This window comes from Streptomyces sp. NPDC058373, assembly GCF_042723275.1.
GTDB lineage: Bacteria > Actinomycetota > Actinomycetes > Streptomycetales > Streptomycetaceae > Streptomyces.
In genome coordinates this window covers 1-56,718 of sequence record NZ_JBHXJE010000037.1, presented here as the reverse complement: position 1 = coordinate 56,718, position 56,718 = coordinate 1, and the positions used below count along the sequence as shown (strand labels likewise).

Sequence of the window (56,718 nt, the reverse complement as noted above, 5' to 3'; positions counted from 1 at the left end):
CCCGGCGGCCGCCTCCCCACCACCTGGCCCGCCCGCCTCGCCGACGCCCCCGTCTCGAACACCGCCCCGGCCGACGGCCACCTCGACTACACCGAGGGCGTCTTCGTCGGCTATGCCGCCTGGGAACGCGCCGGAACCACCCCCGCCTACCCCTTCGGCCACGGCCTCGGCTACACCGACTGGAACTACGAGACCCTGCGCGCCGAAGGCCGCACCGTCACCGTCGGCCTGCGCAACACCGGCACCCGTCCCGGCCGTGAGACCGTCCAGCTCTACCTGGCCCCGCCGGCAGCAGCCCCCGGCGCCCCCGAGCGGCCCGCCCAGCGCCTCGCCGGTTTCGCCCTCGCCGAGGCCGGGCCCGGCGAGTCCACCGAGGTCACCGTCGAACTACCCGACCGCGCCTTCGAGATCTGGGACGAGACGGCGGGCGGCTGGTCCCACCGGCCCGGCCGCTACGAACTGCGGGCCGCCCGCTCCGTGGCCGACCCGCGCCTGACCCTGACCCTCAAGGAGGACTGACCCGCGAGGCGGCGGCCCGGGGCGCCCGCCAGGAGGTCCCGGGCCGCTCAGCCCTTCGCGGTCACCGCCCGGTAGGCGATGCGCGCGATGTGGGCCTGGCCGTTCTTGCTGGGGTGGAACCAGTCCCACGGCGAGAGCTGGGTCCCGGTGAAGCGGAAGTCGAAGACGGCCCCGCCGTCCGTCCGGCAGAGCCGGTCCCGCGCGCACACCTCCGCCAGCACCTTGTTGTACGCCTTGACCCGCTTGTCCACCTTGGCCCGGCGCTTCACCGACTTCTTGTCGACCGCGTCCGGCTCCGACAGCATCGACCGGCAGATCCCCAGCGCCCAGACCTGCTTGCCCAGCTCACTGGAGCGCCCCTGCGACCAGAGCCGCTTCAGATCCGGCACGCTCGCCATGTACACCTGCGTGCGCGGCAGTTCGGCGCGGAGGATCTCCATCGCCTCCTCGACCGACTGCCGGAAGTCGGCGACCTTGGTCATCTGCCGGGTGGAGGCGCGGCAGGCGTCGTTGGCGCCGACCATCACCGTCAGCAGCTCCGGCCGGTCCTGCACCGCCCGCTCCACCTGCACCGGCAGATCGGCCGCCCGCGCCCCGGAGACCGCGTGGTTCCAGCTCCGCTCCGCCGCGCCCTGCTCGCCGAGCAGCCGCAGAGCCAGCGAGCGGACCCCTGGATCGCTGCCCGTGGCCCACGAGGCCTCCGGGCAGTCGGCCAGCACCGAGCAGGCGTCGAAGCCCCGGGTGATGGAGTCCCCGACCGCCGCGAGTGAGGCCGGGCGGGTATCCCACCCCGAGTGCTGCCTGGCCCGGGGGGCCGCCTGCCCGTCACTGCCCGAGGACGCGGGCGGCGCGCTCTGGCAGGCGGGCAGGACGGCGCCGAGGAGCACCGCGAGGCCCGCCGCGGTCCCGGCCCGCGCCCTGCGGCCCCGTGCGCCCTGCTCACCCATCGCGCCTCCTTCCGTCCGCCGCACCGGCTGCCCCCGGCCGCCCGGCCGGTCCTTCCGCTCAACGGTTGTGCACCCTCGCGTGGTTCCACCTCGCCCCGCGAGGGCCGTCACACGTCCGCCGGGGCCCGGGTGGTCGCGGTGGAGCTGGGGGCCGCTGCAGTCGGACCGCCATCGTTTCGCAGGACGGGCGCCCGCGCGCGCTGTGCGCCGCCGGTCCGGTGCCCCGGGGAGGCGGCGCGGTCCTCCCGTCACCCGGCCGCCGGAACGCCGCTCGGCCGGGCGGGTGGCGCCGGGCGTACGCCGGGCGCGTCCCGCCGGGTGAAAGCGGGCGGGTTCCGGGGAACCGGCCCGACGGTACGTCACCCTCCAACGGGCGCGGCACGGTAGCTTTGGCCCCGGGCAGTCCGGCCGTCGGCCCGGCGGCGGTGGCGTACGGACGCCCCGGGGGCGGCACCGCCCACCGGTTCCGCTAAGTTACATCACGTCACATCTGTCCCATTTGGGAAATTCGCTCGGCATGGGCGCGAGGCCGCTCGGGACAGCGCCCCTCGGTCCCACACTGGAGGTTCCGGTGACGACACGTGGAGTCCTGTACGTGCACTCCGCACCGCGTGCGCTGTGCCCGCATGTCGAGTGGGCCGTGGCCGGTGTACTCGGCGTGCGCGTCAGCCTCGACTGGATCCGGCAGCCCGCCGCGCCGGGCACCTGGAGAGCCGAGTTCTCCTGGCAGGGCCAGGCGGGCATCGCCTCCCGGCTCGCCTCCGCGCTCCGCGGCTGGCAGCAGCTCCGCTTCGAGGTGACCGCCGAGCCCAGCCCCGGTGCCGAGGGCGAGCGGTACAGCTCCACCCCCGGCCTCGGCATCTTCCACGCCGTCACCGGCATCCACGGCGACATCCTCATCCCCGAGGACCGGTTGCGCGCCGCCCTGGTCCGCTCCCAGGCCGACGAGACCGACCTGGAGGCCGAGATCGCCCGCCTCCTCGGCAAGCCCTGGGACGATGAACTGGAACCCTTCCGCCACGCCGGCGAGGGCGCCCCGGTCCGCTGGCTTCACCAGGTCGTCTGAGCGCCGGCGCCTCGGCCACCTCGCGACCCGGAACGCCGAAGGGCCCGCCTCCCGAGGGGAAGCGGGCCCTTCACCGTACGACGCCTGTGCGGAGCCCGGCGGCCGTACGCGCGTCACGGACCGTGCGGGACAGGCCGTGCCGATCAGACCGTACTGACCAGGCCGTGTCGATCAGACCGTGCGGAAGGCCAGGACCACGTTGTGGCCGCCGAAGCCGAACGAGTTGTTGATCGCGGCGATGGTGCCCTCGGGCAGCTCGCGCGCCTCGCCGCGCACCACGTCCGCGCCGGACTCGGTGATCGCCGGGTCCAGGTCGTCGACGTTGAGCGTCGGCGGGGCCTTGCGATGCTTGAGCGCCAGCACGGTGGCGACCGTCTCGACGCCGCCCGCGCCGCCGAGCAGGTGGCCCGTCATCGACTTGGTCGCCGAGATCGCCACGTGCTCCAGGTCCTCGCCCAGGATCTGGCGCAGGGCCTTGACCTCGGCGATGTCACCCTGCGGCGTCGAGGTGGCGTGCGCGTTCAGGTGCACGACCTCGGCGGGCTTCAGGTCGGTGTCGTCCATCAGGTTCTGCAGCGCCGCCGCGATGCCCCGGCCGGTCGGCTCGGGCTGCGCGATGTGGTGGCTGTCGGCCGACAGGCCCTGGCCCAGCACCTCGCAGTAGACGCTCGCCCCGCGGGCCGCCGCGTGCTCGGCCGACTCCAGGACGACGACGCCCGCGCCCTCGCCGAGGACGAAGCCGTCACGGGCGGTGTCGTAGGGGCGCGACGCCTTCTCGGGCTCGTCGTTGTTCTTCGACATCGCCATCATGTTGGCGAACGCGACGACCGGCAGCGGGTGGATGGCCGCCTCGGTACCGCCCGCCACGACCACGTCGGCGCGGCCGGTGCGGATCATCTCGACCGCGTAGCCGATCGCCTCCGCGCCGGAGGCGCAGGCCGAGACGGGGGTGTGCACGCCCGCCCGGGCGTTGACCTCCAGGCCGACGTTGGCCGACGGGCTGTTCGGCATCAGCATGGGCACGGTGTGCGGGGAGACGCGCCGGGCGCCCTTCTCCTTCAGCACGTCGTACTGGTCCAACAGCGTCGTGACGCCGCCGATGCCGGAGGCGATGACCGTGCCCAGGCGCTCCGGGCTGATCTGCTCGTCCTCGCCCGCCATCGCCGTGTAACCGGCATCGGCCCAGGCCTCACGGGCGGCGATCAGCGCGAACTGCGCCGAGCGGTCGAGCTTGCGCGCCAGGGGGCGCGGCAGGACCTCGGTCGGCTCCACCGCGATCCGTGCGGCGATCCGGACCGGCAGGTCCGCGTAGCGTTCGTCGTCCAGCGGACGGACACCGGAGCGGCCCGCGATCAGACCTTCCCAGGTCGATGCGGAGTCGCCACCCAGCGGGGTGGTCGCGCCGATACCGGTGACGACCACGGTGCGATTGGTCGGGCTCACAGGGCTTGTCTCCACGGGTCAGAGGGTCGTGCGTCAAGGCGCGCCACCACCGGCACGGCGGTCGGGCGCCCGGTCCGGCTCCGGCGGAACCGAAGCCGGGGCCGGGCAGCGGGGAGCGGACCCGGAGGTCCGGGGCCGCTCCCGGTGCGCCGGGGCTCAGCCCTGGTTCTTCAGGATGTAGGACGTGGCGTCGCCCACGGTCTTGAGGTTCTTGACGTCCTCGTCGGGGATCTTCACGTCGAAGCGCTCCTCGGCGGCGACGACGACCTCGACCATGGACAGCGAGTCGACGTCCAGGTCGTCGGTGAAGGACTTGTCCAGCTGGACGTCCTCGACCGGGATGCCGGCGATCTCGTTCACGATCTCCGCGAGACCGTCGACGATCTCTTCCTGCGTGGCGGCCATGATGGCGCTCCTTCGTTGGTGTTCAGAGGTGTACGGTTCCGCGCGCTCCGGAATGACCGGAGGTGAGCGGCGCCTAGGGGAGAGTAACGACCGTGGCGGCGTAGACGAGACCCGCCCCGAAGCCGATGACGAGCGCCGTATCGCCGCTCTTGGCCTCGCCCGTCGCCAGAAGCCGCTCCATCGCGAGCGGGATCGACGCGGCCGAGGTGTTGCCGGTGGTCTCGATGTCACGGGCGACCGTGACGTGCTCCGGCAGTTTGAGGGTCTTCACCATCGAGTCGATGATCCGCATGTTGGCCTGGTGCGGAATGAAGACGTCCAGGTCGTCCGCGGTGATCCCGGCGGCCTCCAGCGCCTGCTGGGCGACCTTGGCCATCTCGAAGACGGCCCAGCGGAAGACCGCCTGGCCCTCCTGCGTGATCGCCGGGAACTTCTCCGGGTGGCCGTGCCGGTAATCCGACCACGAGACCGTCTGCTTGATGGTCTCCGACTTGTCGCCCTCGGAACCCCACACGGTCCGCCCGATGGCCGGGACGTCCGAGGGGCCGACGACGACCGCGCCCGCGCCGTCACCGAAGAGGAAGGCCGTCGCGCGGTCCTCCAGGTCGGTGAGGTCGCTGAGCCGCTCCACGCCGATGACCAGCACGTGCTCGGCCGACCCGTCGACGATCATGCCCTTGGCCAGGGTCAGGCCGTAGCCGAACCCCGCGCAGCCGGCGGAGATGTCGAAGGCGGCGGGCTTGCCCGCGCCCACCAGGTGGGCGATCTCGGTCGCGACCGCCGGGGTCTGCTTGAAGTGCGACACCGTCGAGACGACGACGGCGCCGATGTCCGACGGGGCTATCCCCGCGTCGGCGACGGCCTTGCCGGCCGCCTCCACCGACATCGCGGTGACGGTCTCCCGGTCGTCCGCCCAGTGCCGGGTCGCGATGCCCGAACGCGAGCGGATCCACTCGTCGGACGAGTCGATCTTCTCCAGGATCACCTCGTTGGGCACCACCCGCGTCGGGCGGTAGCCGCCGACCCCGAGAATGCGCGCGTACGGGGCACCCTTGCTGGGCTTGATCTTCGCCATGCTCTCGGTGCTCCTTCTCAGGCCGTCTGCGGGTCCGCCGGGGCGGCGGGGGAGTGCTCGGCGATCAGGGCGCGTGCGGCGTCGAGGTCGTCGGGGGTCTTCAGGGCGAGCGTCTTGACGCCCGGCAGTGCGCGCTTGGCCAGCCCGGTCAGCGTGCCGCCGGGGCAGACCTCGATCAGCGCCGTCGCGCCGAGCTGCTGGAAGGTCTCCATGCACAGGTCCCAGCGGACCGGGTTGGCCACCTGGCCCACCAGCCGCTCCAGGACCTCCGCACCGGTGGCCACCCGCGCGCCGTCCCGGTTGGAGATGTACGGCACGGACGGGTCGGCCGGGGCCAGTTCCTTGGCCGCCGTCTCCAGCACCGACACAGCCGGAGCCATGTGCTCGGTGTGGAAGGCGCCGGCCACCTTGAGCGGCACCACCCGGCGCACCCCCTCCGGCTTCTCCGCGACCAGCGCGTCGATCTGCTCCAGCGTGCCCGCGGCGACGATCTGGCCGGCGCCGTTGACGTTGGCCGGGGTCAGGCCCAGCTTCTCCAGGTGCGGGAGGGTCACCTCCGGGTCGCCGCCGAGCAGGGCGGCCATGCCGGTGGCGGTGACCGCGGAGGCCTCCGCCATCGCCTGCCCGCGGCGGCGCACCAGGCGCAGCGCGTCGGTGTCGTCGAGGACCGAGGCGAACGCGGCGGCGGTGATCTCACCGACGCTGTGCCCCGCGACGGCGCCGGGGGCCGCCTCGCCGAGCGCGTCGGCGGAGAGCAGTCCGGCCGCGACCAGCAGCGGCTGGGCCACCGCGGTGTCACGGATCGCCTCGGCGTCCGCCTGGGTGCCGTAATGCACCAGGTCGAGGCCGATGGCGTCGGACCAGGCCGCGACGCGGTCGGCGGCACCGGGGAGTTCGAGCCAGGGGGTCAGGAAGCCGGGCGTCTGGGCGCCCTGGCCGGGAGCGACGAGTACGAGCACTCTCACACTCTCTCTTGTGGAGGGCCCCGACGGCCGGTGGGGACAGGGACCAAGAACCGTCAGGGGAATTGTTGGTGTCCGACAAAATCCTAGAGATGCGCCTCGGCGTCGGCCAAGCGCCCCAGGATCAGGGCGATACGCAGCGTGAAGGCCGATCGCACGTCGGACGGCGACCACCCGGTGACGTCAGTCACACGTCGAAGCCGGTAGCGCACGGTGTTCGGGTGGACGAACAGCATCCGGGCCGCCCCTTCGAGGCTGCTCGCCTGCTCCAGGTAGACGCTCAAGGTCTCCAGGAGAGCCGACCCCGCCTCTTCCAGCGGTCTGTAGATCTCCTCCACCAGTTGGTCCCGCGCGGCGGGATCGCCCGCCATCGCGCGCTCCGGCAGCAGATCGTCCGCGAGCACCGGGCGGGGGGCGTCCTGCCAGGCCGCACAGGCCTTCAGCCCCGCCGCGGCCGCCTGCGCCGAACGCGTCGCCGCCAGCAGGTCCGCCACCACCGGACCGGCCACCACCGGCCCCGCCGCGTACGGCCCGATCAGCGCCTTCGCCACGTGCAGCGGGTTGTCGCTGCCGCCCGCGATGACCACCAGCCGGTTGCCGAGGACCCCGGTCAGCACCTGCACCTTGGCCTGGCGTGAGGCCCGCCGGATCGCCTCCACGGTCAGCTCGCTGTCCCCGTCGGGGGCGGTGCCGAGGATGACGCAGACGTGCTCGGGGGAGTTCCAGCCGAGCGCGGCCGCTCGGGAGACGGCGCCCTCGTCGGCCTCGCCGGAGAGCACCGCGTTGACCACCAGCGACTCCAGCCGGGCGTCCCAGGCGCCGCGCGCCTCGGCGGCCTGCGCGTAGACCTGCGCGGTGGCGAAGGCGATCTCGCGGGCGTAGACCAGCAGCGCCTCCCGCAGCACCGACTCGTCGCCGGGCGCCGCGACCTCGTCGATCGCGGTCTCCATCACCTCGATCGTGGTACGCACCATCTCCACGGTCTGCCGCAGCGTGATGGCCCGCGTCAGCTCGCGCGGCGCCGTGCCGAACACGTCGGTGGAGATCGCCTGCGGCGCGTCCGGCCGCCGGAACCACTCGGTGAACGCGGCGATACCCGCCTGTGCCACCAGGCCGATCCACGAACGGTTCTCCGGCGGCATCGCCCGGTACCAGGGCAGCGTCTCGTCCATCCGCGCGATCGCGTTGGCGGCGAGCCGCCCGGAGGAGCGCTCCAGCCGCTTCAACGTCGCGGTGTGCGGATGGTCGGGCCGCTCCTGCGCGGCCCCCGCGTCAGCGGGCTGCTCGGCGGGCTGGTCGGGGGGTGTGGATTCGGGTTGGGACACGGGACAAGACTGCCTTATCGGAGGGGGTTGGTGCGGTGGTGGGTCTGGGCGGCCTCGGGCACGGCTCCCGGGGGAGCGGGTGATGCGCGGTGCGGTTCGAGGCACGGACCGGGTCGGAGGTGACTCGTGACGCGGGTCGGTGTGGGTGCGGGTGGTGGTGGGCGGGGGCTGGGCTCGTGGCTGAGGCTGACGGGCGGCTGGGGCCGGCGGTGGCGGGGTGGTGGCACCTGGTGCGGGCGGCGTCGGCCGTGGACCAAAGCTCGCCGGGTCGGCCGGGCAGAGGCGGTGTGCGGGCAACTGAGATGGCTCCTGCCCCGTCGCGATGATCTGTCTCGATGCGGCGGTGACGGAGCCGGTCGGCGTCGTGTGGTGGACGACGCCCTGGTCAGCGGCAGGGACAGCCAGGTGCCACCCGCGCCGGCCAATGCCGGACCGCGAGGCGCTTCAGTCCCCGGCCGGGCGACGACCTGCCGCCCCGTGGACGCTCGCTCCTGAAAGAGACCGGAGGGGGTCCAACGGCGGACTCGGGTACCGCCATCAGGCTCCGCACCCTCGGCTGCCCAACCCGCCCCAGGCAGGGCCACCCCCGCACACCAGCCCGTACCGTGGTGCGGGTGATCGACGTACGGCGCTCCGGCGACCGGTACGGGGGCGGCGAGCCCTCGGCCGGCATCAGCACCCTGCACGCCTTCTCCTTCGGCGAGCACTACGACCCCGACAACCTCCGCTTCGGCCCCCTCATCGCCTGCAACGAGGAGCGCCTCGCCCCCGGCGCCGGCTTCGACGAGCACCCGCACAGCCACACCGAGATCGTCACGTGGGTGGTTGAGGGCGAGCTGACCCACCAGGACTCCACCGGCCGCACCACCGTGGTGCGGCCCGGCGACGTCCAGCACCTCAGCGCCGCGACCGGCGTCCGCCACGTCGAGCGCAACGACGGCCTCGCCCCCCTCGTCTTCCTCCAGATGTGGCTCGCCCCGCTGACCTCGGACGGCACCCCCGCGTACTCCCTCGTACGCCGCGAGGACCTCCCGCAGCACCAGCCCGACACCGTCGTCCTCGAGGTCCCGGCCGCCGGAGCCGCCCTCCACCGCCTCCTCGTCATCCCCGGCCACCGGCACCCCCTCCCGCCCGCCGCGCTACGCCACGTCCACGTCCTGAGGGGAGAGGCCCGTTTGCACCCCGCCTCGGACCCCGACGAGGACAGCTCCCCAGCGGTACGCCTGACCGCCGGGGACTCCGCCCGGATCGGCGAGGCACCCCTACGCCCCGGCACCGACGCCTCCGACGCCAGGGAGGCCGACGGGCCCACCGCGACATCCTTCACCCTGACGGCGACCGGCGAGAACCCCGCCGAGCTGCTGGTCTGGGGGATGCGGGGCTAGGGGGTGTCCGGCGGCACACGGCCGGGTCGCGGCGGCTGGCACGGCACCTCGCCGCGACGCCGGAACGCCCCGACGGCTCCGCCGGAACGCACAAACAGCTCCGCTGCCGAGACGTTCCGGTGCCTTGCGATGCACCGCACCGGACGCCGCGCCCTACCCGGCCCTGATCCGTGGGACAGGGCAGTCTCTGCCGAGGCGTCGGCTGCGGATTACCCGGAGCAGGAGGCGGGCAGCGCTCAACTCTGCCGCGTGTGCCGCCACATGGCCCACATGTCCGGTCCGGAGCGGAACCCGAGCCGACGCTCGGTGACAAACCCCGCACGCCGGTAGAACCCGAGGTTCCGCTCGTTGCTCGACTCCAGGAACACCGGCCGCCCGTCGGCTTCCGCCCGCTCCAGGAGCCCGCCGAGCACAACGGCCCCGAGCCCCGTGCCCTGAGCGTCGGCACGGGTGCCCAGGAACTCGACGTACCAGTGCGGCGGCACCCTCGGATGCCGGTGCTCCAGCGTGAGCAGCCGCCCCCCCCGGTCCTGGGCAGCTCCCACCGGCCCGCCCGGACCAACGTCCCCGCGTTCCGCGACAGGTAGGCGGTCGGCAACTTCCACGCGCCGGGCTCCGCCCACACGCACACCACCCGCCGACCGTCGTCGCTCCAGACCCGGCCGTACGGAATCTGCTGCGCGAGGTGCCCCCGGAACAGCAGCCGAAGCCGCCACTCCCGGTCCCGGGACATCAGCACGACCAGACCGGATCATCCCGGTAGGCACTGGCCAGCACCCTGGCGAGCACCTCGGTGTCGGCCGCACCGGCCTGGACGAGTCGCGCCCTGGGGGGAGGGTACGCGCCCGCCGTCGCCCCTGCCGAGGGGCGGCGCCGGATGCGCGACCCGGAAGCGCGCCGCTGGGTTGCGTGGCTGGAGGGGCGGGTCCAGGAGCCGTCGCCGCGCCTGTGCCTGGCCACCTCGGAGAGCTCAGCCCCTGAGAAGCCCGCCGCCCTGGTCCCGGGCGCTGCCCCGGTCAGCGAGCCTCGGACCCGCCCAGCTCTCGAAGCACCGCGTCCGTGAACCCGGGCCACGCCTCGATCGCCCACGCGCCGAAGTCCCTGTCGGTCAGCGCCACCGCGGCGGCCCGGGCGTCCGGGTCGACCCACAGGAACGTGCCCGACTGCCCGAAGTGCCCGAACGTCCTCGGCGACGACGCCGATCCGGTCCAGTGCGGCGACTTCCCGTCCCGGATCTCGAAACCCAGCCCCCAGTCGTTGGGATTCTGGCTGCCGTACCCGGGCAGCACCCCCTTCAGCCCCGGATGCACCACCGACATGGCCTCGGCGACCGTACGGGCGTCCAGCAGCCGGGGAGCCTGCACCTCGGCCGCGAACCGCACCAGGTCGTCCACGGTCGACCACCCGTCCTTCGCGGGCGACTGGCCTCCCTCCAGAGCGGTCGAATCCATCCCCAGCGGCTCCAGCACGGCTTGGCGCAGGTACTCCGGGAAGGCGATCCCCGTCACCTTGGCCAGGTGCTCGCCCAGCGCCTCGAAACCGGCGTTCGAGTAGATCCGCCGTGTCCCGGGGTCCGCCTGGACCCGGTCCTCGTCGAATGCCAGCCCGCTCGTGTGCGCCAGCAAGTGCCGCACCGTCGCCCCCTCGGGCCCCGCCGGCTCGTCGAGCTCCACGGCTCCTTCCTCGTACGCCACCAGCACCGCGTAGGCCGCGATCGGCTTCGTCACCGACGCCAGCGCGAACCGCCTGTCGGTGGGCCCGTGGGCTCCGGCCACCGTCCCGTCGGACCGCACCACGGCCGCCGCCGCGTGCGGCACCGGCCACTCGTCCACCAATGCCAGACTCTCAAGGCTTCGCATGTCGGCGAGTCTAGAACGGACTTCCGGACGACCTGGGCGACGGCCGCCCCCCCCGATCGAAGAAGGCGGTCCGCTCCCGAACGGCCGCACCGCCGCCGAACCGGGCAGGCCGCGATCCGCGCTTGCTTGAAGTGGACTCCAACGTTTTAGCGTGGAGAGCATGACGGTGACGGATACCACCTCCCTGCCCGCTGTGGTCCGAGCCTGCTCGGCCGAACCCGATCCCCTGCCCCGCCCGGACGGGGAGGACCGGTACACGATCAGCGAGGTCGCGGAGCTGACCGGCCTGACACCCCACACACTCCGGTGGTACGAACGCATCGGCCTCATGCAGCACATCGACCGCTCGCACTCCGGCCAGCGCCGCTACAGCAACGCCGACCTGCGCTGGCTGTCGCTCGTCGGCAAGCTGCGCCTCACCGGCATGTCCGTGGCCGACATGATCCGCTACGCCGAACTGGCACGAGCCGGGGAGCACACCTTCGTCGAACGGCAGGAACTGCTTCAGGCCACCCGCCGAGACGTCCTGACCCGGATCGCGGAACTGCAGGGGACGCTCTCCGTCCTGGACTACAAGATCGACCATTACGCCCGCGCCCGGACGGCCGGCACCGACCCGCACGCCGGCAGCGCCTGACCCGCTCCCGGCACGCCGTTCGCCCCCCCACCGCGGCACACGCCCCCTCACTCCGACCTGGCCCCGGTCTCCTCAAGGACGACCGCGAGGCGGGGGCCCTCATGGAGGAATCACGATGACGCAGAACTCCCACGACCCGTCCGCCGGAGCGGTGACCGGAGCCGACGGCGGCACCGGCCTGCCCCGCATCGACACGGTGGCCCTCTTCCCCGACGGCCCCGAGGTCGGTGTCCAGGGCCTCGGCTGCATGGGCATGAGCTTCGCCTACGGCCCCACCGACGCCGACGCGGCCCGCGCCACACTCGACCGCGCCCTCGACCTCGGCGTCACCTTCTACGACACCGCCGACGTCTACGGCGCCGGGGAGAACGAGAAGTTCCTCGCCCCGTTCTTCCAGGCCCACCGCGACGAGATCACCATCGCCACCAAGTTCGCCCTCAGCATCGACCCCAACCGGCCCGGCCTGCGCACGATCCGCAACGACGCGCCGTACATCCGCCAGAGCGTCGACGCCAGCCTCCGCCGCCTCGGTGTCGATCACATCGACGTCTATTACATGCACCGCCGCGACACCGAAGTCCCGATCGAGGAAACGGTCGGCGCGATGGCGGACCTGATCCGCGCCGGCAAGGTCGGGCACCTCGGCCTCAGCGAGGTCACCGCGGCGGAACTCCGGGCAGCTCATGCGGTCCACCCGATCACCGTGGTCCAGTCCGAGTGGTCGCTGTTCAGCCGGGACGTCGAGGAGTCGGTGGTTCCCGCGGCGGCCGAGCTCGGCGTCGGTTTCGTGCCGTACTCGCCCCTCGGACGCGGATTCCTCACGGGCTCCTTCGTCCAGGCCGAGAGCGAGCTGACCGACGACGACTTCCGGCGCGGTCAGCCGCGCTTCACCGGCGACAACGCCGCCACCAACGCGGCCCTGCTGGAACCCCTGCGAGCCATCGCCGTGGACCATGCCGCCACACCCGCCCAGATCGCCCTGGCCTGGGTCCAGCAGCAGGCCGAGGTACACCGCCTGCCGGTCGTCCCCATCCCCGGCACCCGCAAGCCCGCCCGGGTCGAGGAGAACACCGCGGCCACCCGCATCCACCTCACCGAAGCGGAGCTGGCCCTGCTGGAGCCGATCGCGGGCAAGGTCGCAGGTGACCGCTACGCCGACATGTCCTTCACCTCCGCAGGTCGCAACTGACCGGAGCACACCCATCCCCACCGCCACTCCTCCTCGTCGTACGTCACTCATTGGTTCTGGTCCTTCAGCCTTCCTACGAGTTGGCGGTACGGGCCTCCGGCTCGTAGGGCCCCGTCAAGTGCAGCGAACGCGATACCGGGGGCAGGCGGATGCCAGCGGCAGGTCGCCTCTCAAGCCAGTCGCAGGGCGAATATCGCGAACCCGGCCGCCAGCACGCCGACTGCAGCGCGCCGTCCCCCGCCGGCCCAGCTCCACGGTGCGTCGAGGCGCCTCGTGGCTCTCGCCGTCACCACGAGCAGGGCGGCGAAGAGCGGCATCCACAGCACCCGCGCCGCTATCCAACCGGCCGTGTCCGGCGGCGAGGTGAGCCCCGGCACCACACCGAGGACGGCGCCCGGTATCGCGGCCGTCAGCATCGCCGTCTGATGCCAGCAGAGGATCGTCATCGCCGACAGGTTGATCGCGACGACCGGTGCCCACCAGGAAGGGCGGCGCAGCAGCGACGCGATCCGGTCGCGCAGCAGCACGGCTGCCCCACTCTGGAAGGCCGCCAATGCGAGCACGAGGAGTGAGGGCGGATGCGAATTGGTCCGGGTCCCGCCCGGCACCCCCACCATCGAGATGGGGTACCCGAACCTCCACAGCAGTACGACGAACAGGGCGGCCCCGCCGATCAGCAATACCCGGGCGGCCCTTCGCCCCAGTCGCCCTTCGCCCCAGCCCACTCCCAACTGGTAGGCGAACAGCCAGCCCGGCAGCAGGTTGAGCAGGCTCAGCCACGTCGGCATCCCGGCCGACCAGGGCCCGTAGCGGAGCAGGTCGACCACAGCCACCGTGCCGAGGAGCGGCGCCGCGGCCCACACTCCGGCCCGCCGCGCGGCCCGAGCGCACCAAGGTGTCAGGGCGGTGACGGCCCCGTAGACGCCGACGAACCACAGAGGCTGAATGACCAGGGTTGCCGCCGTGTGCAGGGTGGCGTCGGGGACCCCGGACCACCACAGCGCCAGCAGAAGCCCGGCCCAGACCGCCGCCACCCCCACCACGGGCCGTCCGAGCCGCACCAGTCGCCCGGCGACCCAGGACCGCGTGGACTCTCCCCGCTCCGTCGCCCGCCGGTAGGAGAGGGCTGAGGCGTACCCGCCGACGAGGAAGAAGATCCCAAGCATCTGGAGTACCCAGCTCAGGGGAGCGAGCGTGGGGAAGGAGGAGAGCGGACTGGCGTTGTGGAGGCCACCGCCCTCGTCGAGGGTGAAGCCGCCTAGGAGCCAGTGCCCTGTGGGCACCGCCAGCAGGGCCAGCGCCCGCAACCCGTCGAGAGCTCGGTCGCGATGGGCCGGTGTGGCCGCCTCCACCGAGGCCACGGCGCGGCGCAGCCAGGTGGTGGTCATGCCGCCTTGCCTTCCGCGATGGCGGCGAAGGCCGCGAGGGCGTCGGTGCCGGGGGCGAAGTAGCCGGAGTGTCCGTCCACCCGCTGAGCGGGCACGGAACGGGCACCGAAGCCCGGGTCGGCCGGGTCGGCCCCGTGCCCCAGTGCGAAGAGCCGCACGTGCGGCACCTTTCCGATCCAGTCCCCGGCGCTGCGGGCCGCCCAGACGCGGGCAGTGGTGCGCAGGCTCCCGGAATCCGCCGCGCGCATCCCCGGTGAGCCGAGCACGACCAGGTCGCTCACCCGGAGCCCGGGCGCCGCCAGTCCGCACACCACGGATCCGTAGCTGTGGCAGAAGACCGCCGGGCGGGGGAGTCCTGTGGCCACCAGCCCTTCGGTGAAGCGCGTCAGGCGTGGCGCGCCCGCTTGGGCCAGGCGGCCTGTCGCGGCGTCGGGCCCGAGCCCGACCGGGGTGGTGTAGCCGACCCAGGCGATGACCGCGGTGTCGTCCCCCGTCGCCCCGGCGAGCGAGCGGGCCATACCGGCCGGTGCTCCGTAGGGATTCCGCGAGCGGTCGAAAGTGCCGAGGTCGATGTCGGACCCGGGCACGATGACCGCCACGTGCCGGGACGCGTCGAGGTCGCCGAAGACTTCCGCCACCTGTCCTCGGCCCCGGGGGTCGAAGGCCAGTATCTGCCGTCCTGGCGCGAGAAGGCCGCGGTACCTTTCGGCCCGTGTGGCCGCCTGGTCGCGTTCACCGGTGGTCAGCCGCGCGTCGTCGGCCTTGGTCTGCTCCTTGGCGCGCGCGTCGGCCAGCGCCAGGACGTTCGCGGCGTACCGCAGGTGGGCCGGCGCACCGTCGAGATTGCCCAGCACGAGTGGGTGACGCTCGGCGAGAAGCTTCTGCTGATCACGTGTCAGCCTGAGGAAGAAGCGGTGGACTTCGGTCGGCGTGGAGCTTGCCGGATCGGGGAGCTCTCGCCCCGCGGAGGTGTCGCTCCGCCAGGCCGACGCGCCGGGTGGCGGCCCCGAGACGGGTGTCTGCTGGCCGCTCGCCGCCCACCCCGTGGTGGCCGTCATCAGCGTCGACGCCAGCGCGAGCCCCGCCAGCGTGCGCCGGCCTCGCGAGCGTGCCCCTGGCCTCGCTGAACGCACCCGCATCCGCATTTCGCTCCCCCGTCTCCCTGCGGCCGGGTCGTGTGTCCGGCCTGTTGGAGAGAAACGTAGGAAGATGACACCCGCTCGGGCTTCACACTGGAGAGCCAAGTGCGGTGTCATACCCCAGTAGGGGGTGGGTGAGGCGCGCCGGACAGAGAGGCCGTCTGGCGGGCGAGCGGCCAGACGGTCGGAGTGGGAGGCGAGCGGCCGTCAGCGCACGCTGTCACCGGGCTTGACGAGCCCGGACTCGTAGGCGGCGATGACCGCTTGGGCACGGTCCCGGATGCCGAGTTTCGCGAGGATCCTGCTGATGTGGGTCTTCACCGTCTGCTCGGCCAGCACGAGCTTCTCGGCGATCTCCAGATTGGACAGCCCGCGGGCCACCAGCTCCAGTACCTCCGTCTCCCGCGGTGTGAGGCCGTTCAACTGCAGCCGGGGGTCGCGTCGGGGGCGGGGCTGCCGCCGGACGACGTCCTCGATGAACCGGCGGGTGACCACGGGATCGAGCAGCGCGTTACCCCCGTGGATGACACGGACCGCCGCCACCAGGCTGGCCGGCGGGGAGTCCTTCAGCAGGAACCCGGAGGCTCCGGCGTGCAGCGCCTCGTACACGTAGTCGTCGACGTCGAAGGTGGTCAGCATGATGACCTTCGGTCTGTGGGCCGTCCCGGGCTCGGGACTCAGCAGCTCCCGGGTGGCCGCCAGGCCGTCCATCTCCGGCATCCGCACATCCATCAGGACGATGTCGGGATGAGTCTTGCGGCTCACCTCGATGCCGCTCCGCCCGTCGGCCGCCTCGCCGACGACGTCGATGTCCGACTGCGCGGACAGCAGCGCGGCGAAACCCGCCCGCACCATGCCCTGGTCGTCAACGATGATCACGCGGATGCTCATGCGGTGTCGGGTTCCTTTTCGTGACGGGGGAGTCGAGCGGCGACACGGAATCCTCCGCCGGGCAAGGGGCCGGTGTCGAGGGTCCCTCCGACGAGCCGGACCCTTTCCCGCATCCCCACCAGTCCGTGGCCCGTCCCCGAGATCTCCAGCGGCACCAGGCGCCTGCGCCCCGGCCCGTTCACGATGACCACGGTGACGGAGTCGTCCTCCACGGAGACGGAGATCGTGGTCGATGCTTCCGGCGCGTGCCGTACGACGTTGGCCAGGGCTTCCTGGACGATGCGGTAGACCGACAGGTCGAGCGAGGCCGGAAGATCGGCCACCATCGCGGCGATCTCCACCTCCGTCCGCGACATGGTCACCGGTACACCCGCCCGGACGGTCGCCTCCACGAGCTGGCTCAACTGCCGCAGGCCCGGCTGCGGTGTCCGTTCCCCCTCGGCGTTCTCGCTCCGCAGCACCGACAGGATGCGGCGCATCTCCTTCAGCGATTCGCGCGCGCTCTCCGCGATGGAACTGAACTCGCGCACCGCCGCCTGGTCCAGATCCGGTATGCGGTAGCGCGCCGAGTCCGCCTGCACGGTGATGAGGGACATGTGGTGGGCCACCACGTCGTGCAACTCCCGCGCGATGCGGTTGCGTTCCTCCAGGAGCGTCCGATGGGAACGCTCCGCCTCGCTGATCGTCTCCTGCTCGACCAGCTTCCGCTGCGCGTCGCCCCTCTCCCGGAGCGTCGCCGAGAGCAGCAGGAGCGCTCCGGACAACGTGAAGAGGAGGAGCTGGCTGCCGTCGCTGTGCTCCTGGGAGAGGAGCTCGAAGAGGAGACCGGCGCAGCCGGTGGCGAGCCACACGGCGATCAGGGTCCGCCTGCCCGCCCGCAAGCCCAGGCAGATCATGAGCAGCTGGTAGCCCACGATGTTCATCGGTGTCCACGGCCATGATCTTCCGTCCAGACCGGGGACGCCCAGCATGACGACGGCCGCGACGATGTCGGCGGTGAAGATCACCCACCAGGCCTGCACAGGACGGGACACGGCCAGCAGGAGCGGAGTGGTCTGCGCCGTGGCGAAGGCCCCGGCCAGTGCTCCGTTCATCCCGTAGTCCTGGACCAGGACGGTCGTCGTGACCGGCAGCAGGGCCGACACCGCCGCGAAGGCCAGCACCTGCGGCGTCCAGCGCACCCACGCCTTCCGCGCCCCCGACAGCAGCGGACGGGTCGAGTCGGCGGGTGTGCCCAGGGCCAGGCCCAGAGAACGCAGTTCCTTGCGGGAGGAACGCACGGCCGAGATGGCGGCCGTGCGACGGCCCCACTCCCGTACGTGGCCGAGGGCACCGCGAAGGAACTGGGGCTGGAGCTTCCCCAGGCGTCCGCGGGGCCAGGGGGACTCGTCGAGGTCACGCGGCGATTCGGTCTTCATGACTCGCACAGCCTAGGCAGCGGATCACGGGACCGCGTCATACTGCGGAGCTGCATCGAGTGTCATACCGGGGTATGCGGACAAGTATCCGAAAGAGGGGCATTCTGTTCGGTACGGCGGAGACGGCTCGGCAGCCTGGTCCCGGCCTGCCGGGCTGCAGTCGGGCGGATCACGAGGTGGCCCGGCCGCGCGATCACAGCTCGGAGAGCAACTGCGTCTTCTTGCTGACGAACTCCTCATCGGTCACCAGGCCGGCCTGGTGCAGATCGCCGAGGTGGCGGATGCGTTCGGCGATGTCCGCCGGGTCGCGTCGGAGCGGGATCCGGGCGCTCTCCGCGGGCCGGTTCTCCGCCGCGCGCTCGGCCGCCCGTACCGCGGCCAGTACCGCCGCGGCGAACGGCAGCGACTCATGAACGGGGCCGTAGCCGGAACCGAACACCACCGAGGCCGGGTCCAGTTCGGATCGGGCGGGCTGCGCCACCGTTCCGGCCCGCCGCACCAGGCGCAGGCAGCCGTCGAACACCTCGGGCGAGCGCCACTCGACGTCCGCCAGCTCGGCCACGGGGAACATCTGGTCGCCCGCCTTCCACTTCTCGGTGGAGGCGCCGGTGGGGGACCAGCGGAAGGACACCGCGGCACCGTCGAAGGAGGCTTTGCCGTCGTACGCCTTGAAGTGCAGAGGCGCCTCGGGCGGCGCCACCAGATCGCGGACGGAGGCCGGGGCGGGACGGTCCGCGATCAGCTTGTTCAACTCGTCCACCTGCTCGCGGGCCTGCTCCTCCTGTGCCGAGGGCAGCACCAGGCGGTACGGGTCGCAGCCCTCCTTCAGCTGGCCGGAGGCCGCGTCCATCAAGGCATCGGCGCCTGCCCGGGCCACCGCGCGCACCACTACGGTCCCGCGTCTGCCGGGAGCCAGCGAGACCGTGTCCAACGCCTCCAGTGGGACGTGCCGTTCACCGAGCGCCTGAAAAAGCTTCGGTGTCCGGATGCCCCGTTCGAAGCGGATGAGCACGGAGTCGGAGTCGATCTCCCAGGCGGCATGAGATCCAGCCAATACGTCACCCATGCGGCTCATCGTATGTGCCACGCTTCTTCTCGTCCCCTTTCCCGGCGGGCCCGTCGCCCTGCCGTCTCTACGCGCGTCAGGCAGAGACGACGTCCTCGGCGTCGTGATAACAGCTGTTCGTGCCGGCCGCGCACCGCACCGTCTGGTAGGCGCCCACGCCGATCCGGGCGAAGTTGTCGAGGCTCTCCGTGCCCGGCTCGAAATAGCCCGCGTGCCCGGCGGCACCGCGGGCGGAGAGCACACGCGCCCCGAACTCCACCGACACGGGGTCGGTGCCGTGGCCCACTCCGGCGAGTTCGAGATTGGGGAGCTCCCCGATCCAGTCGTCCTGGTCCCGCATCGCCCAGACCCGCGCCGCCGTGTCCAGCTGAGCGGCGTTGGCGGCGCGCATGCCCGGGCTTCCGGCCACCGCGATGTCGGTCACCCGGGACGGCAGGTCCCGAGCCGAGACTCCGCAGACCACCGACCCGTAACTGTGGCAGTACAGGGCGACCGATTTCCGCCCGGGCAGGCTCCTGACCAGGTTGGTGAGTCTCACCGCGCCGTCCTCCGCCCGCTTGGCCGTGACGGCGTCCACACCGATGCCTACGGGAGAGGTGTAGTCGGCCCAGGCGATCACGGCTACCCGCGGAGCCCCCGAGGCGGAGCGCGGCAGACTGCCGGTGCGCTGGGCGCGCTCCGCCTTGTACAGCGACTTGGCCATCCCCGCCGGGGCGGAGAACGAGCGGTAGGTCCGTTCGTAGGTCAGCACGTCCGTGTCGACGCCCGGCACGACGACAGAGACCCGGGCGGCGCGGTCGAGGTCACCGAAGACCTCGGCGACCCGCCCCCGTCCGGTGGGGTCGAACGCGAGCACGTGGCGCTTGGGATGCATCAGGGAGATGAAGCGGTGCATCCTCCGCTCGGCCTCCTGCCGCCCGCCCGCGGAGAGACGGTGGTCACGGGTCCGTTCCCGTTCCACGCCCACCGCTTTCCCGAGTGCGATCCGGTTCGCCCAGTAGCGGAGCTTCGGGGGCGCCCCGTTCATGTTCCCGACCGCCAGCGGGTACCGCTCGGCGAGGCCGAGCCGTTGATCGCGGCTGAGCGCGGCGAAGAAGCCGGCCAGGTCGGCCGAGGGGGAGTCGGCGGCGGGCAGCGCCTTGCCCTGGAAGTGGCCGTCACTCCACGCGTTCAGCGCCCGCTGCAGCGGGTTGGTGTCGCCCCGCTGATGACGCGCGGCTGTCCAGCCGGAGGTCGCCAGCATGACGAGGACGATCGCCAGGGCGAGCAGGGTGCGCCAGACGTTGAGCTGGGGGGATGAGTCGAAGGAAGTCACTGCGGGACACCCTAGGAGACCGTCGGCACTGCTTTGAGCAGCCGTGGGTCAGGTCACTGAACCGGGCGGGCCTTTGCGGCAAAGCGGGTGCATGTGCTTTCACCTGGTGACTTTCCGTGTACGGAGGGGCCGTCAATCGGGCCCGTCAACGGGCGGAACCGGTCTCCGCGGACACGCGGGGACCGCCCGAATGGCACGGAGGGCCATGCCTGGCACGGTGCGAGGCCGCACGGTGAGGGCAGCCCCCGGGCGGGGTTGTGTCACTCGTTCGAGCACAGCCCCGTGCGGGCCGAGGCGCCGCCCGAAACCGTCCCGAAGGCCTGTCCACCCTTCCCTGAGGGGGCTCCGGGCCCTCCCGCGTGCGGGAACACCGCCTGAGCCCGGTGCTCGGAAAACCAGGCGCTTCCCCACCGGAACGCGGAACAACCGCTACCGGTGATCACCGCGCGGCCAAGTTCACCTATCAGGCTGGTGGCGGGCCTCGGAGCTTCCCTCCGCGGCCCAGGACGGTCCACAGTTCTGTCACCGGCCGCACTGCCGACGCATCCGGGCTCCGGCCCGATCGCCGGCCGGTGCCCTGTCCGGGACCTCACCACAGACGCGCACGCCGCAGCAGCGGCGCATTCGTCATGGACACAGCGGCCACGGCGCCGGCCCCGCTCCTCCGCGGAGGCGGTGGCTGAAGCGTGAAGTTCATGGCCGACCACCCAACCGCCACGGGCGCCGGCGCCCGCGTCCGACCCCGCCGTCCATCAGACCTGTCCACCCAACCGCCCTTACTCGAAGCGACAGACCAACTACCGACCGGCAGCCGGCCCACCGATCCACCCCCACCACCGGCCCATCCCGACCACCGACCCATCCCACAGAGAAACGGGGAATCAACATGACGAAGCCGATGAAGCCGACGCAGCCCAACGCGCCCCACACAGGACACGGCATCCACCGGGACCGGGTGGTGGCCCCCACCGCGCGTCGCCGCCCCTTCCCGCCCCGCACCGTCCGGCACGCCGCGGCACCGGCTGCCTCACGACCTGCGGGCTCAGGCCAGGGGCGGGCCAGTGGGTTTGTCCGGGGCCTGCTCGCCCGGGCGGCCGCGAGCCGCCGGCTGACCTCGCTGACGGTCGTGGCCGTCGCCGCGCTGTCCACCGCGGTCGCGCTCGCACCCACCTCGGCGGTTCCGGCCGGGCCGGCGGCGGTCCGTGCCGAGTCCGCCGGGCAGGGCGGCCTGCCTCCCTGCGGTGCCGGTCAGCTCTGCCTCTGGCAGAAAGCCGAGTTCACCGGCAGGCGCCACGTCTTCGAACTCTCCGACACCGACATCGAAAGCTGCGTCCCTCTCCCCTCCGGGGCCATGGCGCACGCCCTCGCCAACCGGACAGGGCGCCCGGTCACCACCTACCAGTCGGCCGAGTGCGCCGAGACCGGCGAGTTCGACACCCACCCCGGCAGCGGGACCTGGCAGCCCGACTCCCCCTACGGTGTGCGCGCCTTCAAGATCTGGGAGAACTGACCGTGCGGCGCCGCGGCCCACGCCATCCCGTCCCCGCCTTCCGCGCAGCCGTGCCGCGTCCGGTCCCGTCACGCTCTGCCGTTCCGCCGAGGAGCGTGCCGTCCCCGGCCGGCCGAGCGGGCGCCCGGCAACGGGACGCCTCCTGCTGCGGCGCCGCATCAGCCACCTCGCACCGGGCAGTCCTCCGCAGGCGTCCGCCCCTGCTCGCTTCCGTCTCCCCCGTGTGCGGCGGGCTCCGCCGCCTCTCGGCAGCGGCGGCCCGGCTGCTCCGGACATGCCGGAGGGCGGCGGAGCCGATCGCTCCACCGCCCTCCGGGCCGCACCAGACCGTGCGCGGGTCAGGCGTCGCCGCCCGCCGCCCCCGGGTCCGCGGACGCCACGTCGAGAAGCTGGTACCGGTCCATCGCCTGCTTGAGGGCGGCCCGGTCGACCTTGCCCTCACGGGCCAGCTCGGTCAGCACGGCCAGCACGATCGACTGCGCGTCGATGTGGAAGTACCGCCGTGCGGCACCCCGGGTGTCGGCGAAACCGAACCCGTCGGCACCGAGCGACTGGTAGGTTCCGGGCACCCAGCGGGAGATCTGGTCCGGGACGGCGCGCATCCAGTCGGAGACCGCCACGAAGGGCCCCTCCGCACCGGAGAACTTCTGGGTCACGTACGGCACCCGCTGCTCCTCCTCCGGGTGCAGCAGGTTGTGGCGCTCCACGTCGATCGCCTCGCGGCGCAGCTCGTTCCACGAGGTCGCCGACCACACGTCGGCCCGCACGTCCCACTCCTCCGCCAGGATCCGCTGGGCCTCCAGCGCCCACGGCACGGCCACACCGGAGGCGAGGATCTGTGCCGGGATCTCCCCGGAGTCACCGGACCGCAGCCGGTGCACGCCCTTGAGGATGCCCTCGACATCAACGTCGTCCGGCTCCGCGGGGTGCTGGATCGGCTCGTTGTAGACCGTGAGGTAGTAGAAGACGTCCTCGCTGTCCGGCCCGTACATCCGCCGCAGGCCGTCCTGGACGATGTGGGCGATCTCGTAGCCGTACGCCGGGTCGTAGGCGACGACCGCCGGGTTGGTGGAGGCGAGGAGCTGGGAGTGGCCGTCGGCGTGCTGGAGCCCTTCGCCGGTGAGGGTGGTCCGCCCCGCGGTGGCGCCGAGCACGAACCCACGCGCCAGCTGGTCCGCCATCTGCCAGAACTGGTCACCGGTCCGCTGGAACCCGAACATCGAGTAGAAGACGTAGACCGGGATGAGCGGTTCGCCGTGCGTGGCGTAGGCGGAGCCGGCCGCGATCAGGGAGGCCGTGCAGCCGGCCTCCGAGATGCCGTCGTGCAGCATCTGGCCGGTCGGCGACTCCTTGTACGCCAGGAGCAGTTCACGGTCGACGGACTCGTACTGCTGCCCCAGCGGGTTGTAGATCTTGGCGCTGGGGAAGAACGAGTCCATTCCGAATGTGCGGTACTCGTCCGGGGCGATCAGCACGAAGCGCTTGCCGATCTCCTTGTCCCTCATGAGGTCCTTGAGGAGCCGGACGAACGCCATCGTCGTGGCGATGGCCTGCTGACCCGACCCCTTCTTGACGCTGGCGTACGTCTTGTCGGCCGGCAGCGGAAGCGGCTCGGCCCGCACCACGCGGGTCGGCACGTAACCGCCGAGCGCGCGCCGGCGGTCGTGCATGTACTGGATCTCCTCCGACTTGGGGCCGGGGTGGAAGTACGGCGGCAGGCCGTCCTCCAACTCCTTGTCGGGGATCGGCAGATGAAGCCGGTCACGGAAGCCCTTGAGGTCGGCGACGGTCAGCTTCTTCATCTGGTGGGTGGCGTTGCGGCCCTCGAAGTTCGGGCCAAGGGTCCACCCCTTGACGGTCTGCGCCAGGATCACCGTCGGCTGGCCCTTGTGGGCCTTGGCCGCGGCGAACGCCGCATAGATCTTCCGGTGGTCGTGACCGCCGCGTCCCAGGTGCAGGACCTGGTCGTCGGTCATGTTCTCGACCATGGTCCGCAGCCGCTGGTCGGTGCCGAAGAAGTGCTCGCGGATGTAGGAGCCGGTCTCGGTGGCGTAGGTCTGGAACTGCCCGTCCGGCGTGGTGTTCAACTTGTTGACCAGCAGGCCGTCGCGGTCCTGGGCCAGCAGCGGGTCCCAGGAGCGGTCCCAGACGAGCTTGATCACGTTCCAGCCGGCGCCGCGGAACTGCGACTCCAGTTCCTGGATGATCTTGCCGTTGCCGCGGACCGGCCCGTCGAGGCGCTGGAGGTTGCAGTTGACGACGAAGGTGAGGTTGTCGAGCCCCTCGCGAGCGGCGATCGAGAGCTGGCCGATCGACTCCGGCTCGTCCATCTCCCCGTCGCCGAGGAACGCCCACACGTGAGAGGCGGAGGTGTCGGCGATGCCGCGGGCCTCCATGTAGCGGTTCATCCGCGCCTGGAAGATCGCGCCCAGCGGGCCGAGCCCCATCGAGACGGTGGGGAACTCCCAGAAGTCCGGCATGGAGCGCGGGTGCGGATAGCTGGAGAGCCCGTTCGGCCCCTTCGACTTCTCCTGGCGGAAGCCGTCGAGCTGCTCCTCGGTGAAGCGGTCCAGGAGGAAAGCGCGGGCGTAGATCCCGGGGGAGGCGTGTCCCTGGAAGAAGATCTGGTCGCCGCCGTCCCCCTCGTCCTTGCCGCGGAAGAAGTGGTTGAAGCCGACGTCGTACAGCGAGGCCGAGGAGGCGAAGGTCGCGATGTGCCCGCCGACGCCGATACCGGGGCGCTGTGCGCGGGAGACCATCACCGCGGCGTTCCACCGGGTCGCGTTGAGGATCTTCCGCTCGACCTCCTCGTTGCCGGGGAAGAAGGGCTCGTCCTTGGTGGCGATGGTGTTGACGTAGTCCGTGCTGCGCATCTCCGGGACGGCGACCCGCTTCTCGCGGGCCCGCTCGATCAGGCGGAGCATGAGATAGCGCGCCCGCTCCCGGCCGCGCTCGTCGACGGCGGCGTCGAGGGAGTCCAGCCATTCCCGGGTCTCTTCGGGATCGAAGTCCGGGACCTGGCTGGGCAGGCCGCCAATGATGATCGGGTTGCGATCGGGTCCGGAAGCCACGCTGTTCCTTCGCTGTTCGGTCGTGCACGTCAGGGAGGTCGGGCCGCTCCCCATGGTCCATCTGTGGGGCGGATCCGTCATCTCTACCCGGCGGTAACCGCCAACCGGGGAAGCCCGGCCGACGGCTCCCCGAGGGTGGTGCGGCGTGAGCCGACCCAAATCGCAACGATACGCCCGGGGCCCCGGTGGATATCGCATGACCGTTCGGTCCTGGCGCCCCGCAGGGGCCTCCTGGAGGGCCGTTCCGCGTGCTCGACGGTGACCGGCGCCACGGACCTGCGTAAACTCGTGGTGTCGGATGCGTCGGGACGGGATGGAACGTCACCGTTTCGGCAGTCTCGACGGCCGGGTACTTGCGCGATCCGTCGCGCCCGTGTGGACTACGGCCAATGCTTCGCGCCCGCGCGTGGCAGCAGCATTTCCCGAAACATGATCAGGAGGCACACCGTGAGCGCGACCGCGGACCACGCGGAGGAGCGGACCAACCCTGCCGCAAGGCTGGGTTTCCAGCCCGAGCAGGTGGTCCAGGAGATCGGCTACGACGACGATGTCGATCAAGAGCTCCGTGAGGCCATCGAAGCCCTCATCGGCGGCGAACTCGCCGACGAGGAGTACGACGATGTGGCCGACTCCGTCATGCTCTGGTTCCGCGAGGACGACGGCGATCTGACCGACGCACTGGTCGACGCCTCGCAGCTCGTCGAGGACGGCCAGCCCGTGTGGCTGCTGACCCCGAAGACGGGCAGGGACGGCTACATCGAGCCGAGCGAGATCAACGAGGCCGCCCAGACGGCGGGCCTCGCCCAGACCAAGAGCATCAACGCCGGCAAGGACTGGACCGGCAGCCGCCTGGTCACGCCCAAGGGCGCCAAGTCCAAGCGCTGAACCGCATCTGTCACGACGTGGACGACGGGCAGCCGCCCGTCCGCGTCCCGGAGCGGCCACGCCGTCCGCCAGGCCCCCTCGGCCGTGACCGAGGGGGCCTGGCGCGTTCCGGGGGCGGGGGGCGTGCGTAGGGTGGGCGTACCTCCCTCCGGCCGCATCCGGCCTGCGGGAGACCGCTCACCGGCCCAGTGAAGGGATGCGTATCCATGGCGATCGAGGTTGGCACCAAGGCCCCGGACTTCGAGCTGAAGGACCAGCACGGCCAGACCGTGAAGCTCTCGGACTTCCGCGGCGAGAAGAACGTGGTGCTCCTCTTCTACCCGTTCGCGTTCACCGGCGTGTGCACGGGCGAGCTCTGCGCGCTGCGCGAGGAGCTGCCGAAGTTCGTCAACGACGACACCCAGCTCCTCGCCGTCTCGAACGACTCGCCGTTCGCGCTGCGCGTCTTCGCGGAGCAGGAGGGGCTGGAGTACCCCCTGCTGTCGGATTTCTGGCCGCACGGCGAGGCGTCGCGCGCCTACGAGGTCTTCGACGACACGAAGGGCTGCGCGGTCCGCGGCACTTTCATCATCGACAAGGAGGGTGTCGTCCGCTGGACCGTCGTCAACGACCTGCCGGACGCCCGCGACCTCAACGAGTACCTGAAGGCACTGGACACGCTCTGATCTGTCAGGGCTAACACCCGGTGCACGCGGGAACCCGTCACTAGTATCCAGACGTTCACCCGACACCACTGAACGACGACGGGGGCGGACGGACTGTGCGGCACCGCCGCGTCCGGTCCGGCCCCCTCGACAGCGAATGGAGGACTCGTGGGAGTCAGCCTCAGCAAGGGCGGCAATGTCTCGCTGACCAAGGAGGCACCTGGCCTGACCGCGGTCACCATCGGTCTGGGGTGGGACGTCCGTACCACCACGGGTACCGACTTCGACCTCGACGCCAGCGCCATCCTGACGAACGCGGACGGCAAGGTCTCCAGCGACCAGGGCTTCGTGTTCTTCAACAACCTCAAGAGCCCCGACGGCTCGGTCGAGCACACCGGCGACAACATCACCGGTGAGGGCGAGGGCGACGACGAGCAGATCAAGGTGAACCTGGCCGGCGTCCCGGCCGAGGTCACCAAGATCGTGTTCCCGGTCTCCATCTACGAGGCCGAGAGCCGTCAGCAGTCCTTCGGCCAGGTGCGCAACGCGTTCATCCGCGTGGTCAACCAGGCCAACGAGCAGGAGATCGCCCGCTACGACCTCTCCGAGGACGCGTCGACGGAGACCGCCATGGTCTTCGGCGAGCTTTACCGCAACGGCGCGGAGTGGAAGTTCCGCGCCATCGGCCAGGGGTACGCCTCGGGTCTGCGCGGCATCGCGCAGGACTTCGGCGTCAACGTCTGACCGGTCCGCGCCGGACCGTCGACGTCCGACCGTCAACGTCTGATCCGAGCAGTCTCCCAGGCTGTTCCCGTCCGGCGCCGCACGCTTCCGTGCGGCGCCGGACCTCGTCAAGAATGCGCACGCCGTCACATCGGGGAGGATCACGATCATGGGTGTCACGCTCGCCAAGGGGGGAAATGTCTCCCTCTCCAAGGCCGCGCCGAACCTCACTCAGGTACTTGTCGGCCTCGGCTGGGATGCCCGCTCCACCACCGGCGCCCCGTTCGACCTCGACGCGAGCGCGCTGCTGTGCGCCTCGGGCCGGGTGATGGGCGACGAGTGGTTCGTCTTCTACAACAACCTCAAGAGCCCGGACGGCTCGGTGGAGCACACCGGCGACAACCTCACGGGCGAGGGTGACGGCGACGACGAGTCCCTGCTGGTCGACCTCTCCCAGGTGCCCGCCCACTGCGAGAAGATCGTCTTCCCGGTCTCGATCCATGACGCCGATGTCCGCGGGCAGACGTTCGGGCAGGTGAGCAACGCCTTCATCCGCGTGGTCAACCAGGCCGACGGACAGGAACTCGCCCGCTACGACCTCAGCGAGGACGCCTCCACCGAGACGGCGATGATCTTCGGCGAGCTGTACCGGTACGGGGGCGAGTGGAAGTTCCGGGCGGTCGGACAGGGGTACGCGTCCGGCCTGAGGGGCATCGCTCTAGACTTCGGGGTCAGCGTCTCCTAAGGCCGGGTACGGACGGGGGAGCCTCGCAGTACATACAGGGATTGGGTATCCAGTGGTTCTGAAAACCTTCGGCTGGTCCTTCGCGGTCACCGCGCTCGGACTCGCCGCAGCCGTGCTTTACGGGGGGTGGGCGGGCTTCGGGGTCGTGGCGATCCTGTCCATCCTCGAAATCTCGCTGTCCTTCGACAACGCGGTGGTCAACGCCGGAATCCTGAAGAAGATGAATGCCTTCTGGCAGAAGATCTTCCTCACCATCGGCATCCTGATCGCCGTCTTCGGCATGCGGCTGGTCTTCCCCGTCGTCATCGTCGCCATCAGCGCGAAGATCGGGCCCATCGAGGCCGTCGACCTGGCGATGACCGACAAGGACCGCTACCAGGAGCTCGTCACCGACGCGCATCCGTCGATCGCGGCGTTCGGTGGCATGTTCCTGTTGATGATCTTCCTTAACTTCGTCTTCGAGGACCGGGAGATCAAGTGGCTCACCTGGATCGAGCGCCCGCTGGCCAAGCTCGGCCGCGTGGACATGCTCTCGGTCTGCATCGCGCTCGTGGTGCTGCTCTTCTCCGCGATGACCTTCGCGAGCCAGGCGCACCAGCACGGCGGTACCCATGCCGACAAGGCGGAGACGGTGCTGCTGGCAGGCATCGCCGGCCTCATCACATATCTGGTCGTCGGCGGTCTCTCCAGCTTCTTCGAGGACAAACTCGAAGAGGGCGAGGAACGGGAGCAGGAAGCCGAGGAAGCGGCCAAGCGGCAGGGGAAGCCGGTCTCGGCGGTGAAGTTGGCCGGTAAGGCGGCGTTCTTCATGTTCCTCTACCTGGAAGTGCTCGACGCCTCGTTCTCGTTCGACGGCGTGATCGGCGCGTTCGCGATCACCAACGACATCGTGCTGATGGCGCTCGGCCTCGGTATCGGTGCCATGTACGTCCGTTCGCTCACCGTGTACCTGGTCCGGCAGGGCACCCTGGACGACTACGTGTACCTGGAGCACGGCGCCCACTACGCCATCGGCGCCCTCGCGGTGATCCTCCTCGTCACCATCCGCTTCCAGATCAGCGAGATGATCACGGGCCTCATCGGTGTGGTGCTGATCGGCCTCTCGTTCTGGTCGTCGGTGCGCCGCAACCGGAGGCTGGCCGCCGAAGAGGGTGGCGGCAGCTCCCAGGGGAAGGCCGGAATTCCCTCCGGAGTCTGACTCCGGCCCCGGCCCGGTGTGTGACCGGGCCCGAACTGAGGAACGCTCCCAGCGGGGCGGCTGTCGAGACGACCTCGGCGCCGCCCCGCAGGCATGGGCGACGACGATTCCGAAGGTTTCTGGGGGTGGCATGTCCTTCTGGGACGGTCTGCTGGGTGGGCGCAACGCTGCGGCGCAGTTCGACTCGGGAAGCGTCGGCAGCCACTCGATACGCCTGACCAAGCGCCAGCCGCAGGTCTCGCTCGTGAAGCAGGGAGCGGCCACCGGCAATCTCCGCGTCAACCTCTCCTGGCAGATGCGGCCGGCCGACTTCGGCAAGCGCTCCACCACTTCCTCGCGCGCCCTGCTGCGTCACCCGCTCAAGGCGTTTCAGCCCGAGGTCGTGCAGGCACACACCCTGGGGGTGGTCAACGTCGACCTCGACATCGGCTGCCTCTACGAGCTGGCCGACGGCTCCAAGGGCGTCGTCCAGCCGCTCGGTGAGCTCTTCGGCGACCTCAACACCGCGCCTTACGTGAAGCTCAGCGGCGACGACCGGTTCGGCTCGGGCTCGGGGGAGACGCTCTACGTCAATCTCGACCAGCGCGAGGAGATCAAACGGCTCCTCGTCTTCGTCTACATCTACGACAAGACCCCGGCGTTCGACCGCACCCAGGCCATCGTCACCCTCTACCCGGCCACGGGGCCGCGGATCGAGATCGAACTGGAGGAGCGGGCTCCGCAGGCCCGGTCGTGCGCGGTCTTCTCGCTCGACAACCTCAAGGGCGAACTGGTGGTGCGGCGCGAGGTCAAGTACGTGTACGGGTTCCAGTCGGAGATCGACCGGCTGTACGGCTGGGGGCTCCAGTGGGGCCGCGGGTTCAAGAACACCGGAGCCCGCTGACCGGCTGCGGTCCCGGCCGCCACCCGTGCCCGGTGGTCCCTGGCGACCGGCCGGCCGAGGTCAGCGGCCGATGAACTGCGGCCCCTGCGGTGGCAGCCGGAACGACCCGGCGGGCCCGCCGACCGCCTGCGGGTAGCCGTAGGCGGGCTGGTGCGGCGGCGGGGTCTGCGAGGAGGAGGCCGGCTGCGGCCCGGGCGGGGGATAGCCGTAACCGGCGGCCGCGGGCTGCGGATAGCCGTACCCGGCCGCGGCGGGCTGCGGGTAACCGTATGCCGGTTGTGGGGGCGGTGCCTGCGGCGGCAGAGGCGCCCGGGTGGCCTCCGGGTCGGGGACCGGCGGCGGGAAGCTCGGCGGCGGCGGTACGGCGGGCTGCGCCGGAGGCTGCGGCCCCGCGGCGGTGGGCGGCAGCGGCTGCGAGGCCGCGGGTGCCGGGGCTTCGGGGGCCGCCGGGAACTCCGGTGCGTCGAGAACCTCGGCGGGGTCCACGGCCTGCGCGGGGTCCGCGTCCTCCTCGGAGTCGTCGACGGAGATGCCGAAGTCGGTGGCGAGCCCCACGAGTCCGTTGGAGTACCCCTCACCCAGCGCCCGGAACTTCCAGCCTTCACCGCGGCGGTACAGCTCGCCGCAGATCAGCGCCGTCTCGGCGCCGGTCTCGGGCTGCACCTCGAAGGTGGCCACCGGAGCGCCGTCGGCGGCGCCGGTGGAGTCGGCGCCGGAGGTGTCGTACAGGTCGATGCGGAGGGACGGGACGCGCTCGAAGGGCAGGTCGTCGGTGGAGGCGACCAGGAGTATGCGCCGCACCTGCGGTTCCAGGCCCGCGAGGTCGGCCTGGAGGGTGTCGGTGAGCCCTTCCGGCAGACGCCGCTTGCCGAGCCGCCAGACCGCGCCGGAGGGGTGCCGGGGCTGGTTGTAGAAGACGAAGTCCTCGTCCGAGCGCACCCGGTCGTCGTCGGCGAGCAGCAGCGCCGACGCGTCCACGTCCGGCACGTCCGGGGCGGCCGTCCAACAGAGGACGGCGCGGACGGCCGTCGCGTCCAGCGGGACGTTGGACCCCTTCAGCATGGCGTGCGTCATGCGGTCATCCTGCCTTCTGCGAGGTACGGCGGACAATGCGGGGGTCCGCCGATCTTGGCCGGTGCGCTGGGGCGACGCGCCCGGGTTACCAGAAATTCATGCCGGACGGGAACCCTGGATATGCGCTCCTACGTACTATTACCGGCCACATCTTCGCGGCCACCCAGGCACTACGGGGGATTTACATGCGTCATTTCGGGCATCTTGCCCCTGAAGCGCGGCGGCGCCTCTTCCATCGGGAACCCGCCGTCTTCACGGCCGAGTCGCCGGCCCCCATCCTGGCCACCGCTCTCGGGGCCACGCTGTACAGCCCCGCCACCCGCCCCACCCTCGCCGGCGACATCCACAAGCAGGCCGCCCGCGGCGTCGTCTCCATGGTGCTCTGCCTGGAGGACTCGATCGCCGACGCCGACGTCCCCGGCGCCGAGGCCAATCTCGTCGCCCAGTTCACCGACCTCGCCGACCGGGCCGAGGCGGGCGAGGCGGAACCCCCGCTGCTGTTCATCCGGGTCCGCAGCCCCGAGCAGATCCCCGACCTCGTGAGCAGGCTCGGCCCCGCCGTCCGCCTGCTCTCCGGCTTCGTGCTCCCCAAGTTCACCGAGGAGCGCGGCGTGCCCTACCTGGAGGCGCTCGCCACCGCCGAGGCACACAGCGGCCACCGCCTCTTCGCCATGCCCGTCCTGGAATCCCCCGAGCTGCTCCACGTCGAGACCCGCACCGAGACGCTGACCGGGATCGCCCGTACCGTCGACAAGTACCGCGACCGGGTCCTCGCCCTGCGCCTGGGCGTCACCGACTTCTGCTCGGCCTACGGGCTCCGCCGCCCGCCCGACATGACCGCCTACGACGTCCACATCGTCGCCTCCGTCATCGCCGACGTGGTCAACGTCCTCGGCCGCGCGGACGGCACCGGCTTCACCGTCACCGGGCCGGTCTGGGAGTACTTCCGCGTCCAGGAGCGCATGTTCAAGCCGCAGCTCCGCCGCAGTCCCTTCCTGGGCCGCGCCGAGGAGCTGCGCGCCTCGCTCATCGAGCACGACATGGACGGTCTCCTCCGCGAGATCGAGCTGGACCGGGCCAACGGTCTGCTCGGCAAGACCTGCATCCACCCCTCCCACGTCCTGCCCGTGCACGCGCTCTCCGTGGTCAGCCACGAGGAGTACAGCGACGCCCAGGACATCCTGCGGCCCGAACGCGACGGCGGCGGAGTGCTGCGTTCCGCGTACACCAACAAGATGAACGAGGTGAAGCCGCACCGGGCCTGGGCGCAGCGCACCCTGCTGCGGGCCGAGGCGTTCGGCGTCGCGGCGGAGGACGTGGGCTTCGTGGAGCTGCTGGGGGAGGCGCTCTCCGGCTGACCGCCCGCGGGCGCCCCGCCGTCGGCCGGGGCTCAGGGGCGCACCGGAATGCCGAAGTCCGACCGCCTGACGCGCGCGGGCACCGCCCTGACAGCCCGGCCGTGTCAACGATCACAACAGCACAAGAGGTACGCGGCGCCCGTCGGGCGCACGCTGGAAGAGCGCCCGAGGGCGTGCCCCGAGAAGAGAGAAGTGACGAACGACGTGGTGTGGACCGGAACCTGGGTCTCCGACCGGCTCGGCATAGAGCTGGCCGGCGACGACGAGCTGCGCGGCCTCCTCGGCCTGGCGCTGCGCCGCAACCCCAAGCGGGCGCATCTGCTCGTCTCCGGAGTCCTCGGCAAGCACGTGCCGCAGCGGCCCTCGGTCGTCCACGGCCACGGCGTCTCACTGGGCCGCCGCGTCCGCGCTCTCCTCGGCCCCGAGCAGGCCGCCCGCGCGGTGGTCCTCGGCTACGCGGAGACGGCGACCGCGCTCGGCCACGCCGTCGCCGACGGCCTGGAGTCCGCTCCCTACCTGCACTCGACCCGGCGCCCGGTCGCCTCGGTGCCCCGCGCGGGCGGCTTCGAGGAGTCCCACTCGCACGCCACCTCCCACCTGCTGCTCCCCGAGGACCCCGCCTTCTTCGACCGGGGCGGTGAGGCGGGCCGTGGGCCGCTGGTCCTGGTGGACGACGAGTTCTCCACCGGCAACACCGTCCTCAACACCCTGCGCGACCTGCACGCCCGCCATCCGCGCGCCCACTACGTGATCGTCGCCCTGGTCGACATGCGGGCCCCCGGCGACGCGGACCGCCTCGCCGCCTTCGCCGAGGAGACCGGCGCCCGGATCGACGTCGTCGCCCACGCCCGGGGCACGGTCCGCCTGCCCGACGACGTCCTCGCCCGGGGGCTGCGGCTCGTCGAGGAGCAGGACGGCCGCGCCCCCGCCGCCCCCGCGCCCCCCGAATCGGTCGCCGCCCCCGTCCGCCTGGAGCTGGGCTGGCCCGCGGGCGTGCCCGACGGCGGCCGCCACGGCTTCACCCCGGACCACCGGGCCCGCCTCCAGGATGCCCTGCCCGCCATGGCCGACCGGATCGTCGCCGGGCTCGGCGGCCCCGAGCAGGCCGGTCGCGTCCTCGTACTGGGCTTCGAGGAGCTCATGTACGCGCCGCTGGTCCTCGGCCGGGTGTTGGAGGAGGCCGGGCTCGACGTGCGGTTCTCCACCACCACACGCTCGCCGGTCCTCGCCGTGGACGACCCCGGCTACGCCATCCGCACCCGCCTCACCTTCCCGGCCCACGACGACCCGGCCGACGGGCCCGGTGAGCGGTACGCGTACAACGTCACGGGCGGCGGCTTCGACACCGTCCTCGCCGTGGTCGACAGCGTCGCCGACACCCCGGCGCTGCACGCCCCGGACGGGCTGCTCGCGCGGCTGGGCACCGCCGCGCCCCGGGTCGCCCTCGCTGTCATACCGGCCCGCACCCCCGCACCTCGCACCTCCGCGCCCCCCACCGCCGACCGGCAGGAGCCCACCGTGCTGCCCGACCCCCTGCGTGGCCCCGAGTTCTCCTCGTACGAGCCCGACGACGTCGGCTGGCTGCTCCAGGACCTCTCCGCCGTGGCGCTGGAGGCGCCCGTCGAGGAACGCGAGGAGGCGGTGCAGCGCGGTGGGGCGCACTACGCCGAGTCGCTGCCGGTCGAGTACCAGCCGACCGAGGAGTACCAGGAGCTGTACCGGGACGCCCTGGCCGGGTCTGCGGCGCGTATCGCGCGAGCCGTCGGCACCGTCACCGAGCTGGTGCTCGCCGAGCGCTCCCCGCGGCCCGTCCTGGTGTCGCTGGCCCGCGCCGGTACCCCGGTGGGCGTGCTCATGCGGAGGTGGGCGCTGCGGCGGCACGGCGTGGAGCTGCCGCACTACGCGGTGTCGATCGTCCGCGGCCGCGGCATCGACGCCAACGCGCTGCGCTGGCTCGCCGCCCACCACGACCCGGCGGACGTGGTCTTCGTGGACGGCTGGACCGGCAAGGGGGCCATCACCCGGGAACTGGCCGACGCCCTCGCGGAGTTCCCCCGCTTCAACCCGGAGATCGCGGTCCTCGCCGACCCCGGCTCCTGCGTGCGCACCTACGGCACCCGGGAGGACTTCCTCATCCCGTCCGCCTGCCTGAACTCCACCGTGTCCGGGCTGATATCGCGCACCGTCCTCCGCGCGGACCTGGTCGGCCCGAGCGACTACCACGGGGCCAAGTTCTACCGGGAGCTGGCCGGCACCGACGTGTCCCGTGCCTTCGTCGCGGCGGTCGAGTCCCGCTTCGACGAGGTCGCCGAGGCCGTGGACGAGCAGGTGAAGGAGGCGGTCGCGGCCGACCGCGCCCCCACCTGGGAGGGGTGGGCCGCCGTCGAGCGGATCAGCGAGGAGCAGGGCATCCACGACGTCAACCTCGTGAAGCCGGGCGTCGGCGAGACCACCCGGGTCCTGCTGCGGCGCGTCCCCTGGAAGATCCTGGCCCGCCGGGGCGCCGACGCCGACCTCGCCCACATACGGCTCCTCGCGGAGCAGCGGGGCGTGCCGGTGGAGGAGCGCGACGACCTCCCGTACACCTGCGTCGGCCTCATCCACCCCCGCTACACGCGGGGCGCCACCGGCGCCGACGGCAAGGCGGTGGGCGCGTGACCACCCTCGTCGCCAGCGACCTCGACCGCACCCTCATCTACTCGGCCGCCGCCCTCGGCCTCACCGGCCCGGACGCCGAGGCCCCCCGGCTGCTCTGCGTCGAGGTGTACGAGAGCCGCCCCCTCTCCTACCTGACGGAGACCGCCGCCGGGCTCCTCGCCGACCTGGCTCGCGGGACGCTCTTCGTCCCCACCACCACCCGGACCAGGGAGCAGTACCGCCGCATCCGGCTGCCCGTGCCCACCCCCGGGTACGCGATCTGCGCCAACGGCGGGCACCTGCTGGTCGACGGGGCCACCGACGAGGAGTGGAACCGCTCGGTCCGCCGACGGCTGGATTCCGAGTGCGCCCCCCTCGCCGAGATCAGCGCGTACCTGCGGACCACGGCGGACCCCGCCTGGCTGCGCAAGGAGCGCGTCGCCGAGGACCTCTTCGCCTACCTCGTCGTCGACCGGGCCGAACTCCCCGCCACCTGGCTCAAGTCCACCGCCGCCTGGGCGGAGGAACGCGGCTGGCAGGTCTCCCTCCAGGGCCGCAAGGTCTACGCCGTCCCGCGTCCGCTGACCAAGAGCGCGGCCATGCGCGAGGTGGCCCGGCGCTCCGGCGCGGACACCGTCCTCGCCGCCGGGGACTCCCTGCTCGACGCGGACCTGCTGCTCGCCGCCGACCGCGCTTGGCGCCCCGGCCACGGCGAGCTGGCCGAAGTGGGGTGGACGGCCCCGGACCTCACCGTCCTGCCCGAACAGGGCGTTGCGGCCGGGGAGGAGATCCTGCGCCGGTTCCTGGCGGCGGCGCGGACCGACGGCGAGGGCTGAGCCGGGGGCCCGACGGCACGGCTGGCCGTCCCAGCTCGGTCATCGGCCCGGGGCCCAGGCTGCCTGCTTGGGGGTGAGGAAGGTCTGCGGCCGCCGCCGAGGTCCCGCGCGCCCGCCGCGACCGACGCGCGAGTCGCGGCGGGCCTCCTCGCCCCCATGGTGCCGCCGAGACGTCCCGGCGGAGCTTCGTCCAGCCGCCTCGACCTGACCAGGGGCTTCTCCCTCGTGTCCAGGGCGGAGAGGAGGTAGGCCGGGGACTTCGGCGCCATCGTGCCGCCCGGGCTCCAGGCGGTTTTCCGCGGTGCGGGCCGCTGCGGAGAACAACGCCACCGCGAGGAGCGGTGCGATGCGCCTGCGAGCCGTCACCTCGCCGGCCTCCTCGCCGTGCTGCGCCCCCGGCACGCTCCTCTCCTCCCGGACGCGGATCACGGCCGCGGCGCCCAGGAACGACCACCGGCGACATCGCCCCAGCTGAAGAGAGGCGCCCCTGCGCGCGACACAGCCCGGCCGGCGGCCGAAAGTCCGGGGCGGTCCGGGCAGCGAAAAGGGCGCCCGGCCCGGGAAAACCCCGTCCGAGCGCCCTGCGCCGCAGCCGCGCCGGCTCAGCCGCGTCGCTGCCCGCCGCCCGGGCGGAAGACCCGCACGGCGAGGAAGAGCAGGACGGCCACGGCCGCCACCACGAGGACGACCTTCGAGTACACGGAGACGTACCCGGTGACCGCCTCCCAGTTGTCGCCGAGCAGGTAGCCCGCCATGACGAAGAGGGTGTTCCAGATGGCGCTGCCGAGGGTGGTGAGCCCGAGGAAGACCGGCAGGGGCATGCGCTCGATGCCGGCCGGGACGGAGATGAGGCTGCGGAAGATCGGCAGCATCCGGCCGAAGAACACCGCCTTCGTCCCGTGCTTGGTGAACCACGCCTCGGTCTTCTCGATGTCGGCGACCTTCAGCAACGGGATCTTGGCGGCGATGGCCACCGTCCGGTCCCGGCCGAGCAGCGCGCCCACCCAGTAGAGCGCCAGCGCACCGACGACCGAGCCGACCGTCGTCCAGATCAGCACCGCCACCAGGTTCATCTGACCGGTCGCCGCCGTGAATCCGGCCAGCGGCAGGATGACCTCACTGGGGATCGGCGGGAAGAGGTTCTCCAGCGCGATGGCGATGCCCGCTCCGGGCGCGCCGAGGCTCTCCATCAGACCGGTGATCCACTGAGGTGCGCTGCTGTCGCTCATGGCGGCCACGCTAGAGCGCCGAAGCTGAAGAGTTCCTGAAGCCCGCCGGGCTCCTCCCGATCACTCCGGTTTCCCCCGTACGCGGGGTTCTCCGTCGTGGCGCCGGGGTGTCGGGGCGCCGGGCCGCAGTGCGGAAGGCTCCCTCGCCTATGATCCGCGCCCGCCGCTCCCCGAGGTGCACGGCGCGCGCCGGGGCCCGGCATGCCGCGCCTCAGCCGCAGCACCCCCCGCCGCAGCAGCCGCCCCCGCCGCCCGAGGGGGCGGGCGCCGGACCGGAGGAAGCGGCGGCGGAGCCGCCCACGGCGACGGTCGACAGCAACTTCACCGTGTCGCCGTGACCCGCCGGGCAGGCGGCCGGGGCGGAGGACTCGGCCATCGGACGGCTGAGCTCGAAGGTGTCGCCGCAACTGCGGCAGCGGTATTCGTAACGAGGCATGCGGCCCAGGCTAGCCGCCCGGCGGGCGGCGGCACCGGTGGAATGCCGCACCGGCTCCGCGGTACGGGCGCCGCCCCGGGCACGGCCCGCCACCGGGGCCGAGGAACGACAGAGCCTGCGCGCCCCGGTGCGGGGCCGCCCGTACGCCCGCCAGGAAGCGCCGTGCGCCCGCTCAGCTCCCGCCCCGCTCCTCGCGTATCCGGGAGACGACCTCGGCCACCGTGGTCCGGACCGCCTCCGTCTCCGTCAGGAAGTGCCAGTAGTCCGGGTGGCGCCCCTCCAGGCCCGCCAGCGCGTGTTCCAGGCGCGCCACGGAGGCGTCGAGCGGACCGGCGTGGCGCGGATCGGGGGTGTGGCGCCCGGCCATCGCCAGGCGTTGCGCGTCCCGGATGGCGAAACGGGTCCGCTCCACCTCCTGCTGCGGGTCCTTCGCCACCTCGTTGAGCTTGCGGAGGCGGTCGCCCGCGGCGGAGACGGCCTCGTCCGTGGTGTTGAGCAGCGCCCGCACCGTGGAGAGGAGGGCGGTCGCGTCCGGCCAGCGCTGGGCCTCCCGCGCCGTCTGCGCCTCCCGGAGCTTCGCCTCGGCCTGCCGGACGCTCTCCGCCGCCTGTTGGGGGACCGGTTGGAGGTCCTGCCAGCACGCGGCCGAGAACCGCCGCCGCAACTCGCTGAGGACCGGCTCGACCTGACCCGCGCGGGTCGTCAGGGCCTGCGCCCTGGTCCGCAGGCTCACCAGCCGCCGGTCGATCTCGGCCGCGCGCTCGGGCAGCCGCTCGGCCTCCGCGCGGACGCTCTCCGCGTCCCGCAGCACCTGGTCGGCCCGGTGCAGCGTCTCCTGGACGCCGTGCCGGCCCGCGCCCTGGTTCAGCTTGGTCAGCTCCGGGCCGAGAGCGGCCAGCCGGGCGGCCAGGTCGTCGGCGCGCAGCCCCGCCTCGCGGGTGGCGTCCAGGGCCTGACTGGCGGCGAGCAGCGCCTGCCGGGCCCGCTCGACGGCGGGGGCCAGCCGCGCCAGTTGGGTCTCCGCCTGGTCGAGCAGGGGGGCGAGGCCGCGCTGGAACCGGTCGAGCTCCTGGCGTACGCGGACCAGGTCGTCCTTGGCGCGGGTCAGCTGGGTCCGGGCCTGGGTGGCGACCGACGCGTCCAGGTCGTCCCGGTCCAGGTCGTGGGCGTCGACGGCCTCGATGTAGAAGTGGCTGACCTCGTCGATGCGGTGGCCGAGCGCGGCGAACTCCTCCAGCGCCTGCCGGGCGGCGGGCGAGGGGTCGACCGCGCCGATGGTCTCTATGGAGATCCGCAGGTCGCGCTGGGCGGTGTCCAGCTCGTAGAAGGCCGCGGCCGCCGCGTCCTTGGCGGCCTGGGCGTCCGCCCGCTGGCTCTCCCCGCGTCCGCCGAACCACCGCCGGGTCCCGCCGCCGGTGAACGCGGCGGGCACCGCCGCCAGCAACAGGGGCACGGGGAGCAACGCCAGGGTGAGGGCGTCCCGCAGGGCGGAGCCCCGGCGGGCCCGGCCCCCGGACGGGGTCCGGCTGCCTGTCGGTGTGTACGGCCGCGAAGGTGTCGCCGTCATCCCTCTCCCGTGCTGGTTCCGCCCTGCCCGGAATCATTCTCCCACCGGTTAATGACGAACACGGAGGCCGGAAAGTTCGCGCACGGTGCCGCGTGTTGTCCCGGCGTGCGCCCGCGCACGCCGCCAGGCCCCGTCGCGGCGGGGTCAGCCCGCGGGCCGCACGGTGACGTTGCCGTCCTCGGCGGTGACGGAGACCACGCGGGAACTGCTCGGGTCCTCCAGCACGGAGACGTTCGCCCGGCCGTCCTGGACTGCCGTCCGTACGCGGTAGGCGGCCTCGGGGAGCTCCACCGTGACCGAGCCGTCCTTGCTCCCGGCGTCGATCCGCTCGGGCGCCTCGGCCATCGAGAGCAGCAGCGAACCGTCCTCGGTCCGCGCGCGGACGGTGGGCGAGGAGACGGAACGGGCGGTGATCGCGCCGTCGGTGCTGCGCAGGTCGAGGGGGCCCGAGACGTTCTCGACGGTCAGCCGGGCGTCGGAGCCGTGCAGGGTGAGCGGTGTGCTGAAGCCCTTCGCGGTCACCGAGCCGTCCTGGGTCCGCAGGGTCACGGCGACGTCCGCCGGGACCTCGACGCGGTGCTTGGCGTCGCAGGTCGTGATGAGGCCGCTGCAGGTCACCCGGAGCCGCAGCTCGTCCCCCTCCACCGTCCAGTCGGCCCGCGGCGTGGAGCCCAGCACCGCCCGCCCGGTGAACCAGCGGGTCACCCGCACCTCGTCGCCGTCGCCGACCACCAGCTCGATCCGCGAGTCGTCGGAGTCGACGGTGAGGGTGCGCCCGGGCAGCGCGAAGCTCTTGTGTTCCGGCTCGGCCCCGCCGTCGGCGGAGGCGTCCCCGGCGCAGCCCGCGGTGAGCAGGGCGAGGGCGGCCGCACCGGCGGCCGTCGCCGCCAGCCGCCAGGTCCGCGTCGCCGTCCGTACGCTCATGAGCCACTCCTCCTGGTCGGACCGCCGTGTCCGGCAGGCGCCGGCGGTCCGCCCCGGAGCTGCCCGAAGCCCGCTGCGGCCGGGCTCCCTCATGGTGCAGAACCCTAGGAAGGCGCGGCCCCGGGGAACATCCGGCGGGCCACCGGCTCCGGCTCCGGCGGGCCACCGGCCCGGGGTGGGGACAACCCCCGTACGCGGTGCGTCGGCTCCCGTTCCCGAGGCCGGAACGGGTTTGCCGGGCAGCCGCGACGGCAGGGTAGGCTGTCGATTCGTCCCGGGCGCGTAGCTCAGGGGTAGAGCGCTGCCCTTACAAGGCAGATGTCGGCGGTTCGAAACCGTCCGCGCCCACCAGCCCGAGGCAGGGGGAAGGCCCGGACTTCCGGTGTGACACCGGGGGCCGGGCCTTCTTCGTGTTCCGGTGCGGCCGCCCGGCCGGCGGCGGGCCGTTCCGCCACCGGCTTCAGGCGTCCTGCGCCTTCCGTTGGGCCGGAGTCCCTGACCCCCGTACCTCCAGCCCCGCGAGCAGCGCGCGGGTGGCGTCGGTGACGGCCTCGACGGCGGTGTCGAACACTTCCTGGTTGTGCGCGGCCGGGGCCCGGAACCCGGAGACCTTGCGGACGTACTGAAGGGCGGCGGCGCGGATCTCGTCCTCGGTCGCCTCCTCGGGGAGCGCGGGTGGACGGAGGGTCTTGATGCTGCGGCACATGCTTCCAGTGTCCCGCGCGCGGGCCCGGCCTGTCCGGTGCTCCGGGCGGGACGTTTCAGCGGGCGGGTGCGGGGCGGCGTATCAGGTAGGCGGCGCCCGACCCGGCGGCGAAGAGGGCGAGCACCGAGACGCCGGTGGCGAGCCAGTTGGCGCCGAGCCAGTGGCCGCCGAAGTAGCCGAGGCCCACGCTGTAGCAGGCCCAGGCGACCCCGGCCACGGCGGACCAGGGGAGGAAGTCGCGGGTGCGGCGGTCGGTGGTGGCGCCGGCGCCGAGCGACATCAGCGAGCGGCCCGCCGGGGCGAAGCGGGCGAGGATCACCAGCAGGCCGCCGCCGCGGGCCAGGGCGCGGCCGAGGCTCTCCTGGCCGTCGCGCAGGCGGCGCGAGCGGGCGAGGGCGCGGTCGAGGCGGACGCCGCCGCGCCGGGCCAGCCGGAAGGCGGCGAGGTCGCCGAGGACCGAGGCGGTCGCGGCGATGGCGGTGAGGGCGACGATGTCGGGGACCGCGTGCATCTGGCCGGCGGCGCCGGTCCCGGCCGCCGCGGCGGTGGCCGCGGCGATCACCAGGACGCCGCTGGGCAGCAGTGGCAGGAAGACGTCCAGCAGCACGGAGGCCGCCACGACCGCGTAGATCCACGGGCCTGCGGTCAGCGGCCCCATGCTCTCGAACACCCAGAACTCCCCGGTACGGACAGCTCCGCGATGTCGCGGGGAGCGGCAGGAGCGGCTGTCCCTCGACCGCCAAGGTTACGCCGCGTGGGACGCGCGGTGACGGTGGGGCGCACGGTTGTTCGTCACAGAGGCTTCGCCCGTGCTTCACCACTCGGCCGTCACCCGTCCGGGTCAGCCGATGCGGTGTACGGGCCGGTAGTCCCGTAGCAGTGAATCCGATGCGTACGTGCCCGCCGCGGGCACGGTCGGAGACGAGGAGTGAGCGCGATGGGTGCTGGGACCGCGGGACTGCTGGCCGGAGCCGCGCTGGCCGCGCTGGTGACCGCTGCGGGGACGAGCGGCGGTGCGGCGCCGGAGCCGGTCGCGGCTCCGGTCATGGGCGGGCTGGTGGCGGCGCCCCGCGACGGGGCGTCGGCGGCGCGCTGGGCGCGGAACGAGGCGCGGTTCGCTCCGGTCGGCGCCTTCGTGCCGTCGAAGGCGATCACCTACGACCTCGACCTGCTCCCCGCCGCCGCGTGGATCAGGGTGGGCCAGGCGGTCTCGCGGGAGGGCACGACGGTCGTCGCCGAGGTGCGGGGGCTGCGGCCGGGCCGCGCGTACGGGGCGCACGTGCACACCGGTGTCTGCGGCGCCGACCCGCAGGCCGCGAAGGGCCACTACCAGTACAAGGTGGACCCCGTGCAGCCCTCCACCGACCCCGCCTACGTCAACCCGCAGAACGAGGTGTGGCTCGACTTCACCACCGACGCCGAGGGTGCGGGCCGTGCCGCGGCCCAGCACCGGTGGGGGTTCCGGCCCGGGGAGGCCGCCTCCGTGGTGATCCACGACGAGCAGGGCGGGGCGGGGGCGCGGCTGGGCTGCTTCACCGTGCCGTTCGTCTCGCCCGACGACGCTCCCGGCGCCCGGAAGTGAGGGCCGCCCCGGACCGTCCGGTCGGCGTGGGGTGAGGCGGACGGTCCAGGGCGGGGCAGGGGCGGGATCAGGCCACGCTCGGCGTGCGGTCCCGCGCGGGGGGCGGGGCGGCGGCGGTCCGTCCGCCGAGCACGCGGTCCAGCCCGAGGGCGCCGGAGCCGGTGAAGACCAGGAGCAGCAGGGCCCAGCAGAAGACCGCGGAGAGCTCGCCGCCGTTCTGCAGCGGCCAGAGCGCGTCGGGCTGGTGCACCACGAAGTACGCGTACGCCATCGACCCGGAGCTGACGAAGGCGGCGGCGCGGGTGGCGAGACCCAGGGCGACGAGGCCGCCGCCGACCAGCTGGATGAGGGCCGCGTACCAGCCTGGCCAGGCACCGGCCTCCAGGGTGCCGCCGCCCCGGGCGCCGCCGAGGACCCCGAAGAGGGAGGCGGCGCCGTGGCAGGCGAAGAGCAGGCCGATCACGATGCGGTAGAGGCCCAGGGCGTAGGGCTGGGCGCCGTCGAGACGGGTGGTCATGGGGAACTCCCTCGGCTGGAGTGGGGTGGAGCCGGGCGGAGGAGCGGGGGATGCGCCAGGGGCCGGACGGGCCGGACGGGCCGGACAGGCCCGAGGGGCCGGAGGGGCCGGAGGGGCCGGGAAGGGGAAGGCCGGGTTCCGGGCAGGTACGGGTGGCGTCGGCCGTACGGGCGCCGGTGCTGGGCCCGGCAGGGGGCTGCCGGTGCGGCGTGCGGTGGGAAACGGTCCGGGGCGCGAGCTGAGCGGGGTGTGAGTGGGGTGGGGCGCTTCTGACCAGCGGGACTGTTATTTGTCTAGACCAAGTCGGCGGGGCCGTCAATCAACGGGGGCCGACATCGGCCGCTCCCCCTCCGGGCCGTGGCCGACACGTGCCCCGTGCACGGGTGGGGCGCCGTGGCGGGCCTGGGGCGCGGTGGCCCGTGAATGGTCTAGGCCGGTAGCTGCGGTTCCCTGCCGGTGGTTCGTTCGCCGCACACGGGGCGGGCGCGGGGGTGCGGCGCACCGGCGGTACGCGTGGGAGCGCGACCGCCGGTGCGCCGGGCATGGCTGAAAAGGGACGCTGCGGGAGGGGGCGGAGGCACAGGTGCGGTGGGTGCGCGAGGGCGGCCGGAAAGGTGGGGCGTACTCCACCGGCGCGGCCGCCCCGGGGGCGCGGCGCGCTTCGGCGAGGCGGTGCGAGGCGCCCGGCGGGGAACCTGAGCCGACCGGGCCCCTCAGCCGTCCAGCCGCCCTTCCCACACCCGCTCCAGCCGGGACGGCCCCCGGCCCGGGCGGGCCTGGTCCAGGTGGAGGTCGGCGCGGCGGCCCTGGAGGGCGAGCGTCATGAGCTGGTTGCCGAACCAGGGCCCGCCCGACCGCCGCCAGGTGACGGGGGCCCGCCCGGTGCGCCCGTGCCGGGCGAACACCCTCCCCAGCAGGCGGCCCGCCCCGCTCCAGCCGACCCGGAACCCGGCCCGTATCGGCAGCGGGATGGCGTTGTGCACCGGGGAGCAGGTGAGCTGGTGGACCCGGCCCCGGGTGGGCGGGGCTGTCCGGGACGCGACGGCGGGGCGGCTCTCGGCGGCGTAGGCGTGATGGACGTCGCCGGAGAGGACGCAGACCGTGGCGGGGCCGCCGGGGGCGGTGGCGGCCTCCTCGGTGAGGCGGGCGAGCCGGTCGAAGGAGGCGGGGAACGCGGCCCAGTGCTCCAGGTCGGCGGCGCGCCGCAGCCATTCGCCGAAACGGGCCCAGCGGGGGCCGCGCTCGCCCCGGCAGAGGGCGGCGTTCCACCGCTCCGCCTCGTGGACCAGGCCCGGGAGGAGCCAGGGCAGGGAGCTGCCGATCAGCAGGTGGTCGTGGCCGCCCGGGTCGGTGAGCGCCTGCTCGCGCAGCCACTCCTCCTCGGCGGGGTGCAGCATGGCGCGCTCGTCCTCCGCGAGGACCCGGGCCATGCGGGTGTCGACCATCAGCAGGCGGACCCGGCCCAGGTCGCGGCGGTAGCTCCAGCGGGTGCCCGGCCGGTCGGCGTCCGCCTGGGCGGCGAAGGAGCGCAGCGCATCGGTGCCGTCGGGGGCGGAGCGGACCGCCTTGTACAGCGGATCGACGGCGAGGTCGGCGGGGGTCAGGTTCCCCAGGTGCTGGTAGACCCAGTACGACATCAGGCCGCTGACGATGCGCTCGTGCCACCAGGGCGTCTCGCGCATCTCGGCGAGCCAGGAGGCGCTGGTGTTCCAGTCGTCGATGACGTCGTGGTCGTCGAAGATCATCAGGCTGGGCACGGTGGAGAGCAGCCAGCGGACCTCGGGGTCGGTCCAGGACTCGTCGTAGAGCCGCGTGTACTCCTCGAAGTCGGCGACCTGTTCGCCCGGGGGTTCGCCGAGGTCGCGCCGGGAGGCCATCCAGTCGCGGGTCTCCGGTGAGGTCTCGTCCGCGTAGACCTGGTCGCCGAGGAGGAGCAGGAGGTCGGGGCGGTCCCTCCCGGTGCCCTCGGCGATCCGGGCGGCGAGGGCGTCGAGCGCGTCGGGCCCCAGCGGGCCGTTCTCGCCCGACGGGGGTGAGGACCAGCGGCAGGAGCCGAAGGTGACGCGGATGGCGCGGGTCCCGTCGGCCTCGTGCGGGGCGGTGCGGATGGTGGAGGGCGGGAAGGGCGAGTCCGGCGGCGGCCAGACCCGCTCGCCGCCGAGGCGCACCTCGTACGGGGTGTCGCTGTCCGGGGGCAGGCCGGTGACCTGGACCAGGGCGTAGTGGTGGCCCTCGACGGAGAAGGTCGGGGCCGAGCCGCCGCCCTCGCCGCCGGGGCAGTGGACCTCTGCGGTGCACGGACGGTCCGCCTCCACCCACACGGTGGCGGAGTCGGTGTCGGTGTACCGCAGTACCGGTCCCAGGCGCAGCCCGGCCAAGATGGCTCCCTTCGTCAGCTCACACGGTACGGAACGCCTCCGGGGTGGAGCGAGGTTCCCGGTTCCGGTTCCGTGCCGACGAGGGGGCCGGGCCGGCGGCGGAGGCGTGTCCGCCGCCGGCCCGGGCGGAGCCTGGGTCAGCAGCTGTTGAGAGTCGACTGGAGGGCGGACTTCTCGGCGGAGTCGACGCTGAGTCCGTAGTGGTGCTTCACGTGGACCCACATCCGCACGTACACGCACGTGTACGAGGCGAGCGGCGGCATCCACTGGGCCGGGTCCTTGTCGCCCTTGGACTGGTTGACGTTGTCCGTGACGGCGATGAGCTGGGGGCGCGTCAGGTCGTTGGCGAGCTGCTCGCGCTCGGCGTTGGTCCAGCCGCTGGCACCCGAGCGCCACGCCTCGGCGAGCGGGACGACGTGGTCGATGTCGACGTCGGAGGCCTGGGTCCAGGTGGCCCCGTCGTAGGCGGAGTCCCAGGTGCCGGAGACGGCCTTGCACGCGTCGTCCTGGGTGACGCCGGTGCCGTCGCGCTTCAGGACGACCTCGCGGGTGTCGCACTGGCCGCTCTGGGTCGACCAGTGCGGGAACTTGTCCCGGCTGTAACCGCTGGAGGAACCTTCCGCCTTCTCCGTCAGACCGGAGAGGTACGTCTTGGCGGTGGCGACGCTGACCGGGGTGGGGGGAGCGGCCTGTGCCGGGGAGCCGGAGAGGAGGGCCGCGGAGGAGAGGACCGCGGTGAGCGCGGCGAGGGCGGCGGGCCGGATGCGGCGACGCGCGTAGATTCCTGACATGCGAACTCCCTGAGGTGTGGGGGACGACAGCCGCTACCGGCCCGTCGGGCCCGGCCATCCTGGCGCCCGTGGGTTTCGTGAGGGTGGGCGTCAGGTAACAGAGTTGCGTCATGCGCACGACACATCAAGAGGTCTGGCGGAAGGTCATCCTCCTTTCGGAGCAGCCGAATTGGCGTACGTGGTGGTGTGTCCCGGCATGGGGGAGTGGGTTCCGCGCCTACGGGGCGCACCGGTCGGCCGGCGTGTGCGACGGGGCGCGCGGGGGGCGTGCGAAGGGTTTGCCTGTTCCGTTCCTCGTCCGCGCTTGACCTCAAGCGGAGTTCGGGTCGGAGTCTTGGCGGCGAGGGTCGGCCGGTGGGCCGGCCACCCCGGCCCGCCCGTCGAGGAGGACCGGCATGCCCGGCACATCGGCGCAAGAGGCCGCCGTCCGCGAGGTCGTCGCGGACGCGGGGAGGTGCCAGAGCGACCCGGACCGCTTCCTTCCGCTGCACGCCCCTGACGTGGAGATCGTCAAATTCGGCGGTCGGCGCGTCGTGGGGCGGGAGGCGTTGGAGGCGGCGATGCGCGCCGCACTCGCCTCGCCGATGGCCGACGTGACGACCGCGGTCGAGATCACGGGGTTCCGTTTCCCCCGACGAGGTCACGGGGGTCCGCTCCCCCGGGAGGGCGTCGCCGTGGTAGCCGCCGTCAAGCGCGCGCGCGACGCCCGGGGGGTGGCTGCCGAGGGCGGTCCGGCGCTGCCCGCCGCCTCGGGTCAGCTCACTTGTCTGCTGGTCGAGGAGGCCGACGGAGTCTGGCGCGTCTCCCTCGCCCAGACCACGCCGACCGCGTTCTGACGGCCACCGGCCTCCGTTCCCGAATGCCGGAGGCTGGTGGCGTTCAGCGGGTTTGTTTTGTATGGTGAAGAAACAAAGTGATCCCGTCCGCACTCCCTGACCGGCGGGCGGGGTCACTTGTTCACCGAGCCACGCCGGCGGGGGGCGTCCGACCGTCGGACGGGCCCAACCCGTCTGGAGCTGCCGATGACGGCGACCCGTACCGTGCTGACCGCCCGCGCCCTGCTGCTCGACATGGACGGCACGCTGGTCGACTCCGACGCCGTGGTGGAACGCTGTTGGCGCCGCTGGGCCGCCCGGCAGGGGCTGGACGAGGAGCACGTACTCGCCGTCGCCCACGGCCGCCAGGGGTACGCCACCATGGCCGAACTCCTCCCGGGACGCCCGATGGAGCTCAACCACGCGGACAACCGCGCCCTGCTCGCCGAGGAGACCGCCGACACCGACGGCGTCGTCCCCGTCCCCGGCGCCCCCGCCTTCCTCGCCGCCCTCGCCGGTGTGCCGCACGCCCTGGTCACCTCGGCCGACGACGCCCTGATGCGCAGCCGGATGGGCGCCGCCGGGCTGGGCCTGCCCGAGCTGCGGATCACCGCCGAGCAGGTGGCGGCGAGCAAGCCCGACCCCGAAGGCTTCCTGAAGGGCGCCGCCTCGCTGGGCGTCGACCCGGCCGACGCCGTGGTGTTCGAGGACTCGGCCGCCGGGATCGCGGCCGGACTCGCCGCGGGCATGCGCGTCGTCGGCGTCGGGCCCCGGGCGGCCGCCCACGCCCCGACGGCGCACGTCGCCGATCTGCGCGCGGTGCGCGTGGAGGCGGGCGGCGACGGGACGGTCCAGCTTCACCTGGGTGGCTGACCGGGAGTCACCTGCTGTATCGCTGACCTGTGTCGCCGTCAGGGGCTGGTCAGCGCGCGGGGCCCGACCGGGCCCCGCTTCCGTCTGAGCAGCTGACGGCCGCCCTCTGTCAGGCCGGCTTCCCAAGCCACCCCGGCGCCTGCCCCCTCGTCACGGCTGCGAGGTCTCGCTCTCCAGTTGCCTGCGGGTCGGCTCGTCGTACACGCCCAGGTTGTCGCGGAGGCCGCGCGCCCACTGGAAGACCCGCAGCGCGTCCTCGACGCGCCGGTCGAAGTCGCCGTCGGCATCGCCCCGGTAGAGGTGCAGCTGCCGCAGGCGCTGCTGGAGCTCGCGGACCTGCGGGCCCGAGTCGCCCCGCCGCAGCACCGGCTCCTCCCGGGGCGGCTGGTCGGAGGAGGGCGTCGAGGACGGCTCGGCCGGGGGCGGGGGCGCCGACGGCTTCGGGGCCGCCGGGCCGTCGGGCCCCGGCGCCGCGGTCGGGGAGGCGGCCGGCTCGTCGCCCGCCGCGGCCGACGACGGTGGCGCCGACGACGGGCCGGCGGACGGGGAGGCGGAGGAGGACGGTGCCGAGGAGGCGGAGGCCGACGGGGTCACCGGGCCCGGGGCGACGGAGTGGGGGGCGGTGGCCGACGGCGTCGGCAGGGCGCGTTCCTCCCGCTTCTCGTCCGGCAGGGAATCGGTGGCGACCGCGCCCGCCAGGGCCACCACCACGACGGCGCCCGCCGACACCCCGAGGATCGCCGCCCGCCGCCTGCGGGCCGAGCGGGCCGCTGTGCGCCTGGGCCTGGCGGTGGAGGGCGGGGGTGTGATGTCGGGGGCGTCCGTGCCGGGCTGCCCCTCGGCCGCCCGGCCCCGCTGGTCCGGCGGAAAGAGGTCCAGGTCGGAGACCTTCGGCAGGGGCGCCGTCGTGTCGTGTGCCTGCCCCGGCAGGGAGACGGCGCCGACGACCGGGGGTGGCGTGCGGCCTCCGGGCGCCGCCGCGGTGGAGTCTTCGCCGCCGGCCGGTCCGGGCGCGGGCCCGGCCGGTCCTTCGTAGCCGTGCGGGGGCGGGGCCTCGTACCCCTGCCCCGGGAGGAGGGGCGGAGCTTCGGTGGGCTGCGGGCCGAGATACGGACGGACCCGTTCCCGGTGGCCGCCCTCGAAGGCGCTCCCGGCGGCGCACCCGCATGCCGGGCCCGGGCCCTGGCCCGCCCCTGGTCCCGCGCCGCCGCACTCCGTGCACCGCTGGCTCATCGCTGCCCCCTCCTCGGCCGCCCGACTGACGCGATTATGCCGACGCCACCGCGGTGTGCGCCCGGGACCCCGGAGAAGACCCCGTCTCGACAGGCCGTAACGGGACGCAACGCCCAGGATGGAGACAGGCGACGGCCTGTCGCCGGAGCGGCGGGCGGGCGCGGTGCCCGGCGGGTGCGCCGCACGGGAGGAAGCACGGGAGGATGCGATGGGTCAGGACGCGACCGGGAACACGGCTCCGGGACCCGGGACCGCGGTCGACGGACAGCCCCCGCCCCGGGTCCTGGTGTCCATCGGAGCCCTGCTGCTGGGCATGTTGCTGGCCGCCCTCGACCAGACCATCGTGGCCACCGCACTGCCCACGATCGTCAGCGACCTCGGCGGGCTCAACCACCTCTCCTGGGTGGTGACCGCCTACCTCCTCGCCGCGACGGCGGCCACCCCGCTCTGGGGGAAGCTCGGCGACCAGTACGGGCGGAAGAAGCTGTTCCAGACCGCCATCGTGATCTTCCTGGCCGGCTCGGTCCTCTGCGGCGTCGCCCAGGACATGCCGCAGCTCATCGGCTTCCGCGCCCTCCAAGGACTGGGCGGCGGCGGGCTGATGGTGCTCTCCATGGCCATCGTCGGCGACCTGGTGACGCCCCGGGAGCGCGGCCGCTACCAGGGCCTGTTCGGCGCGGTCTTCGGCGCGACCAGCGTGCTGGGACCGCTGCTCGGCGGCGTCTTCACCGAGCACCTCAGCTGGCGCTGGGTCTTCTACATCAACGTGCCGCTCGGGGGGATCGCCCTCGCCGTCATCGCCGCCGCCCTGCACATCCCGGTGCGCTCGACCCGGCACGTCATCGACTACCTGGGGACCTTCCTGGTCGCCGCGGTCGCCGCCTGCCTGGTCCTCGCGGCCTCCCTCGGCGGCACCACCTCGGCCTGGAGCTCCCCGCAGATCATCGGACTCGCCGTGCTCGCTGTCGTCCTCGGCGCCTGGTTCGTCGCCGTCGAGCGCCGGGCCGCCGAGCCGGTCCTGCCGCTGCGGCTCTTCCGGATCCGCACGTTCACCCTCTCGGCGGTCATCAGCTTCATCATCGGTTTCGCCATGTTCGGCGCGATGACCTACCTGCCGACCTTCCTCCAGGTGGTCCGCGGCATCAGCCCGACCCTCTCCGGCGTGCACATGCTGCCGATGGTCGTCGGCGTCCTGCTCGCCTCGACCCTCTCCGGCCAGCTCATCACCCGCACCGGCCGCTGGAAGGTCTTCCCCGTCGCGGGCACCGGCATCACCGCCGCCGGGCTGCTCCTGCTGCACCGGCTGCGGCAGGGCACCGGCGACCTGGAGATGAGCCTCTACTTCTTCGTCTTCGGCGTCGGACTGGGCCTCGTCATCCAGGTGCTCGTCCTCGTCGTGCAGAACGCCGTCCCCTACGAGGACCTGGGCGTCGCCACCTCGGGGGCGACCTTCTTCCGTTCCATCGGCGCCTCCTTCGGCGTGGCCGTCTTCGGCACGATCTTCACCAGCCGCCTCGACACGAAGATCACCGACGTGCTCTCCGGCCGCCCGCTGCCGCCCGGCGTCGACGCCGCGACCCTGGAGGCCGACCCGCGCACCGTCGCCGCCCTGCCGCCGCAGCTCCGCGAAGAGATCCTGGGCGCCTACTCCACCGCCATCACCGACGTCTTCCTCTACGCGGCCCCGGTCGTCCTGATCGCCTTCGTCCTCGCCTGGTTCTTCCACGAGGACCCGCTGCGCGGCGCCGTCCTCGCCCCCGACCAGTCCCAGACCTACGCCGGCAACCCGGTCGAACGCACCTCCCGCGACGAGGCCGCACGCGCCCTCTCCCTCCTCGGCAACCGTGAGGGCCGCCGCGAGGTCTACCGCGACATCACCGCACGGGCCGGTGAGGACCTGCTTCCCGTGTCGAGCTGGCTGCTGCTGCGCATCCGGCGCCACGGCTCCGTGGAACCGGCCCGCCTCGCCGAACACAACGCCGTGCCGCTCCACCTCGTCAACGCCGCCGCCCGCCAGGTGGAGGAGCGCCACCTCGCCCGCCGGCTCGGGCTCGAGCTGTACCTCACCGGATCCGGCGAACAGGCCGCCGAGCGCCTCTCCCGGGCCAGGGAGGAGGCGCTGGCGGAACTCCTCGGCGACTGGTGGGGGCCCGAGCGCCCCACCGACCTGGTCGAGCTCGTGCACCGGCTGAGCGAGGAGCTCTGCGGCTCCGACGGGGAACGGCCGCACAACGGCGCCCCGCCCGCGCGCGAAGGGGGCTGAGCCGGTCAGCTCACGGCGGGGGCCAGGCGCTTGGCGTACCAGCGTTCCGCGTAGGGGCCCGCGTGGTACGCCTCGGTACGGGTGAAGCCGTGGCCCTCGTACAGGCGGTGCGACTCCACCAGGTCGTGGCGGGTGTCCAGGACCAGCCGGGTCGCGCCCAGCGCCCACCCGGCCGCGTCGACCGCCGCCATCAGCGCGGAGCCGCCGCGGCTGCCCCGGGCGGACGGGTGGACGAAGACCCGCTGGAGCTCGGCGGTCCCGGGCTCCAGCAGGGCCAGCCCGGCCGTTCCGGACGCCTCGCCGCCGAGCCGCGCCACCAGCAGCAGACCGCGTGGCGGCACCAGTCGCTCCGGCCCGCCGTCGGCCGCGATGCCGCGCGCCAGCTCATCGGGCGGCGTGTCACGCCCTTCACGGAGCCGGAACCAGCGGTCGCTGACCTCGGTGTAGTACGCCGCCCAGAGCGCACGGGCGTCGGGCGAGTCGGCGGGTTCGGGCGCGACGGTCCAGGCGCCCGAGGTCACCGGGGGGACGGGCCAGGGGGAGGGTGCGGTCATGGGGGCATTGTGAGGTGGGCGGCGGCTCACCCGCCCGGGGTTTTCGTGTTCCCGGCCGGGGCGGGCCGGGTACCGCGGGCGGTGGGCCGGGTGGCGCGGGCCCACCGCCCGTTGAGGCGAGGCCGGGTCAGGACTGCTTCGGGGCCGCCTGCTGGACGACGTCGAAGGACCACAGGGTGGAGCCGGAGGCCGCCGGACGCGGACGCTCGCCCTGCGGGGCCTCACCCTGCGGGGCGTCGCCGCCGGGACGGCCGCCACCCTGCTGATGGGCGGCCTTCATCGGACCCTCCATCCACGCCTGGAACGCCGCCTCGTCGCGCCAGCGGGTGTACACCAGGTACTGGTCGGTCCCCTCGACCGGACGGAGCAGCTCGAACCACTCGAAGCCGTCGGAGTTCTCCACCGCGCCCGCGCGGGACGCGAAACGCTTCTCCAGGACCTCACGCTGCTCGGCGGGCACTTCCAGCACATTGATCTTCACGATGCTCATAACGCCCATCCTGCCCCACCGCTCCGACGGCCCGGGCACCGAGGCCGACAGGACGGGAAGACGCGGCGGTACGGAGAGGGGCGCAGGGGTGCGGCAGGGAGTGCGGCGGGGCGTCGGGCCGCCGCACTCCCGGGAGTGGCGGAAGCTTCGCCGGCCGCACCCATGGTCACTGTCAGTGACAGGTCTCATACTGGTCCACAGATCGCGGGCGGCTTCGGCCGGCCGTGGCGCCATGCGGCACCGGCGCGGCCTGCGCACGTGCCGGAGGCCGGGGAAGAGGAGGGGAGCGGTATGAAGTGGACCGGGAGCGGTACGCGTGGGACCGGGTCGGCCGGGTCGGGGGAGCGGACGGCCGGATGCCCCGAGAGTGAGGTGACGGGCTGGGCGCGCTGGGTGCGGGAGCTGGCGATCCGCTGGCTGCCGCTGGCCGGGCGAGGCGACTTCGCCCTCTCCCCGGTCGGCCTGTGGCTCGCCCTGGCCGCGCTCTCCGTGGGCGCGCGCGGCGGCACGGCGGCCGAACTCCGGCGGCTGCTCGGGGTCGACGGCGCCACGGCGGCCCGCGCGGTGGCCAGGATCGCCGCCACCCTGGACGCCACCGGCGCGCTGCGCCACGCCACCCGTATCTGGAGCCGGGTGCCCCTGGAGCCGGGGTACGTGGAGGCGCTGCCCGGCGTCGGCTGCGGCCCGATGGACGCGGCGGCTGTCGACGCCTGGGTGCGGAAGGCCACCGACGGCATGGTGGAGCGGCTGCCCCTGCACCTCACCGACGCGACCCTCCTCGTCCTGGTCGACGCGCTGGTGCTGAAGGCGCGGTGGGCCGACCCCTTCTCCGGCTCGGCCACCCGGCCACGCGACTTCACCGCCGGGAACGGCACGGTCCACGCCGTCCCCACCATGCACCGGAGCTTCCCGGCCACCCAGGCGTGGACCGCCCGGGGCGAGGTACGGGTCCTCGACCTCGGCTGTGCCTCCTCCGGGCCGGAGCGTTCGCCCGCGCGGGTCCGCTTCGCGCTCGGTCCGCCCGGCGCCCCGCCCGCCGACGTGCTGGCCGCCACCTGGGCACCGTCCACCGCGCGGACCCCGCTGGACGCCGGCCTGGTCGCCGTCGCCCTGCCGCGCCTGGCGCTGCGGACGACCCGCGACGCCACCGGTGACGTGGCCGCCCTCGGCGCGCCCACGGCACTCACCGACGCGGCGGATTTCGGCGGGCTCTCGCCCGTGCCGCTCGCTCTCTCCCAGGTGGTCCAGGAGAGCGTGGTGCGGGTGGCCGAGCACGGTGTGGAGGCCGCCGCGGTGACGGCGGTCGCCACGCGGTTCGGCGCGCCCCCGCCACCGGACCGCGTCGAACACCTCGCCTTCGACCGCCCCTTCGGCATCGCGGTGCTCGACAGCTCCGGCACCCTTCCCCTCTTCACCGCCTGGCAGTCCGGTGCCCCCGAGGACCCGGGCGCCGAGGCGGAGGGCGGCGGCGCCGCCCGGGAGACCCGGTGAGGTCCCGGGCTCGGGGAGGCGGGCGGGAGGGCGGCGTGTCGATGTCCACCGGCACCCCCGGCCCCGGCAGGCCCGGGCGGACGGGCGGACCGGCACAACCCGCTCGCGGTTTCCGCGGTCCTGTTGTGCAGTGCCGGGGGATGCCGGGAACCGCCGGGGGCGGACGGAGCGAGAGTGCAGAGAGCGGCGGGAGAGGCGACGGAGCGTGGCGGAAGTGAAGAGAGAGGGCGGCGGCCTCGCGGCGGCCGGCGGGGTCCCGGTGCGGGGCGGCGGCGGGGCGGGCACGGCCCGGCTCCTGTTGTGGCTGGTCGTGGCGGTGCTCGGCATACGGCAGTTGGTGGCGCTCCTGCGTCTGCCGCCCGGCGAGCGCTTCCTCGATCTGGAGGCGTGGGCCGCCTTCGGCGGGGTGGCCCGGCCGCCCGGCGAGCTCTACGCGGACGGTGCCTTCTCCGGCACGCCCTTCGCCGCCCTGGTCCTCAGCCCGCTGAAACGCGCCGGTGAGCAAGGGCTGGGGCTGGGCTGGACGTTCGGGACGCTGCTGCTGGTCGTCGCGGTCGGCGTGGTCGCCGCCCGAGCACTCCCCCGGCCCGTGCAGGGGCGGACGGTGCTGCCGGCGGTCCCGGTCGCGGTGGCCCTGCTCCTCCTCTCGCTGCCGGTCCGCAACACCTTCTTCCTCGGCCAGACCAGTGTCCTGCCGGTTCTCCTGGTGCTCCTCGGCTGCTGCGTGGCACGGGACCCCCGCGCCCGCGGTGCGCTGATCGGAGTGGCGGCCGCCTTCCAGCCCGCCCTGCTGCTCTTCGCCGTGCTGCTCTGGTGCACCGGCCACCGCCGCGCCGCCGGGTGGACGGGCGGGGTCTTCGCCGCGGCCGCCGCACTCGCGTGGGCGGCCCTGCCGGGGGACTCCGCGGTCTACTGGCTCCAGCACCCGGCCGGGCTCGGGCTGGCCGATCCGGCGGCGGTGGCCAACCAGTCGTTGCACGGGGCGATCCTGCGCCTCGGGCTGAGCGGCCCCCTCGCGCTGCTGGTCCTGCTCGGCGCGGCCGGCGCGGTCTGCTACTTCGGGCTGCGGCGGGCGGTGCGGTACGCCGGGGACGGGCAGTTGCTGCTCGCGGTCGCCCTGACCGGCTGCGTCGCCGTGGCGGTCGCCCCGGTCTCCTGGCAGCACCAGTTGCTCTGGGTGCTGCTGACCGTGGCGGGGCGGGCGGGCCGCAGGGCCTCCGACCGCTACGTGTGGCCGGTCGCCGTCGTGCTGGTGATGACCCTGCCCGCCAAGATGCTCCTGCCCAACATGGAGCTCCTCTTCCCGGTGCGGGACAACATCCTGCTGGTCACCGCCGTGGCGGCCGCCTGCTGCGTACCGTTCCTGGGGCGCGGCCAGGAGGAGTTCGCCCGGCCGCGGCCGACCGTCCACGCGCCTCCCGGCCCGTCGAAGCTGAGCTGGGTGCCGCTGCTGCCGTTCTGGCGCCGGGTCCTCACCCGGCCCAACCTCCTCCTGGAACTCCTGCTCATACGGGTCGGCTACTCCGCCTACTCCCAGGTGCGGATGGCCGCGGCCGGCAGCCGCGGCACGGCGGAGGCGCACGGCGAGCAGATCCACGCCATCGAGCAGGCGCTCTTCCTCGACATCGAGCACTGGGTCAACCACGCCGTGGTGCGCACCGGTCGGCTGGAGGAGTTCCTCAACTTCTACTACACCTCCTTCCACTTCGTGGTGCCGCTGACGGTCCTCGCCGTGCTGTACGTCCGAAGGCCCGACGCCTACCGCTGGGCACGGACGGCGCTGGGCTTCGCCACCCTGCTGGCTCTGCTCGGGTTCTGGCTCTATCCGCTGGCGCCGCCCCGGCTCATGCCGGAGCTGGGCTTCATCGACACGGTCCACGGCGTGCAGGACTTCAGCCGACCGGACTACGGCTCCCTGACGGCCTTCACCAACCAGTACGCGGCGATGCCCTCGCTCCACTTCGGCTGGTCGCTCTGGTGCGGGGTGGTCGTGGTCGCGCTGGCCCCGAAGCTCTGGATGAGGCTGCTGGGGCTGCTCCATCCGTTCTTCACCGTCTGCGCGATAGTGGGCACCGCCAACCACTGGGTGCTCGACGCGGTAGGCGGGGCGGCGGTCGTGGCCGCGGGCTTCGGCCTGGTCCATGTCCTGGCGGGGCCCCGGCCTCGACGGCGTACGGGGGCGGACTCCCCGGCGGAGGCGGGCTCCTCGGCGGAGGCGGTGGAGCACGCGGAGGCCATACCCCTGCGGGAGGGGGAGGCTGGGGCGTCGCCCTCGGAGGCGGCGGGGGAGGGGGAGCGGGTGCCGAGCCCGGGGTGAGGCGCGGCCGCGAGGCGGGGGAGGGGCCCCGTCCGGGCGGGGTGGCGGGCGAGGCGGTTCCGCGGCGCGTGCTTCTCCCGGGCCGCCCCAGGGCATGCCGAAGGGCGATACCCCTCGATGAGGGATACCGCCCTGGGGACCGGCGTGGGGGACCCGGCGTGGGGGCCGGGCGGGCACCACCGGGGGTGGTGCGGAGCCGGAGTCGGGTGGCTCAGTACCAGCCGTTGGCCTGCCAGAAGTCCCAGGCCGCGGCTGGGCTGCCGTAGCGGTCGTTCATGTAGTCCACGCCCCACTCGATCTGGGTGGCGGGGTTGGACTTCCAGTCGGAGCCGGCGGACGCCATCTTGTCGGCGGGCAGGGCCTGGACCAGGCCGTAGGCGCCGGAGGACTCGTTGGTGGCGTGCGGGTCCCAGCCGCTCTCACGCTCGACGATGTTGCTGAACGCCTGGTACTGCGCATCGTCCCCGATGATCTGCTGGGCGACGGCCTGCGGTGATCCTTCGGCCGCCTGGGCCGGAGCCGCGGTGAAGGCCAGGCCGGCCGCGGAGGCGGCGAGGGTGGTGCCCACGGCGATCTTCTTCGGGGTGGCCAGGCGTCGCATGGTGACGAAGGACAAGGAAGAACCTTCCAAAGGGGACGAGGAGTGTCGGCCGCCGACCGGGAACGGTGCGCCGGAGCTCGTACCGGCCGGTGCGTTCGGCGACGTCACCAGTGATAGCCGGGCCGCCGTTCGCCTGGCAATGCCCCCTTTTACTACGGAGTCTCGGAGAAGGGAGAAACGTCCCTTTCGGGGCGCGCGGGGTTCCTCGCAGGTGGAGAGCGGCCGACCGGGGGTGGGTGGCGGTGCTGTGGCTACTAAGGCGCCTAGGTGTATTGACCCGCAGCGTTGTTGACGCGGCTGATGGGTGGGTGCCCGTCGAGTGCGGTGTGGCAGCGGTGGTGGTTGTAGGTGTGGAGGA

At 73.1% G+C, this 56,718-nt stretch carries 49 protein-coding genes, 1 tRNA gene and 1 pseudogene (1 of these 51 only partly in view); 22 read left to right on the top strand and 29 right to left on the bottom strand.

All coding sequences use genetic code 11. From position 1 onward, the window contains the following. Nucleotides 1–519, top strand: the end of a protein-coding gene (locus ACFWMZ_RS20695) for a glycoside hydrolase family 3 protein (protein WP_383203269.1). 1,986 nt of this gene lie to the left of the window's left edge; only the last 519 of its 2,505 coding nucleotides appear in the window; its start codon lies off the left edge, out of view; the stop codon is at nt 517–519. 47 nt (nt 520–566) lie between these two features. Here the strand turns inward: ACFWMZ_RS20695 and ACFWMZ_RS20690 are convergent, their stop codons facing one another. Then, nucleotides 567–1,466, bottom strand: a complete 900-nt coding sequence (locus tag ACFWMZ_RS20690; protein WP_383176571.1) for an SGNH/GDSL hydrolase family protein — start codon at nt 1,464–1,466, stop codon at nt 567–569. 571 nt (nt 1,467–2,037) lie between these two features. Here ACFWMZ_RS20690 and ACFWMZ_RS20685 point away from each other — a divergent pair. After that, on the top strand, nt 2,038–2,532 hold the full coding sequence (locus ACFWMZ_RS20685) for a DUF3145 domain-containing protein (protein WP_383176568.1): 495 nt from the start codon (nt 2,038–2,040) through the stop codon (nt 2,530–2,532). Between the two features lie 171 nt (nt 2,533–2,703). Here ACFWMZ_RS20685 and ACFWMZ_RS20680 read toward each other — a convergent pair whose 3' ends face one another. From ACFWMZ_RS20680 to ACFWMZ_RS20660, 5 genes are all read right to left on the bottom strand, one after another. Beyond that, nucleotides 2,704–3,975 (bottom strand): beta-ketoacyl-[acyl-carrier-protein] synthase family protein, encoded by a 1,272-nt coding sequence (locus ACFWMZ_RS20680; RefSeq protein WP_383176565.1) that lies wholly within the window; start codon nt 3,973–3,975, stop codon nt 2,704–2,706. Nucleotides 3,976–4,131: 156 nt separating this feature from the next. Then, complete coding sequence (locus ACFWMZ_RS20675; protein ID WP_383176562.1) at nt 4,132–4,380, bottom strand: acyl carrier protein; 249 nt, start codon at nt 4,378–4,380, stop codon at nt 4,132–4,134. Between the two features lie 73 nt (nt 4,381–4,453). Then, nucleotides 4,454–5,455 (bottom strand): ketoacyl-ACP synthase III, encoded by a 1,002-nt coding sequence (locus tag ACFWMZ_RS20670; protein WP_383176559.1) that lies wholly within the window; start codon nt 5,453–5,455, stop codon nt 4,454–4,456. A gap of 17 nt (nt 5,456–5,472) precedes the next feature. Next, nucleotides 5,473–6,414, bottom strand: a complete 942-nt coding sequence (locus ACFWMZ_RS20665) for an ACP S-malonyltransferase (protein WP_383176556.1) — start codon at nt 6,412–6,414, stop codon at nt 5,473–5,475. A gap of 89 nt (nt 6,415–6,503) precedes the next feature. Next, a complete protein-coding gene (locus ACFWMZ_RS20660) occupies nt 6,504–7,742 on the bottom strand; it encodes a PucR family transcriptional regulator (protein WP_383176553.1) in 1,239 nt (412 codons plus the stop codon). Between the two features lie 605 nt (nt 7,743–8,347). Between ACFWMZ_RS20660 and ACFWMZ_RS20655 the strand changes: the two genes are divergently transcribed. Then, entirely contained in the window at nt 8,348–9,127 is a 780-nt protein-coding gene (locus ACFWMZ_RS20655; RefSeq protein WP_383203266.1) for a pirin family protein, read from the top strand. 236 nt (nt 9,128–9,363) lie between these two features. Here the strand turns inward: ACFWMZ_RS20655 and ACFWMZ_RS20650 are convergent. After that, nucleotides 9,364–9,916: pseudogene (locus ACFWMZ_RS20650) on the bottom strand (GNAT family N-acetyltransferase). A 227-nt stretch (nt 9,917–10,143) separates the two neighbouring features. Beyond that, nucleotides 10,144–10,986, bottom strand: a complete 843-nt coding sequence (locus tag ACFWMZ_RS20645) for a serine hydrolase domain-containing protein (RefSeq protein WP_383203263.1) — start codon at nt 10,984–10,986, stop codon at nt 10,144–10,146. Nucleotides 10,987–11,146: 160 nt separating this feature from the next. Between ACFWMZ_RS20645 and ACFWMZ_RS20640 the strand changes: the two genes are divergently transcribed. Beyond that, complete coding sequence (locus ACFWMZ_RS20640) at nt 11,147–11,623, top strand: MerR family transcriptional regulator (protein ID WP_383176544.1); 477 nt, start codon at nt 11,147–11,149, stop codon at nt 11,621–11,623. Between the two features lie 115 nt (nt 11,624–11,738). Continuing rightward, a complete protein-coding gene (locus ACFWMZ_RS20635) occupies nt 11,739–12,812 on the top strand; it encodes an aldo/keto reductase (RefSeq protein WP_383203260.1) in 1,074 nt (357 codons plus the stop codon). A gap of 170 nt (nt 12,813–12,982) precedes the next feature. Here the strand turns inward: ACFWMZ_RS20635 and ACFWMZ_RS20630 are convergent, their stop codons facing one another. From ACFWMZ_RS20630 to ACFWMZ_RS20605, 6 genes are all read right to left on the bottom strand, one after another. After that, nucleotides 12,983–14,200 carry an acyltransferase gene (locus ACFWMZ_RS20630; protein WP_383176539.1) on the bottom strand — a complete coding sequence of 406 codons (1,218 nt, stop codon included), beginning with the start codon at nt 14,198–14,200 and terminating at the stop codon, nt 12,983–12,985. Beyond that, nucleotides 14,197–15,288, bottom strand: coding sequence for an alpha/beta hydrolase (locus tag ACFWMZ_RS20625; RefSeq protein ID WP_383203283.1), 1,092 nt, complete (start codon nt 15,286–15,288; stop codon nt 14,197–14,199). The genes ACFWMZ_RS20630 and ACFWMZ_RS20625 overlap by 4 nt, the downstream gene beginning before the upstream one ends. A 258-nt stretch (nt 15,289–15,546) precedes the next feature. Next, on the bottom strand, nt 15,547–16,230 hold the full coding sequence (locus tag ACFWMZ_RS20620; protein ID WP_383203257.1) for a response regulator: 684 nt from the start codon (nt 16,228–16,230) through the stop codon (nt 15,547–15,549). Next, nucleotides 16,227–17,648, bottom strand: a complete 1,422-nt coding sequence (locus tag ACFWMZ_RS20615; protein ID WP_383176533.1) for a sensor histidine kinase — start codon at nt 17,646–17,648, stop codon at nt 16,227–16,229. Before ACFWMZ_RS20615 ends, ACFWMZ_RS20620 begins: the two co-directional genes overlap by 4 nt. 193 nt (nt 17,649–17,841) lie before the next feature. Beyond that, nucleotides 17,842–18,714: a DUF4429 domain-containing protein gene (locus tag ACFWMZ_RS20610; RefSeq protein ID WP_383176530.1), complete on the bottom strand. Its 873-nt coding sequence runs from the start codon at nt 18,712–18,714 to the stop codon at nt 17,842–17,844. A gap of 76 nt (nt 18,715–18,790) precedes the next feature. After that, a complete protein-coding gene (locus ACFWMZ_RS20605; RefSeq protein ID WP_383203255.1) occupies nt 18,791–20,029 on the bottom strand; it encodes an alpha/beta hydrolase in 1,239 nt (412 codons plus the stop codon). Nucleotides 20,030–21,146: 1,117 nt separating this feature from the next. On the opposite strand from ACFWMZ_RS20605, the gene ACFWMZ_RS20600 reads away from it, so the two are divergent. After that, a complete protein-coding gene (locus ACFWMZ_RS20600; RefSeq protein WP_383203280.1) occupies nt 21,147–21,539 on the top strand; it encodes a peptidase inhibitor family I36 protein in 393 nt (130 codons plus the stop codon). Nucleotides 21,540–21,877: 338 nt separating this feature from the next. Here the strand turns inward: ACFWMZ_RS20600 and aceE are convergent, their stop codons facing one another. Then, nucleotides 21,878–24,610 (bottom strand): pyruvate dehydrogenase (acetyl-transferring), homodimeric type, encoded by a 2,733-nt coding sequence (aceE, locus tag ACFWMZ_RS20595; protein ID WP_383176524.1) that lies wholly within the window; start codon nt 24,608–24,610, stop codon nt 21,878–21,880. A gap of 447 nt (nt 24,611–25,057) precedes the next feature. Here aceE and ACFWMZ_RS20590 point away from each other — a divergent pair, with 447 nt between their 5' ends. From ACFWMZ_RS20590 to ACFWMZ_RS20565, 6 genes are all read left to right on the top strand, one after another. Continuing rightward, a complete protein-coding gene (locus ACFWMZ_RS20590; RefSeq protein WP_010637639.1) occupies nt 25,058–25,495 on the top strand; it encodes a DUF3052 domain-containing protein in 438 nt (145 codons plus the stop codon). A 206-nt stretch (nt 25,496–25,701) separates the two neighbouring features. Beyond that, the gene (locus ACFWMZ_RS20585; RefSeq protein WP_383176520.1) at nt 25,702–26,160 is read left to right on the top strand and encodes a peroxiredoxin; all 459 of its coding nucleotides are present in this window, start codon (nt 25,702–25,704) and stop codon (nt 26,158–26,160) included. Nucleotides 26,161–26,307: 147 nt separating this feature from the next. After that, nucleotides 26,308–26,883: a TerD family protein gene (locus ACFWMZ_RS20580; RefSeq protein ID WP_383176517.1), complete on the top strand. Its 576-nt coding sequence runs from the start codon at nt 26,308–26,310 to the stop codon at nt 26,881–26,883. A gap of 148 nt (nt 26,884–27,031) precedes the next feature. Beyond that, nucleotides 27,032–27,607, top strand: a complete 576-nt coding sequence (locus tag ACFWMZ_RS20575; protein ID WP_383176514.1) for a TerD family protein — start codon at nt 27,032–27,034, stop codon at nt 27,605–27,607. Nucleotides 27,608–27,659: 52 nt separating this feature from the next. Continuing rightward, nucleotides 27,660–28,805, top strand: coding sequence for a DUF475 domain-containing protein (locus ACFWMZ_RS20570; protein ID WP_383176511.1), 1,146 nt, complete (start codon nt 27,660–27,662; stop codon nt 28,803–28,805). Nucleotides 28,806–28,935: 130 nt separating this feature from the next. Continuing rightward, on the top strand, nt 28,936–29,688 hold the full coding sequence (locus ACFWMZ_RS20565) for a Tellurium resistance (RefSeq protein ID WP_383176508.1): 753 nt from the start codon (nt 28,936–28,938) through the stop codon (nt 29,686–29,688). 60 nt (nt 29,689–29,748) lie between these two features. Here ACFWMZ_RS20565 and ACFWMZ_RS20560 read toward each other — a convergent pair whose 3' ends face one another. Next, nucleotides 29,749–30,762, bottom strand: a complete 1,014-nt coding sequence (locus ACFWMZ_RS20560) for a TerD family protein (RefSeq protein ID WP_383176505.1) — start codon at nt 30,760–30,762, stop codon at nt 29,749–29,751. Nucleotides 30,763–30,947: 185 nt separating this feature from the next. On the opposite strand from ACFWMZ_RS20560, the gene ACFWMZ_RS20555 reads away from it, so the two are divergent. From ACFWMZ_RS20555 to ACFWMZ_RS20545, 3 genes are all read left to right on the top strand, one after another. After that, entirely contained in the window at nt 30,948–32,120 is a 1,173-nt protein-coding gene (locus tag ACFWMZ_RS20555; RefSeq protein ID WP_383176502.1) for an HpcH/HpaI aldolase/citrate lyase family protein, read from the top strand. Nucleotides 32,121–32,324: 204 nt separating this feature from the next. Then, nucleotides 32,325–34,778 carry a phosphoribosyltransferase gene (locus ACFWMZ_RS20550; protein ID WP_383203277.1) on the top strand — a complete coding sequence of 818 codons (2,454 nt, stop codon included), beginning with the start codon at nt 32,325–32,327 and terminating at the stop codon, nt 34,776–34,778. Then, nucleotides 34,775–35,593, top strand: a complete 819-nt coding sequence (locus ACFWMZ_RS20545; protein ID WP_383203252.1) for an HAD family hydrolase — start codon at nt 34,775–34,777, stop codon at nt 35,591–35,593. The genes ACFWMZ_RS20550 and ACFWMZ_RS20545 overlap by 4 nt, the downstream gene beginning before the upstream one ends. A 602-nt stretch (nt 35,594–36,195) precedes the next feature. Here the strand turns inward: ACFWMZ_RS20545 and ACFWMZ_RS20540 are convergent. From ACFWMZ_RS20540 to ACFWMZ_RS20525, 4 genes are all read right to left on the bottom strand, one after another. Then, the gene (locus ACFWMZ_RS20540; RefSeq protein ID WP_383176496.1) at nt 36,196–36,822 is read right to left on the bottom strand and encodes a DedA family protein; all 627 of its coding nucleotides are present in this window, start codon (nt 36,820–36,822) and stop codon (nt 36,196–36,198) included. Nucleotides 36,823–37,033: 211 nt separating this feature from the next. Then, complete coding sequence (locus ACFWMZ_RS20535) at nt 37,034–37,258, bottom strand: zinc ribbon domain-containing protein (RefSeq protein WP_383176493.1); 225 nt, start codon at nt 37,256–37,258, stop codon at nt 37,034–37,036. A gap of 172 nt (nt 37,259–37,430) precedes the next feature. Beyond that, on the bottom strand, nt 37,431–38,825 hold the full coding sequence (locus ACFWMZ_RS20530; protein WP_383203248.1) for a hypothetical protein: 1,395 nt from the start codon (nt 38,823–38,825) through the stop codon (nt 37,431–37,433). 144 nt (nt 38,826–38,969) lie between these two features. Next, nucleotides 38,970–39,749 carry a DUF4097 family beta strand repeat-containing protein gene (locus tag ACFWMZ_RS20525; protein ID WP_383176487.1) on the bottom strand — a complete coding sequence of 260 codons (780 nt, stop codon included), beginning with the start codon at nt 39,747–39,749 and terminating at the stop codon, nt 38,970–38,972. A gap of 276 nt (nt 39,750–40,025) precedes the next feature. On the opposite strand from ACFWMZ_RS20525, the gene ACFWMZ_RS20520 reads away from it, so the two are divergent. Beyond that, a tRNA-Val gene (locus tag ACFWMZ_RS20520) sits at nt 40,026–40,100 on the top strand. A gap of 109 nt (nt 40,101–40,209) precedes the next feature. Here the strand turns inward: ACFWMZ_RS20520 and ACFWMZ_RS20515 are convergent. Next, the gene (locus tag ACFWMZ_RS20515; RefSeq protein ID WP_383203246.1) at nt 40,210–40,455 is read right to left on the bottom strand and encodes a DUF2277 domain-containing protein; all 246 of its coding nucleotides are present in this window, start codon (nt 40,453–40,455) and stop codon (nt 40,210–40,212) included. A 55-nt stretch (nt 40,456–40,510) separates the two neighbouring features. After that, a complete protein-coding gene (locus tag ACFWMZ_RS20510; RefSeq protein WP_383176481.1) occupies nt 40,511–41,125 on the bottom strand; it encodes a DedA family protein in 615 nt (204 codons plus the stop codon). Nucleotides 41,126–41,392: 267 nt separating this feature from the next. On the opposite strand from ACFWMZ_RS20510, the gene ACFWMZ_RS20505 reads away from it, so the two are divergent. After that, the gene (locus ACFWMZ_RS20505; protein WP_383176478.1) at nt 41,393–42,037 is read left to right on the top strand and encodes a superoxide dismutase family protein; all 645 of its coding nucleotides are present in this window, start codon (nt 41,393–41,395) and stop codon (nt 42,035–42,037) included. 67 nt (nt 42,038–42,104) lie between these two features. Here ACFWMZ_RS20505 and ACFWMZ_RS20500 read toward each other — a convergent pair whose 3' ends face one another. From ACFWMZ_RS20500 to ACFWMZ_RS20490, 3 genes are all read right to left on the bottom strand, one after another. Further along, nucleotides 42,105–42,554 (bottom strand): DoxX family protein, encoded by a 450-nt coding sequence (locus ACFWMZ_RS20500; RefSeq protein WP_383176475.1) that lies wholly within the window; start codon nt 42,552–42,554, stop codon nt 42,105–42,107. Nucleotides 42,555–43,267: 713 nt separating this feature from the next. Further along, nucleotides 43,268–44,932 (bottom strand): alkaline phosphatase D family protein, encoded by a 1,665-nt coding sequence (locus tag ACFWMZ_RS20495; protein ID WP_383176472.1) that lies wholly within the window; start codon nt 44,930–44,932, stop codon nt 43,268–43,270. Nucleotides 44,933–45,069: 137 nt separating this feature from the next. After that, complete coding sequence (locus ACFWMZ_RS20490) at nt 45,070–45,723, bottom strand: HNH endonuclease family protein (protein WP_383176469.1); 654 nt, start codon at nt 45,721–45,723, stop codon at nt 45,070–45,072. Between the two features lie 395 nt (nt 45,724–46,118). On the opposite strand from ACFWMZ_RS20490, the gene ACFWMZ_RS20485 reads away from it, so the two are divergent. Together ACFWMZ_RS20485 and ACFWMZ_RS20480 are read left to right on the top strand one after the other, a co-directional pair. Next, entirely contained in the window at nt 46,119–46,559 is a 441-nt protein-coding gene (locus ACFWMZ_RS20485) for a YybH family protein (protein ID WP_383203244.1), read from the top strand. A gap of 186 nt (nt 46,560–46,745) precedes the next feature. Continuing rightward, nucleotides 46,746–47,411: an HAD-IA family hydrolase gene (locus ACFWMZ_RS20480; protein ID WP_383176463.1), complete on the top strand. Its 666-nt coding sequence runs from the start codon at nt 46,746–46,748 to the stop codon at nt 47,409–47,411. A gap of 150 nt (nt 47,412–47,561) precedes the next feature. Here the strand turns inward: ACFWMZ_RS20480 and ACFWMZ_RS20475 are convergent, their stop codons facing one another. Then, nucleotides 47,562–48,644 carry a peptidoglycan-binding protein gene (locus ACFWMZ_RS20475; protein WP_383176460.1) on the bottom strand — a complete coding sequence of 361 codons (1,083 nt, stop codon included), beginning with the start codon at nt 48,642–48,644 and terminating at the stop codon, nt 47,562–47,564. Between the two features lie 208 nt (nt 48,645–48,852). Here ACFWMZ_RS20475 and ACFWMZ_RS20470 point away from each other — a divergent pair, with 208 nt between their 5' ends. Next, a complete protein-coding gene (locus ACFWMZ_RS20470; RefSeq protein ID WP_383203241.1) occupies nt 48,853–50,907 on the top strand; it encodes a DHA2 family efflux MFS transporter permease subunit in 2,055 nt (684 codons plus the stop codon). A 5-nt stretch (nt 50,908–50,912) separates the two neighbouring features. Here ACFWMZ_RS20470 and ACFWMZ_RS20465 read toward each other — a convergent pair whose 3' ends face one another. Continuing rightward, entirely contained in the window at nt 50,913–51,461 is a 549-nt protein-coding gene (locus ACFWMZ_RS20465) for a GNAT family N-acetyltransferase (RefSeq protein WP_383176454.1), read from the bottom strand. A gap of 127 nt (nt 51,462–51,588) precedes the next feature. Next, the gene (locus ACFWMZ_RS20460) at nt 51,589–51,951 is read right to left on the bottom strand and encodes an antibiotic biosynthesis monooxygenase family protein (protein ID WP_383176451.1); all 363 of its coding nucleotides are present in this window, start codon (nt 51,949–51,951) and stop codon (nt 51,589–51,591) included. A gap of 393 nt (nt 51,952–52,344) precedes the next feature. Here ACFWMZ_RS20460 and ACFWMZ_RS20455 point away from each other — a divergent pair, with 393 nt between their 5' ends. Together ACFWMZ_RS20455 and ACFWMZ_RS20450 are read left to right on the top strand one after the other, a co-directional pair. After that, nucleotides 52,345–53,442, top strand: coding sequence for a serpin family protein (locus ACFWMZ_RS20455; RefSeq protein WP_383203274.1), 1,098 nt, complete (start codon nt 52,345–52,347; stop codon nt 53,440–53,442). Nucleotides 53,443–53,656: 214 nt separating this feature from the next. Beyond that, nucleotides 53,657–55,759 carry a bifunctional glycosyltransferase 87/phosphatase PAP2 family protein gene (locus ACFWMZ_RS20450; protein WP_383176615.1) on the top strand — a complete coding sequence of 701 codons (2,103 nt, stop codon included), beginning with the start codon at nt 53,657–53,659 and terminating at the stop codon, nt 55,757–55,759. A 211-nt stretch (nt 55,760–55,970) separates the two neighbouring features. Here the strand turns inward: ACFWMZ_RS20450 and ACFWMZ_RS20445 are convergent, their stop codons facing one another. Beyond that, complete coding sequence (locus ACFWMZ_RS20445) at nt 55,971–56,375, bottom strand: transglycosylase SLT domain-containing protein (protein ID WP_383176448.1); 405 nt, start codon at nt 56,373–56,375, stop codon at nt 55,971–55,973. Nucleotides 56,376–56,718 lie beyond the last annotated feature (343 nt).

Excerpts from the sequence above, each read along its gene's own strand:
- ACFWMZ_RS20630 (WP_383176539.1), bottom strand. The coding sequence starts at position 14,200 with ATGACCACCACCTGGCTGCGCCGCGCCGTGGCCTCGGTGGAGGCGGCC.
- ACFWMZ_RS20500 (WP_383176475.1), bottom strand. The coding sequence starts at position 42,554 with ATGACCACCCGTCTCGACGGCGCCCAGCCCTACGCCCTGGGCCTCTAC.
- ACFWMZ_RS20640 (WP_383176544.1), top strand. The coding sequence starts at position 11,147 with ATGACGGTGACGGATACCACCTCCCTGCCCGCTGTGGTCCGAGCCTGC.
- ACFWMZ_RS20635 (WP_383203260.1), top strand. The coding sequence starts at position 11,739 with ATGACGCAGAACTCCCACGACCCGTCCGCCGGAGCGGTGACCGGAGCC.
- ACFWMZ_RS20460 (WP_383176451.1), bottom strand. The coding sequence starts at position 51,951 with ATGAGCATCGTGAAGATCAATGTGCTGGAAGTGCCCGCCGAGCAGCGT.
- ACFWMZ_RS20505 (WP_383176478.1), top strand. The coding sequence starts at position 41,393 with ATGGGTGCTGGGACCGCGGGACTGCTGGCCGGAGCCGCGCTGGCCGCG.
- ACFWMZ_RS20555 (WP_383176502.1), top strand. The coding sequence starts at position 30,948 with ATGCGTCATTTCGGGCATCTTGCCCCTGAAGCGCGGCGGCGCCTCTTC.
- ACFWMZ_RS20670 (WP_383176559.1), bottom strand. The coding sequence starts at position 5,455 with ATGGCGAAGATCAAGCCCAGCAAGGGTGCCCCGTACGCGCGCATTCTC.
- ACFWMZ_RS20645 (WP_383203263.1), bottom strand. The coding sequence starts at position 10,986 with ATGCGAAGCCTTGAGAGTCTGGCATTGGTGGACGAGTGGCCGGTGCCG.
- ACFWMZ_RS20515 (WP_383203246.1), bottom strand. The coding sequence starts at position 40,455 with ATGTGCCGCAGCATCAAGACCCTCCGTCCACCCGCGCTCCCCGAGGAG.
- ACFWMZ_RS20560 (WP_383176505.1), bottom strand. The coding sequence starts at position 30,762 with ATGACGCACGCCATGCTGAAGGGGTCCAACGTCCCGCTGGACGCGACG.
- ACFWMZ_RS20575 (WP_383176514.1), top strand. The coding sequence starts at position 27,032 with ATGGGTGTCACGCTCGCCAAGGGGGGAAATGTCTCCCTCTCCAAGGCC.
- ACFWMZ_RS20620 (WP_383203257.1), bottom strand. The coding sequence starts at position 16,230 with ATGAGCATCCGCGTGATCATCGTTGACGACCAGGGCATGGTGCGGGCG.
- ACFWMZ_RS20690 (WP_383176571.1), bottom strand. The coding sequence starts at position 1,466 with ATGGGTGAGCAGGGCGCACGGGGCCGCAGGGCGCGGGCCGGGACCGCG.
- ACFWMZ_RS20675 (WP_383176562.1), bottom strand. The coding sequence starts at position 4,380 with ATGGCCGCCACGCAGGAAGAGATCGTCGACGGTCTCGCGGAGATCGTG.
- ACFWMZ_RS20585 (WP_383176520.1), top strand. The coding sequence starts at position 25,702 with ATGGCGATCGAGGTTGGCACCAAGGCCCCGGACTTCGAGCTGAAGGAC.
- ACFWMZ_RS20480 (WP_383176463.1), top strand. The coding sequence starts at position 46,746 with ATGACGGCGACCCGTACCGTGCTGACCGCCCGCGCCCTGCTGCTCGAC.
- ACFWMZ_RS20540 (WP_383176496.1), bottom strand. The coding sequence starts at position 36,822 with ATGAGCGACAGCAGCGCACCTCAGTGGATCACCGGTCTGATGGAGAGC.
- ACFWMZ_RS20610 (WP_383176530.1), bottom strand. The coding sequence starts at position 18,714 with ATGGGTGACGTATTGGCTGGATCTCATGCCGCCTGGGAGATCGACTCC.
- ACFWMZ_RS20615 (WP_383176533.1), bottom strand. The coding sequence starts at position 17,648 with ATGAAGACCGAATCGCCGCGTGACCTCGACGAGTCCCCCTGGCCCCGC.
- ACFWMZ_RS20530 (WP_383203248.1), bottom strand. The coding sequence starts at position 38,825 with ATGACGGCGACACCTTCGCGGCCGTACACACCGACAGGCAGCCGGACC.
- ACFWMZ_RS20470 (WP_383203241.1), top strand. The coding sequence starts at position 48,853 with ATGGGTCAGGACGCGACCGGGAACACGGCTCCGGGACCCGGGACCGCG.
- ACFWMZ_RS20535 (WP_383176493.1), bottom strand. The coding sequence starts at position 37,258 with ATGCCTCGTTACGAATACCGCTGCCGCAGTTGCGGCGACACCTTCGAG.
- ACFWMZ_RS20490 (WP_383176469.1), bottom strand. The coding sequence starts at position 45,723 with ATGTCAGGAATCTACGCGCGTCGCCGCATCCGGCCCGCCGCCCTCGCC.
- ACFWMZ_RS20565 (WP_383176508.1), top strand. The coding sequence starts at position 28,936 with ATGTCCTTCTGGGACGGTCTGCTGGGTGGGCGCAACGCTGCGGCGCAG.
- ACFWMZ_RS20525 (WP_383176487.1), bottom strand. The coding sequence starts at position 39,749 with ATGAGCGTACGGACGGCGACGCGGACCTGGCGGCTGGCGGCGACGGCC.
- ACFWMZ_RS20475 (WP_383176460.1), bottom strand. The coding sequence starts at position 48,644 with ATGAGCCAGCGGTGCACGGAGTGCGGCGGCGCGGGACCAGGGGCGGGC.
- ACFWMZ_RS20465 (WP_383176454.1), bottom strand. The coding sequence starts at position 51,461 with ATGACCGCACCCTCCCCCTGGCCCGTCCCCCCGGTGACCTCGGGCGCC.
- ACFWMZ_RS20485 (WP_383203244.1), top strand. The coding sequence starts at position 46,119 with ATGCCCGGCACATCGGCGCAAGAGGCCGCCGTCCGCGAGGTCGTCGCG.